The sequence below is a fragment of the Allorhodopirellula solitaria genome (assembly GCF_007859855.1).
In the GTDB taxonomy this organism is placed as follows: domain Bacteria; phylum Planctomycetota; class Planctomycetia; order Pirellulales; family Pirellulaceae; genus Rhodopirellula; species Rhodopirellula solitaria.
Window position 1 is genome coordinate 1 of record NZ_SJPK01000025.1, and the last position, 44,859, is coordinate 44,859.

The 44,859-nt window shown below is 56.2% G+C and carries 31 protein-coding genes; 10 read left to right on the forward strand and 21 right to left on the reverse strand.

From position 1 onward, the window contains the following. Nucleotides 1-73: 73 nt before the first annotated feature. A complete protein-coding gene (locus tag CA85_RS22865; RefSeq protein WP_186775153.1) occupies nt 74-727 on the reverse strand; it encodes a hypothetical protein in 654 nt (217 codons plus the stop codon). A 364-nt stretch (nt 728-1,091) separates the two neighbouring features. Further along, nucleotides 1,092-1,361, reverse strand: coding sequence for a hypothetical protein (locus CA85_RS22870; protein ID WP_246113087.1), 270 nt, complete (start codon nt 1,359-1,361; stop codon nt 1,092-1,094). A 577-nt stretch (nt 1,362-1,938) separates the two neighbouring features. On the opposite strand from CA85_RS22870, the gene CA85_RS22875 reads away from it, so the two are divergent. Further along, nucleotides 1,939-3,486: an HD domain-containing protein gene (locus CA85_RS22875; RefSeq protein ID WP_146393736.1), complete on the forward strand. Its 1,548-nt coding sequence runs from the start codon at nt 1,939-1,941 to the stop codon at nt 3,484-3,486. Continuing rightward, entirely contained in the window at nt 3,479-5,626 is a 2,148-nt protein-coding gene (locus CA85_RS22880; RefSeq protein WP_146393737.1) for a hypothetical protein, read from the forward strand. Before CA85_RS22875 ends, CA85_RS22880 begins: the two co-directional genes overlap by 8 nt. Nucleotides 5,627-6,096: 470 nt before the next feature. On the opposite strand, the gene CA85_RS22885 is transcribed toward CA85_RS22880, so the two are convergent. The 5 genes from CA85_RS22885 to CA85_RS22905 form a co-directional block, all read right to left on the reverse strand. Beyond that, entirely contained in the window at nt 6,097-6,330 is a 234-nt protein-coding gene (locus CA85_RS22885) for a hypothetical protein (protein WP_146393739.1), read from the reverse strand. A gap of 623 nt (nt 6,331-6,953) precedes the next feature. Continuing rightward, nucleotides 6,954-7,715 carry a hypothetical protein gene (locus CA85_RS22890; protein ID WP_146393741.1) on the reverse strand — a complete coding sequence of 254 codons (762 nt, stop codon included), beginning with the start codon at nt 7,713-7,715 and terminating at the stop codon, nt 6,954-6,956. A 2-nt stretch (nt 7,716-7,717) separates the two neighbouring features. Further along, nucleotides 7,718-8,203 (reverse strand): hypothetical protein, encoded by a 486-nt coding sequence (locus CA85_RS22895; RefSeq protein ID WP_146393743.1) that lies wholly within the window; start codon nt 8,201-8,203, stop codon nt 7,718-7,720. Nucleotides 8,204-9,456: 1,253 nt separating this feature from the next. Next, nucleotides 9,457-12,645, reverse strand: a complete 3,189-nt coding sequence (locus tag CA85_RS22900; RefSeq protein WP_146393744.1) for a UvrD-helicase domain-containing protein — start codon at nt 12,643-12,645, stop codon at nt 9,457-9,459. Then, nucleotides 12,642-15,650, reverse strand: coding sequence for a PD-(D/E)XK nuclease family protein (locus CA85_RS22905; RefSeq protein WP_146393746.1), 3,009 nt, complete (start codon nt 15,648-15,650; stop codon nt 12,642-12,644). Before CA85_RS22905 ends, CA85_RS22900 begins: the two co-directional genes overlap by 4 nt. Nucleotides 15,651-16,342: 692 nt before the next feature. Between CA85_RS22905 and CA85_RS22910 the strand changes: the two genes are divergently transcribed. The 3 genes from CA85_RS22910 to CA85_RS22920 all read left to right on the forward strand — a co-directional run bounded on the left by CA85_RS22910 (nt 16,343) and on the right by CA85_RS22920 (nt 21,468). Then, complete coding sequence (locus CA85_RS22910) at nt 16,343-17,563, forward strand: DUF1559 domain-containing protein (protein ID WP_186775154.1); 1,221 nt, start codon at nt 16,343-16,345, stop codon at nt 17,561-17,563. 299 nt (nt 17,564-17,862) lie between these two features. Beyond that, complete coding sequence (locus tag CA85_RS22915) at nt 17,863-19,956, forward strand: beta-L-arabinofuranosidase domain-containing protein (protein ID WP_146393750.1); 2,094 nt, start codon at nt 17,863-17,865, stop codon at nt 19,954-19,956. A 60-nt stretch (nt 19,957-20,016) separates the two neighbouring features. After that, nucleotides 20,017-21,468, forward strand: a complete 1,452-nt coding sequence (locus CA85_RS22920) for a sulfatase family protein (RefSeq protein WP_146393752.1) — start codon at nt 20,017-20,019, stop codon at nt 21,466-21,468. Nucleotides 21,469-21,549: 81 nt separating this feature from the next. Here the strand turns inward: CA85_RS22920 and CA85_RS22925 are convergent, their stop codons facing one another. Then, nucleotides 21,550-23,265 (reverse strand): HAD family hydrolase, encoded by a 1,716-nt coding sequence (locus CA85_RS22925; protein WP_186775155.1) that lies wholly within the window; start codon nt 23,263-23,265, stop codon nt 21,550-21,552. A 499-nt stretch (nt 23,266-23,764) separates the two neighbouring features. Between CA85_RS22925 and CA85_RS22930 the strand changes: the two genes are divergently transcribed. After that, nucleotides 23,765-24,700, forward strand: coding sequence for a 2-hydroxyacid dehydrogenase (locus tag CA85_RS22930; protein WP_222435510.1), 936 nt, complete (start codon nt 23,765-23,767; stop codon nt 24,698-24,700). An 8-nt stretch (nt 24,701-24,708) separates the two neighbouring features. Here the strand turns inward: CA85_RS22930 and CA85_RS22935 are convergent, their stop codons facing one another. The 11 genes from CA85_RS22935 to ligA all read right to left on the reverse strand — a co-directional run bounded on the left by CA85_RS22935 (nt 24,709) and on the right by ligA (nt 37,727). Next, the gene (locus CA85_RS22935) at nt 24,709-27,309 is read right to left on the reverse strand and encodes a M56 family metallopeptidase (protein WP_222435511.1); all 2,601 of its coding nucleotides are present in this window, start codon (nt 27,307-27,309) and stop codon (nt 24,709-24,711) included. 13 nt (nt 27,310-27,322) lie between these two features. Continuing rightward, nucleotides 27,323-27,736: a BlaI/MecI/CopY family transcriptional regulator gene (locus tag CA85_RS22940; RefSeq protein WP_146393757.1), complete on the reverse strand. Its 414-nt coding sequence runs from the start codon at nt 27,734-27,736 to the stop codon at nt 27,323-27,325. A 181-nt stretch (nt 27,737-27,917) separates the two neighbouring features. Next, nucleotides 27,918-29,465 carry a cytochrome P450 gene (locus CA85_RS22945; protein WP_146393759.1) on the reverse strand — a complete coding sequence of 516 codons (1,548 nt, stop codon included), beginning with the start codon at nt 29,463-29,465 and terminating at the stop codon, nt 27,918-27,920. A 132-nt stretch (nt 29,466-29,597) separates the two neighbouring features. Beyond that, entirely contained in the window at nt 29,598-29,873 is a 276-nt protein-coding gene (locus CA85_RS22950) for a type II toxin-antitoxin system PemK/MazF family toxin (RefSeq protein WP_146393761.1), read from the reverse strand. Nucleotides 29,874-29,995: 122 nt separating this feature from the next. Next, nucleotides 29,996-30,703 (reverse strand): alpha/beta fold hydrolase, encoded by a 708-nt coding sequence (locus tag CA85_RS22955; RefSeq protein WP_186775156.1) that lies wholly within the window; start codon nt 30,701-30,703, stop codon nt 29,996-29,998. A 225-nt stretch (nt 30,704-30,928) separates the two neighbouring features. Beyond that, nucleotides 30,929-31,303 (reverse strand): DoxX family protein, encoded by a 375-nt coding sequence (locus CA85_RS22960; RefSeq protein WP_146393765.1) that lies wholly within the window; start codon nt 31,301-31,303, stop codon nt 30,929-30,931. Nucleotides 31,304-31,329: 26 nt separating this feature from the next. Continuing rightward, on the reverse strand, nt 31,330-31,767 hold the full coding sequence (locus CA85_RS22965; protein ID WP_146393767.1) for an SRPBCC family protein: 438 nt from the start codon (nt 31,765-31,767) through the stop codon (nt 31,330-31,332). Continuing rightward, nucleotides 31,764-32,327 (reverse strand): ArsR/SmtB family transcription factor, encoded by a 564-nt coding sequence (locus CA85_RS25920; protein WP_246113088.1) that lies wholly within the window; start codon nt 32,325-32,327, stop codon nt 31,764-31,766. Before CA85_RS25920 ends, CA85_RS22965 begins: the two co-directional genes overlap by 4 nt. Before the next feature lie 70 nt (nt 32,328-32,397). Beyond that, entirely contained in the window at nt 32,398-34,017 is a 1,620-nt protein-coding gene (locus CA85_RS22975) for a serine hydrolase (RefSeq protein ID WP_146393770.1), read from the reverse strand. Then, on the reverse strand, nt 34,014-35,549 hold the full coding sequence (locus CA85_RS22980; RefSeq protein WP_146393772.1) for a DUF1570 domain-containing protein: 1,536 nt from the start codon (nt 35,547-35,549) through the stop codon (nt 34,014-34,016). The genes CA85_RS22975 and CA85_RS22980 overlap by 4 nt, the downstream gene beginning before the upstream one ends. Before the next feature lie 99 nt (nt 35,550-35,648). Further along, nucleotides 35,649-37,727 (reverse strand): NAD-dependent DNA ligase LigA, encoded by a 2,079-nt coding sequence (ligA, locus tag CA85_RS22985; protein ID WP_146393774.1) that lies wholly within the window; start codon nt 37,725-37,727, stop codon nt 35,649-35,651. 597 nt (nt 37,728-38,324) lie between these two features. On the opposite strand from ligA, the gene glgX reads away from it, so the two are divergent. Further along, entirely contained in the window at nt 38,325-40,415 is a 2,091-nt protein-coding gene (gene glgX / locus CA85_RS22990) for a glycogen debranching protein GlgX (protein WP_146393776.1), read from the forward strand. Between the two features lie 61 nt (nt 40,416-40,476). Here glgX and CA85_RS22995 read toward each other — a convergent pair whose 3' ends face one another. Next, entirely contained in the window at nt 40,477-41,298 is an 822-nt protein-coding gene (locus CA85_RS22995; RefSeq protein ID WP_186775157.1) for a hypothetical protein, read from the reverse strand. Nucleotides 41,299-41,890: 592 nt separating this feature from the next. Between CA85_RS22995 and CA85_RS23000 the strand changes: the two genes are divergently transcribed. From CA85_RS23000 to CA85_RS23010, 3 genes are all read left to right on the forward strand, one after another. Next, nucleotides 41,891-42,529, forward strand: a complete 639-nt coding sequence (locus CA85_RS23000) for a transposase (protein WP_146393780.1) — start codon at nt 41,891-41,893, stop codon at nt 42,527-42,529. A gap of 586 nt (nt 42,530-43,115) precedes the next feature. Then, nucleotides 43,116-43,595 (forward strand): helix-turn-helix domain-containing protein, encoded by a 480-nt coding sequence (locus CA85_RS23005; RefSeq protein ID WP_146393783.1) that lies wholly within the window; start codon nt 43,116-43,118, stop codon nt 43,593-43,595. Between the two features lie 4 nt (nt 43,596-43,599). Continuing rightward, entirely contained in the window at nt 43,600-44,277 is a 678-nt protein-coding gene (locus CA85_RS23010) for an IS630 family transposase (protein ID WP_246113089.1), read from the forward strand. A gap of 197 nt (nt 44,278-44,474) precedes the next feature. Here the strand turns inward: CA85_RS23010 and CA85_RS23015 are convergent, their stop codons facing one another. Beyond that, the gene (locus CA85_RS23015) at nt 44,475-44,723 is read right to left on the reverse strand and encodes a hypothetical protein (protein WP_146393787.1); all 249 of its coding nucleotides are present in this window, start codon (nt 44,721-44,723) and stop codon (nt 44,475-44,477) included. Between the last annotated feature and the right edge of the window lie 136 nt (nt 44,724-44,859).

The following is a 44,859-nucleotide window of genomic DNA, read 5'->3' on the forward strand; positions in this document are numbered from 1 at the left end:
AAGTGACTGACAATGAGATGCAAAGCATACGCCTAAAACGTAACAGCTTTCACGGTGACTGGAACTATGAGATTCAACCACACAAGAACAGGTCAAACGGGTAAGTTATTTCCGAACGACGCCTTAGGAATCCCTTCAGGCTACCGCGCCGCCCCGAGTCGTCCAGATTCGGGCCGACAGGATCCTTCTGCTCGTCGATCTCCATCGGACTCATCCAGCCACTGTGTCGACGCCCCCGCCCACGCTCCCAGTCATGCGTGCTCTCACGCTTGCGCGATCCCGATTGCCGGCAGTCGTCAATCCGGTCCTTCGCCCCAGTGAAATCGCTCGTTTCCGGCGTTTCGGCCATCGCGGCGCGAATGGGATTGAGATCCACATAGGCTGCACAGGCCAGCAAACTGGCTTCATCGAGAAGCAGCTGTGCTCGAAAACGACCTTCGAAGAAGTGCCCGCGGACCTCGTCTTCAGCATTGCTGCGTCGGGCGATATTTTCGGCCAAGCACCGCATATACCAGCTCACGTCGGACAAACGCCGTCGCCGCTCGGCGAGCACTTCTGGACAGTTCCGAATCATGTCGAGCTCGGGGATCGTTGGCTCGGCGGGACTTCCGTCGTGATTGCGGCGTTTGGGGAACAGTCGCAGCCAGCGACGGGCGACCTCGTCATCGGACCAGGCTGCCACAACGTCGGGCCGACTGCGAAGCACCAGGTGAGCGTGCGAACTCATGATTGAAAAAGTCAAACAGTCGATACCGAAGACGGATGCGAGAAACTCCATACGGTCGCGGATCCAGCCCCTGCGATGCTCATAGCACCGTCCAGTGGCGGCGTCTTTTCCGCAAAGCCATGCCTGTCTGACACAGCGTTCCACACAATGAACTACCTGTATTTGATTCGGATCGATCACTTCCCCACGAGCTTGCCTGGGCATGGTCTTCTCCCTACTGAGCGTGACGCTGTATTGTGGTTGACGTACTAGGAATCCTACGAAAAAGGCTAGGAAAGACAACTAAGCAATGCCTGTCCCTGTTTGGCTCGATCGACGTGGAGATCATCCCCAAAACCGGCCACCCGTGGAATTCACAACGAAACTACGGCACAGCGAAGGCCTGCAGGAACTCGTCGAGCCGCGCCTGCTTGCCCCAGTAGCCTTGATCGTTGTCGTACTTGGTTTCACCGGGCGTGGTATGGAACACGACCGGATACCGCCACTGCCGACGCTGAACAGCGAGCCCTGTCACGGTCTCGCTAAAAAGCTTCACCTCGCCTTCGACCGGCTGATCGAGTCCCAGCCGAACACACCCAGCCCGAACCGCTGCAGCGTCCCGGACCTGAGCGGAAATCTGCACCACGTGCGACATACGCGCCTCCTCGCAGAGAAAATAGGTAAACTCCGGTGGCTACAATGCCACCGTCAGCTATACGTAGCGAAGAATGGGTAGCAATTTAGCCCTGCCCGTCGGTTTCAGCCTATCGCGAAGATGGCAGTCGAAGCGGGAGCCGCCGTGTTAGCCGATCACGAGATGCGAGAGGGGATAGCTTGCGGTGCCCGGGCATGTCCAAACTTCTCGCAAAGAGTCCCGCGACTCGACGTGTCGGTCGATGAAGCCGGCGTGCCGTCGACGAATGAGGAGGTGCTCCGGCGTCGGCCACCGGAGCCGATCAGTGAATCCAATCTTTCATGCGATGTTTTCCGCACTTGAATCATCCAGATGCACCCTCGACCCGACTTTCGTCTCCTGGAACCTTTTCTTGTGAATAACCCCAGGATCAAATTTTTGCGGAGCATTCCAATAGCAAACAAGCGGTGTCGCTGGCTCGAAATAGAGCGTTCAGGTTTCCAGTAGTTTCTCGATCCTTAGTACGCCGCCCTTCAGCGGTGACGGCCGGCTCGGTATAATCCCGCTAGCAAACTAAAACCAAGCATCGGAATCTATCGTGAATCAATCGTCCAAATATGGAGACGCACCTCCGTTCAAACACCTTAAGCGTGAGTCATCAAGAGCGCTGCTTGTTAGCCTTCGGAGTAAAGTTGCACCAATTTTGGACAACAACTGCCTGCCTCACTTCACAGACCATAGCGTGCTGCATTCTGACGGTGTGTCGCAACTGGTCGACGATCTAGTCAATCCCTTGATGCAGACCGACCAACGGCTGAATGAGACCGAGCTGGTTATCCTTTATTCCGCGTGTTATCTGCATGACATTGGGCTGCAGTACGAGAATGCGGGTGAAACGAAGACGATCGCTGATCTTAAGCTCGGATTGCCGTGGCAGGAACAACCGGAAGATGAACGGCGGAACCTTCTTCGGCAGTTCCATCACAGAATCTCTGCTGAGATGGTTCATTCATCAGTCCGTGCCGAAGATCCCGTCATTGGCATGCAACTTACGAGTGACTACGAGCCATCAAAAATCGCTTGCCTATGCGAGTCCCACAACCTGTATTTTGAGGTTGAGCGAGACTTAGCTCGCTATGATGAGCTAACGGCGGATGGTCCCGACATACGCATGAAACTGCTTGCAGGCCTGCTAAGAGTTGCCGACATTCTCGAGGAGTCGAGACGCCGCGCAACTCGTACTAAGGCAAGAACATTGATGCTCGACATAACGTCGCAAAAGCACTGGTGGCGGCATTACTACACGGAAGATGTCGTTTTCAATGAAGCTGAAAAGACAGTCTCGATATGGTTTGACTTCCCCGAAGCCGATTTTGATTCATACTCGCGAATCGTCCCTGAACTTCAAAAGCCATGGATAGAGGCGGAATTTAGCCGTCATGCTGCTGTGTTCAACAAATTTGGCGTAACTTGGACGCTTCAGGCCGAACTAAAATTCAAGCAATACAGCGACACCGAATCCATGCCCGACGAGGTGGTTACTGCGATGGCGGCAGAGCTACGAGAAAGGCATATAGAGGAGGATGAACGGAGGCGTACTGTACTACTCAACACGTTTCGCGAATCCCGTCCTCAGGTAGAGAGTCGCCTCGCTGAGTTGCGGCAGAAGGAAAAGGAGCTGTCGCCAGAAGATTTCTTGCTGAAGCTTGTTGAGGTCTCGAACGACCTGTGGGCAATCGGTAGCAAGCGGAGCGCGATCTTCACACTCGTCTTTGAGTTTGGGAGGAAAAGTCAGCATCTAGACGCAGCAAAACGACTTGAGATCGGAACCCGTTTGATGCAGATGTGTCTTGAAGATGGCATGCCAGAACTGGCCAAAGGATGGGGGATTGTATTGCAGCAAGATGCGAAGAGCCTGCCGCCAACTGATCCAGCCGTTTTTCCCTGCCTGCGAACCATCACGGATTGGTTCATCGCACTTTGTGGTTACGATGAAGCCAAAGTCGCGATTGCTGAGGCGATTGCGTGTGCCCCCAATGACAACGAGACTGAGTTGCTCGTTGCGAAACGCAGTGGAGTCGATTTCTTGCAAGGAGAACTCCAAGCGGTAGCAGGTGACGATGCAGGAGTCGCAAAAGATGATTGACGTCGCATCACCAGAAATCAGGATCGCGATTCCGAAGGCCAAAAGTCTAGCTTTCTTAGGAAACCCAGCGGAAGGAATCTCTCTGCTCGAAGCCAAGGTTGATTCGTCATCAGCGAAAATCGACCAACTGGCGGCGCTCTTGGCAATTTGTGAGATTCTTCATTGTGACTATCGCGACAATGAAGCGCTGGGGGTATTTGACCAGCGTATCGTCCCATTGATGGGCAGTTTCTCAGAAGAGATTGAAATTGCCGTCGAGTTCAATCGTAGCGACATCGTTCACTCGTTGTTGCAAAACGACGACTTCTACGGCTTGGTCGATCGCGCGTCAATCGCTGATGTGGAGCTCTGGAACCACAGAGCGTACTACGGCGTGATAGAAGCACGTGAGCAGGGCAAGCGACACGAATCATTGCCAAACACTTGGCAAGAGCTGCTTCGAGCATATTACCAAGGTTGCTGGCGATCGTATCGTCTTGCTTCAAAGCTGATGGCGATTGAATGCATGGATCTAGGATGGCCGGACGAAGCAATTTATCACGCGCTAGTTGCTGGTGACCAGCGAACGGCGAAAGCTTTCGGTACCGCGTTGTTGCTTCAAGGAAATCCTGACAGGGTTGCAAAGTCAACATCAAAGTGGCTTGACTGCACACATCTAAAGCGTCTGTTCGTCGTTGGATGCGATATTCTTGATGGATACGTGGACGCAATTCCCGACGGGCAATTTGATGATGTCTTCGAGCGAGTGCGGACAATGGCATCTTTGCATGGCTCGGAGTGGCAAGAGCACTCTTGCGTATCACGTGCGTGGAACTCGATGTCGGATATGTCCTGGAGACTGAACAACAATCAGGCGGTGCGTTTGCTGAGTACGGCGATCAACCACCCAATCTGGAGTGTTCCTATTGAAGGAGGTAATCGCGTATTGCCAGTGAGAGACAAAATGATGAATTCGCTCGCAGCCAGCGCAGCAGTATTGCCACCGGAGAGCGTTTCGGAGCTTGTTGAGGCGACGGTGGAGCTTGTTGTTGAACGAAAGCAACACACCGACTACCCCAACGCAATCGAACTGCTTTGTCGCCTCGGAAGCTTGTGCGGTGACGATGCGAAAAAGCGAATCAAGGAAGCTCTCTACCAGCCTGGGAAGCCACTTGATTCCTATTTGCTTCAGGTTGCACCAAACTTTAACGCCAAGCTGAAAGAGCCAGAGTCGTTGAGCAGCGACATCGACAAAGTCGCAGATCGAATCCGCCAGCAATTTCAGTGGCTGCCGTTGTCAGCCGAAGTAAAGCAACTCGGTGGTGCTTTCGGCTTTTTCACTGTTGTCAAGGATGACCAAAAGCTTGTTGTACAGTCGATCAGCACAGTTCACGAACACGCGATACTTCGGCATCGGGAGCATCTTTCGCTCGATGCACTCCAGAAATTGATTGACGCAATGCTAGATATGATTAGCGAAAATGAAAATCTAATCAACAACAAGATCCAGTTGGTTCAGGTGATGGGATCCGTTGGCGACGTCTGTTCCGCGGCACAGGCAAAGCAAATCTTTAACGTACTGTCGCCGATGGCAAACGGCATCATCAAGGAGCCTGAATTGACTCAGTCAGTGGCTGAATCACAGAATCCGCTCAACCCGTTCAAAATGGGGGCGGGCAAGCCAACGGACCTTCGCGGCGTCGCAATCTTTACCTTGTCGTGTATCGAACGTGACAAACCAGGCGTTTTCGCAGGCGAGCTCGATTCGATCATCGAAGCGGGGCTGACCGAAAGCGATCCACAAGTTCGTGCATTGTCGCTTGCTGCTGCGAGGGAGAAACCGACGATTTCCGAGGCAGAGTTTACAGCTGTCATTCTTGCGACACGCGATGCCGATCCAGCAGTGGCAAATTCAGCATTCGGAGTCCTAGCAAACAAGGAAGAGTTGCAACTGACTCGTCCACAATGGAGGCTCGTCATCCACACAGCCAAACTTGCAGCGCAATCGAACGAAGTAAAAGTGCGTCGGGCGGCGGCGTACGCTTGCTCGAAATTGAAGTCCAAAATCACTACCAACACACTTCGTGATGAAATGGATAAGCTTCTCGAAACACTTTGCAACGACAAATGTGCATCTGTACGGCGACATGCGAGTGAATAGTCGTCACAATGACGATTGAGCTAAATCAGGGCTCAGTCAGCATCTTGATCAGGTGCGGGATCCCATGGACTTGGTGGTTTCGGTCGGCACCCCGTATCCAACACCGCCCAGGCAATACCGCCTTCAATTTAGTTGAATCTGGAGCGAGCGGCTTCGGCACAGATTGCGCGATGGGGTCGGTTAATCAGCTTTTTCTTGGCCGCACTTCGCGGCATCGCATGGCGAAGAAAAGGTGCGCGGATTCTTGTGTGGGGAGTGCAAGGCGGTTTCGCTGCTCCGGTGGCCGACACCGGAGCAGCTGGTCATGCAGTTTCTCTCGGAATTCGGTGGCTGACGATCGATTTTGGCTGGTATTCGTATCTCGTTGAGATGCATGATCTCAACGAAAATCACTGCGAATTGCTGGGCCTCGATGAATCTTAGTCTCTCGAACGGGAAAAGGGGAAGGGGGGCGTTTTGACTGCAGTCGCTCAAACGACCCCCTTCCCCTTTTCTTCGCCCTTCCCCTTTTCTTCGCCAGCGGTCGTCGTATTGAACACGACCGGATACCACCACTGCCGAAGCTGAACAGCGAGCCCTGTCACGGTCTCGCTAAAAAGCTTCAACTTGCCTTCGACCGGCTGATCGAGTCCCAGTCGAACACACCCAGCCCGAACCGCTGCAGCGTCCCGGACCTGAGTGGAAATCTGCACCACGTGCGACATACGCGCCTCCTCACAGAGGAAATAGGTAAACTCCGGTGGCTACAATGCCACCGTCAGCTATACGTAGCGTGGAAAAGACCACGGTTTACCTAGCTATCGACTTGGCAGAGTCACGAATCTGCAAGTTAGCAAGGAGAACGGACAAAATACGCGTACGCTGAAAGCGGGATCACGAGATGGGATAGCTTGTGGTGCCCCGCCATGTCCAAACTTCTCTAATAGAGTCCCACGACTCGGCGTGTCGTTCAACGCAACCGGAATAGATCAGATAATTCAGAAAACGGCTCTGGCGTCGGCCACCGGAGCATTGCAAGGCCAACCTCACACATCCCGAAGCCGCGGAAAAACGACCCCTTTCCCCTTTTCGTCGACGACTTCCGTATCTAGGAATGGAAATGTGACTTTCCAGGATAGTTCGAGCAGACGCTACGGATCCCGGTCGATGAAACCGGAACGCTTTCGGTGAGGGCCGTTTCAGCGCCCAGATTCTGAAGGCACCGACACGAGTTTCGAACCTTTGCTGTTGGCGTCGCTTTAGACGTTCTTGCGCACCGGGAACCGCGTGTCTTGATCACGCCTGCCAGCTGCAGATGGGCACACCTGCGTCAAGGTGGCAAGACCAACTATTCAATTTCTTGGCTCGCCAGTGTAACCACGAATTGAAAAAGCTCTTCAAGGTCAACGATAGAGCCACCGTCATCGTTGCCCTCCAATCGAAATAGCTTAAAGATGGGTATGTCGCTAACCACCGCATGCCCGTCTTCCTCTCTTCGTTTTGCCCACGGCCAGATCCGACACCTCGGGTCTCGGGGATTCTCCACGATTGCGATTGCCCTGGGCTGACCTCCCTTCGGCGTTAGTGCACATCGTTTACGACCATACCGTTTGCCTGGTATGTGTTCGCAACCTCGAACGTCATTTCCGCAGATTGAACAAATAAGTCCGTCGAACTCCATCTCCCAGCTGCAGTACAAACCTGGGCCGAAGGCTGAATCTATATCTTGGATCAATTCAGTTGCCCTGGTAGCCCAGCGTCTCGCAAAATCAAGGTCAATTCCTGAATAGCTCGTAAGCCGCTCTCGTGCGTCGTGCGATAGATCCCAGCAAACTTCGACTGCTTTCGGATACTTTATCCAATCTGGGTGACGCGTGGTGAGCCCGATGTTCGCCAAGTCGCGCAACGCGTTGAGTAACACCCGACAACCTAGAATATACTCCTCCTCTTCCAAGGTCTTCGCTGCTCGATCACGACTAACAGCTTCGCGTATTGCGATGATAGTAATAGCGATCGCGTCTTCCTCGCGTCCCTGATCAACATGCGTTGCCCAATCAAATACAATTCGATTCGCCCAATCGCCTGTGTTTCTGATCTCTCGTTGATGCATCCTTACTTCTTCCACGCACCGATCTTCTTGACGGTCTTCATCACTTCTCTGAATTCGTCGACGGATCCGTCAAACTTAATCGTGGACGTATTGTTTTTGCGTTGCATCCGAAGCTCAACATGAATTCGAGTTTCTTTGTCTGCCGAATCATCGTGCTCCGCATTCCGCTTTTCACTCACCCAATCGCAAATACAATCCACTGTTGCGGGCAACGCGGTATTCTCCAGGAACAACCACAGCATTCCGAGCCATACGTCTGCGCCGCGTCGATCTAGTACTCTGGGCTCCACCCCCAAGTCGTATGCGGTTCTGCATGGAATGCCTGCCTGTTTTAGCTGCTTGGCCAACAACACAGAGTCATGTGCATCGCATACTTCATTGATTTCTTCCGAATCGACTTTCTCTGGAAGTACGAGCACTGCCACGCCTTCAAGTTTCGCTTGTTCCACTCCCAACTTTGAAGCAATTTCACCAATCTGATTCCGCATGATTCTCCTCCAACCAAAATATGGCCCACATGAACAGTGACTTCCAATTCCCATAGCTTAGGAAACCTTCAGGAGCCGTCTAGCCCAAGCGTAACACGTTGGGTGCCAGATCGGATTTCATTCGGTCCACTATCTCGCTATCCAGTTGGACAGGCTGGGAATCTTGAGTTTGTAGGCGCAATTGAACGCTTTTTCTTTTCATTTTCCAGTATCGCTGTCGTGCGGGTTCCAGGCGACCTTTTCTCCTGACCGCTATTGCTAGATGGTGACGCACAACGACGCTGCGAAACGCGAGGCCAATTTGCCATAGTTGGACAAACCTCAGCGTTTTTAGCGATCGCCGAACAGCAGGACGTACAGGACACCGAAGCGATTCTTCACGATTCTGTTCGACGCTCCGGTGGCCGATGCCGGAGCAACCAAAATTGCAGCCTGATCCCGCAGACGGTATCTGTGACGACGTTGTTCTTGAGGGCGAGTGGGATGACCCACGGGGCACGGGGCACGGGGCGGTAGTGATTTGCCGTGCATCAATCGACTGATCGACGAGGATATTCAGGTCGGAGTTCAAGCGATGGTGTTCAAAATCTCGATCGCGGGCGTTCGTTTGATGGGTGACGCAAGGAGTCGCGCGTGGTCTGTGCCATCGACTCTGTTCTGCCGGCGAGATTCCCGCGTCTCACCGACTCGTTAACTGCAGTTGGAAGCGCTGTGGCACGTTCCTGGCTGATTGTTTCGGCTATGGCATCAGGAAAAGGGGAAAGGGGTCGTTTTTCCGCGGCTTCGGTATGTGTGAGCTTGGTCTTGCATTTCTCCGGTGGGCGACATCGGAGCAACTGGTCATGCAGTTCTTCTCGGAATTCGGTGGCTGACGATCGATTTTGGCTGGTATTCGTATCTCGTTGAGATGCACGATCTCAATGAGAATCACTGCGAATTGCTGGGCCTCGGTGAATCTTAGTCTCTCGTGGTTATGAATCTCCTGTTACGAATTCGTTCTACCGTGATCGAACTTTCACCGAGGCGGTTTCTTGACCTGTCCTGGATGCTGAGGCAATTGCGGCAGGGGCGATACGGTTCCGCCGAGATCGTGGCGACATCTCGATTTGATGCAGTTCACGAAAGAGATTTGGGACGCCATCACTCGCTGCGGATGTGCGCTACGGGGGCGTCTCGACGGGTACGGCTCCTTGGGCCGGGAAACACCCTCGCTCACTTCGATGTTTCAGGCGTTTGGCATTTGTGTTCTCGCGTCATGGACTATCGCAAATTGACTCTTCGACCTTGACCATCACACCTGCCAGGGGGAAGTGAATCCATCGAGAGGCAACGCTGCAGCCCTGTTCGGCTAGCATTTCGTTGTATGCGTCAAGTTGAGAGATGTACTGCCTTGCCTTTGACTCACAATTCGCACGGCGAATTGGAGCACTTTTGTGGTCGACTACAACAACCGTCTGATCGGGCAGTTCCAAGATGAGATCGAGTGTGCCGTTCCAGAAACCACCTGCTCCACGAGAGGCCAGGGCTGGGACTTCCGCTCGCCACGTTGCGTCAGGGAAGGTGTCATTGACCCACTGAACAAAACGGTCGCCGGTTGCCACTAGCACGCTGGGGGCAAGCTTGCCGTCGATGGAATAGGCGGCCAGACACCGTATCGCGGTCGACTGCTTTTGCGATTCGCTAACACCGAGTAGCGATGGCAATGCGGCCATGTAGGCATGGATGGCGTCCCCGAAGGACGAGTAGCTTTCTTCATCAAGTCCCGCTGGGAAATGGGATCCGCCGGGCAGCTCAGTGGATTCCAGTTGGGCTGCTTGCGTCACAGCCGGATCAGCCTGGGCCTGGCTCGGTGAGAGAAATCTTGGTGACGGTTCGGCACTCTGCTGGCCGGTGCCTGAAAATGAGAACCAGATGGCACTCTCATCGTTCGCCAACGAACTCTCGTCAACGGGATCTAGGTTTCGCAGCACGTAGGAGGTATCAATCCCGGTCAGTTCGTGTACGCCTGCTTCAGCATCGGTGGGCAGGATCGAATCGATGCCAGGCAATCGTTGCAGCCATCGATCTTTACCGAGTCGATGTGCGAACACCAATTTCGATTCCGCGCGGGTGCAACCGACGTAGAGCAAACGCAGGTTCTCATTGATTTCATCTTCCGCTTTCTGACGCCCCTCAGGTGAGGCGAGTGCATCGGCCTCCAGGCTGGTTCCCGTGCGTCGCTTGGGCGGACGACCATCGTTCATGCCAAACGGCCACGTCCAGGCACGAATGACTCGTCCCGTCAGCGGATGGTCAATATCTTCACCACCACCATAGACAGCGGGCTCCCAGACGTTTGGAGCGCGGTCACTATGCAAACCGCTCAAGATCACGACTGGCCACTGCAAACCCTTCGCCTTGTGGTAGGTCATGATGGTCACCGCATCGTGACCAAGTGGAGGGAACTTGATGTCTTCGCCGTTGGAGGCGATCTCCTCTAGATTGAGAATCGCACCGCCAAGAGTGGCGGCCTGCCCAGCACCAAGCATTTGCTCTTCATAACTGGCGACATGTCTCAATATGGAATCAAGATTCGAGCAGCGACTGGCCACATCGCCCCACCCAGCAACGCGATTGGGCAGATCGAGAGCTTCGATCACTAATTGGCAAACCGAATGCGGAGAGGAGGTCTGGCGGTCGATTCCTTCCAATGGCGCGAGTTCATCGTCCCCATCCCATGGCTGCTTCCAACGCGGTGGGCTTTCAGCGGATGCTGCAGCGTTTTCGCGTTCCGCACGGTCGGATTGCAATTGAATCAGCCGCTCCCTGATCCATGACGGCGTCGCCTGGCTCGGGTCGGACAGCATATGCTTCAGCGTCGCGGCGGCTAGTGAATCGTTGCGATCCGAAACCAGCCGCATTCCTGCAATCGCCATCACACCCTCGCGGGTTGAGAGCAGACCGGGGCTCTCAAATAAGTATGCGATGCCAGCCTGCCCCAGCGCATCGGCCAGCTTCTCGAGAGCTGCGTTGCTTCTTTCCAGGACGACGATATCGCCAAGCCGAGTGCCTTCGCGTTGCAGCTCCAAAATCCCAGCCGCCAGTGCCTGCGCATCACGCTCCTGATTGGTCGTTTGGAACAGCCAACGCTCAATGCCACGAGGCAGCGGAGCATTGACGGGCTCCTGCCTCGAGTCAGGACCGAATATTGGCTCAAACATCTTGCCAACGAACTGGACCAGTCCCTTTTGAGAGCGTCGGTTGCTTGGTAACGAACCGGTTGTCGCATCCTTCGCTTGCTCCCAAACGCGCCCCACCAATCCAGGATCGGTCCCCCGGAAACCAAAGATCGCTTGCTTCGGATCACCCACCCACCGATTGCGTGGCGAGATCCGACGCATCGCTTGAAAGATCGCTAGCTGAAGCGGGTTGGTGTCTTGGAATTCATCGACCAAGACCAACGAGAAATCATCGGAGATCAACTCGACCAACTGCTCACCGGAAAGGGCTTCGAGGAACAATGTTTCAAGATCCGTAAAGTCGACCAATCCACGCTCGATTTTGTAATCGCGGCATCCCGATTCAATCAGGATGGTGTGTTGGGCAATTAAGCCGGCAAACAAGTTCACGTCATCGTGTAGTCCTTGGAAGTTGCAGACTTCTGATCCGTGATTGCGAAGTGCGGTTAGAGCGGCGTCGGCCCCGGATTTCTTCCCGGCCGTCAAACGGGATGCCTCTGCATACGCCCCCCATTTCGGTAGTCGCTCAGATCGCAGGTCCAGTAGCTTCTTTCGGGCTTTTTCGGTCACACCTGTCGTGTCATCTAACGCTGCGAACGCATTGAGCGCATCTCGCACATGCCCCGTCAAGACATCGAAACTGGGCGAAGGCAAATCCTCCAGCGGTGAAAGCAGTTCGCAAACCCGCGAGGCTGAATCACGCAAGTGCAAACGCAGACCTTCATCGCTGATCTGATTGCTACGCTTGGCATCCAGCAGTGTCAGCAGTTGTTGGTTAAGATCGTCAATTCCCAGTCGCCTTGCACACGCTACCAAGGACTGCCAACCCTCCATCGGCAAATCACTGAGGTGTTTGGAAACAGTTTGTTCGGCCGCCTGTTCCGACATCACTTCAAGTCGCGTCGAAAGGCCGAGTTCGACTGCATACCGCGAGAGCACCCGGTGTGCGACAGAGTGAACGGTCCCGATCGCGGCCAGTTCTAACCGGTCCGCGTTGCGATGGTTCGTTTCCGGGTCATCGGTACCGGCGAGTAACTTTGCCTGAACTCGCCCCTTCAGCTCAGCGGCGGCCTTCTTGGTGAACGTTGTCGCCATGATTCGCGCAGGATCGAGACCATCGCAAACGGCCTTAGCAACCGTTTCACACAAGTCGTACGTCTTGCCGCTGCCTGCCCCAGCTCGGATCAGCTCCAAAGCTCCCTTCTTTGCATTCGATTGGCTCATCGTGTCACCTCCATTCCGCACAAGCGTTTAAAATCACAGTATCGACAGACGCTTTGTGTTTCGCCTCGCCCCAGCTGTTCGATCAAAACCAGCTCCGATCCATCGGGCCAATCGTCGATACTCTGGAGAGGCCTGGCCGGAACCGGATCATCGGTTGTCAGCCAGCCTTCCGCACCAGCGATCGCGGTCGCAAAATTGTTCCATACACGCTCGATCGACGGTCCATCAATCACCTGTGACGTCGGGACACCCGACAGTGGGCTGCCGATTGGCGTGAAGATTGTGCCATCGGATAGTACGAGATAAGCGACCGCTGGGAAGCTGCCGTTTGACTGGCTGCGACTGAACGCATACGTCGCAAGTTGAACGGACTTTCCCTTGGTGACCATGTCGTAGTACTTCTTGCGACCGGCATACTTGAAATCGACCACAGCTTCGCGACCGTCGTTGGACGACGCCAGGCAATCAATCGAACCTCGCAACTCTTTCCCAAACGCCGATCCCTCGACGGGCTCTTCAATCTTCACGCTCCGGTAACCGCCCGCAGATAGCGTCCGTACAAACAAGCGGGCTGCCTTCACCAACTCGTTCTTCAGCCGTAAGCTCTCAACGCGTTTTTCTGGCTGCGCCAGCGGAGCGGCGTCCAATGGCAATCGTTCATCAAAGGTTTGCTCGACCAAGCGGGCCGCGTCATCCTCCGTTGGCAGATCACCGCCTCCCCCAAAGACTCGCTCCAGAATCTTGTGGAACAAATTTCCGCGAAGTCGAAACTCGTCCGGCAAACTTGCAATGTCGCTCGACCGCAATTTCGCCTGGTAATTGAGCGTCCATTTGAGGGGGCAGGCAAGCCGATCTTCCAACTCCGACGCCGAAACCGATTCGCGGTCTCTCAATAGGTTTGCTGGTATATCCCAGTGTGGGCGCAGCGGCTGTGGAGGCTGGATATTTGTCGTTTTGCAGGCGAAAACGAATGGCGAGAGCGCATCGACCTCGCTGTGAGAGATGAGGTCCTCGATCGCCGCTGGCGTCCACTTCTCAGGCTGACGATGGACGGCGATCTTTTCCCTAATCGCAAGCCACAATGGGTGAACGCGTTCTTCTGCGTTCTGAGGTAACTCGATCACCAACATCGTGCTACTGGCTAGGCACAGCCCGCGTACCTCCGCCGCCCGCAGTGATCGCAAGGCGTGCGTTCCATCGTCGATCACGACGCCTGCAGCGGCGAAGTCCGCAAGCTGTTTGACGGACCAACGACTGCTCTTCGTATCCGACGTTGTCGTCCCCATCCAGATCAATCGATCGTAGCGGTCGGCGATCTCAGATAGCGACCGAACTCGTACAGGTCCCCCGGCATCGCTCAGGCACGGCTTCGATTCCACTCCTCGATCGGTTACTTCCTCGAGCAACCTGCCTAATTGCGGTTGCGTGATCGATTCGCCAGCGAGTTCGACCAAGTCCCCGAGCAGAGAGGCTTGTCGAGATGCCTCCCTCAACGCGATGGCGACCTGTTCATCAGAAGGTGAAAGGTTTTCGTCACGCCAAATCAATGTGGCCCGGCCGATTGCCCACTTGGCCACTTTCCGACACTGGCGAGCCATCAGGTTCGTCGGAATCGGTTGCCCCCGGGGTGACCGTTCCGCACAGAACCATTCATGCAGTCGTTCCTTCAGCTTATCCGGATGATCCACGTCGTGCTTCGATGTCTCACACAGCGAGTCAAAAGCATCCTGCCATGCTCCGCTGCCCAGTCCCGGCTCTTCGCTCAATGCTCGGGCCAGAGCAGAGGCCGCCGGTCGCGGAAAGGGGATGACAGGAAGTGTCAACAAATCGAGTAAGCATTGCGGATCGACTGGATCCCAGCACAACTCGAGGGCCAGCGGCAATACTTGCAGTACCGGATGAGCACGCGTTTGTAACGAGGCGCCCATTGTCGGAATTCCGATCCGCTGCAAGCAAGCATCCAGACGAACTGCCATCGTGTCATCTTCACAGTAGACGACCGTCCGCGAAAGTGTTTCTGAACTATTCGACAACACAGAAGCGACGAACTCCACCGCCGCCGTCTCGCTGCGTGCCTGGGCTACTCTTAGACTGGAATCGCAATCGAATGACGGTGTGGTTTGACCGCGCACAGTATTGGCGGCAGCCAGCAAAGACGATAACTCCGGCGAGCATGGTGAAACCTCATCCGGATCGCAAACATTCAGTCGGCTCAGTACTCGCTGCCAAGCCGCCGGCCAAAGGTCAATTGGCTCGGTCAACTTGAGCTCGTGATTTGGCAACACCTGGCCTGCATCAAGAGCTTCGGCTACCGCCGCGACCCTCTCGGCCTCACTCGGAAACGACCCGGCATATTGTTTCTCTGCCAAGGCCAGGTCGCCGGCGATTCGGGGGCAACGATCAAGGATTGTCCCATCCCAACCACATAGCATCAGCTGATCACGGCGCTGCAGCAGCTCCGAAGCCGTTTCCCAGCGATCGGCAGCGATACTTTGCTCAAAGCAGACTCCGGTCATGTTGGCAATCGCATCGGCGAACTGCATCACTCGCGCCGCACGGTGCACATCCGATTGTGGCAACCCCAATTGTGTTTCCAGCCATTCCAACAACACCGCCGGGCCACCCTGAATGCGGTCAATTGCGGGCAGGTCAGAAAACGCTTGCACACGACCAGGGGCCAAGCGAATGATGAGCTGAGTTGGGGGTAGCATGTCGTTGTTGGCAAAAAATAGGCGTGATTGGCAGTGAGGGCTCGAAGCAGCCGTTACGCAGGTTGCATCGGTCGCCGCAGCATTTCGATCGCTTCTGCGATCGTGCCGGCAGTGGCAGGCGTTGTCTTGGCAGGCGTTGTCTCGGCAGTATGGCTTGATGGCCCGGGGCTCATGCGTCCGCACCTGAGTTGGCTTGTCGTAGCTGTCGACGACGTCGCATTCGACATTCTCTGTGGTGATCTTAGCAACGCGGCAGTAATATGTGGCGTAGTGGACGAGGCGACGATTACCCACAATTATCCCGAAAGGGATGATAGAAAATAGTCGTAGGTCAGCGCAGCGTCACCTACGGTTCTTCGTTGAAGATAGAGCGTCGACCCCGAAGTGGGTCGCAGACCTCGTCGTGAATGATCTTCCACCCCATTCGGGGTTGGCACGCGTGTTTCGCGGCGTTTCCGGTGGTGTTCGCTGCGCTCGACCACCGGCTATTTTCTTCAACGCCGTCGGCGTAGGAAAACTTGTGGGTAAGGGACAGGAGGCGACGAGCTGGTCATTACCCACAAAACCGGATCCCCTGTCAGCTTGTCTGACAGGAATCTCCGTTTTGTGATTAGATCAAGATGGAGCATTCACCCCGCTCCCATGCGGGCTTGCCCCGCATGACAGCAAAGTTTATCGACTTGGTTTCCTGTCAGACAAGCTGACAGGGGAACTTGTGTCGATACCGTGGTTTTCTAATTTCAAAACGTCGCTTCGGCGTGTGACAAGCACACGGGGGAGCAAACTTGTGGGTAATCAACAGGAGGCGAAGAGTCCTGCGGCTTTGGACTCGTCGCCTCGTTCACTACGACAGAAATTGATCGTGCGCTGCTTACTTCATAGGATTGGCCGAAATGCGACAGCGAGACCGGACCCGACACAGTTTCCTGCTAAACGCTCGTGCTCGTGCGAGCAAAACCGCTGGTACGCTGACAATGGAGATTCACTTGACTGGACATCGAAGGTTACCGCCCTGCTCCCGATCAGGCCGCACGCTGCTGGCGGTCGTCGTTTGTGTGATCTGCCTGCTGATCGTGCTGGCGTTGTTTTTTCCCGCCCTGGAGGCTACCCGTGAAACGGCGCGGCGGATGTCATGCAGTAACAATTTCAAACAGATCGGTTTGGGATTTCACAACTATCACGCCGCCTATTCGCAGCTTCCACCCGGTTGCGGTGGTACTGGCCCGACGCCGGGCGACGATGATCTGTCCAATCAACAGCGGTTGTCCGCATTGGTGCCGATCGTCCCGTTTTTGGAAGCGAGTCCGATGTGGCAATCGATCTCGAATCCCTACGAGACCGGTGACGAGCCGACCCCGGAGTTTTCGGAGCACGATCAGAAGTTTATCAAGGGTGACGCCTACTACCGCGACCGGTTTGATGAGCTGTCGACGGCGCCCGGTCCGTTGACCTCGGAGGACGGGACTCGCTATTTCCCAGCCATGGGCCCAGCACCGTGGCGCGCGAGCGTTTATCCACCGTGGCAAGAGGGGATGCGAACGTATCGCTGTCCGAGCGATCCGAGCGAGCGTCCCACCAAGCATGCCGGATTGACCAACTACGCCTGCAGTTACGGCGATGGGGTCGATACGATTGGCGAACGCGTCGAATCGATCTCACAGCGTGGCGTGTTCGCCAATGGGCGAGCGAGGTGTTTTGACGACATTACGGACGGTATGGCCAATACGCTGATGATGGCGGAAGTGGCGACCTTCCAGGGCACGCGCAGCGCCACGGGAAGCATCGCCGCGAACATCGCGGGGCTCCAAGAGGATCCGTGGCAATGTCTCGCGACCGTCGACCAACAGGGCAACTATCGCAGCGGCATCACGCTCCGCATGACGCCCGACGGCAAGGCCTCACGCGGTGGCAACTGGGCCGACGGTGCGATTTGCTGGACGGGAATCACCACTGTCCTGCCGCCGAACTCGCCGAGCTGCGATACGTCGATAGACAGCCGGCTCGAAGGCGTGTTCAGTGCCGCGAGTCGGCACGCCGGTGGCTGTCATGTGTTGATGGCAGACGGGGCGGTCAAGTTCATCACGGACTCGGTCGATACCGGCGATCTCACCCAGCCAAGTGTTTACCCCGACAGCCTCAGCCCCGCTGCGATCGACAGTCCTTATGGAGTTTGGGGTGCGCTCGGATCGATCCAAGGCAAAGAGTGACACGCGAGCGATCAAGGTGGTGCCCAACGACATTACTCGTCTCGAGCACGAGAGTGGGGCCGAGGCGTTCGCCAGGGCCCATCGATCTTCGCCCGGGGCAACGCCACTACGAATCTGCTGGTCATCATGTGTGCTGAAGGTCTGGTACAACAGGAAGGGAACAGCTGCGTTGTTTGGAAAAGATGTTCTGTGTGCATTTGTTCATTGACGCCCCGCCGTCGAGGCCGTGACCATTCGCGTGTGCGCGTCCATCGGCTGCACCAAAAATATTACCGTCGACGCTACAGAAGTCCCCACCCATGAAGCCAACCGTTCTGAATCCTCACGTCACGATGAACGTTTTTGTGATGGTCGTTTTCGCCAGTGCAGGAATCGCGAACGAGTCTGATTCCTGTCGCTTTAATCGAGCGCCGTTGATTGAAAAGCCCTACGCTGAGTTGCCATTGGGTGCGGTCAAGCCGGAGGGGTGGCTCAAGCACCAACTGGAAGTCATGGCTGATGGGCTGACTGGCAATCTCGACGAGGCTTACGAGGCCGTTTGCGGTGACCGCAATGCTTGGCTGGGTGGGGATGGCGATGCGTGGGAGCGTGGTCCGTATTGGATCGATGGGCTCTATCCGCTCGCGAAGCTGCTCGATGATGAGAAACTCGAAGCCAAGGCAATGCGATGGATCGACTGGACGTTAGCCAATCAGCGTCCGAGCGGTCAAATTGGCCCGTACGAAATCAAGCCGGAAGATCGAACTGCTGCACCGCCAGCAGGCGCCCAGTTCGCCGACCCGGATGACTGGTGGCCGCGAATGGTGATGATGAAGATTCTCCAGCAACACTACATGGCGACCGGTGATGACCGGTCGCTCTCCTGCATGTTGCGGTACGCACGGTTTCAGCTCAATGAGTTAAAATCGCGACCCCTGTATGAAGCCAATAACCCTGATAGTGGTTCGTGGTGGGCGGGGCGACGAGGCGGTGATAACGTGATGAGCGTTTATTGGCTCTACAACGTGACGGGAGAAGACTTCCTGTTAGAGTTGGCTGACCTGCTTGTCGAGCAAACCTATCCGTGGGTCGATGATTTCCAGTCAGGAAAAAACATGCAACTGTTTCGCTACAGCGAGCACCACAGTGTTGGTCAGGCCTACCACTGCGTCAATTTGGGGCACGCTCTGAAGTACCCGCTGGTGTTTGGCCAGCGTGGCGGCATCGAGCAGTCACTCGCTGTGACGATGAAGGCACTTCACGATATTCGCCGGTATCATGGGCAACCGCATGGGCTATGGGGCGGCGATGAGGGAATGCACGGTACCGATCCAACACGCGGCAGCGAGTTCTGTACTATTTCCGAAACCCTGTTTTCGCTGGAGAAGAACTTTGAGATCGTCGGGGACGTGCGGTTTGCCGACATGCTCGAACGAATCGCCTTCAATGCATTGCCAACCCAGGCCTCGGATGACTTCACCGCGCGGCAGTATTTCCAGCAGGCCAATCAGATTTCCTGTACGCACAGTCCTCACAAATTCACCAATCATCCCTACGAATCGAATCTATTCGGTTTGCTCAGCGGGTACCCATGCTGCACCTGCAACATGCACCAAGCTTGGCCCAAACTTACCGCACATTTGTGGATGGCTTCGCGGGACCACGGACTGGCCACGATGGCGTACGCTCCTTGCCGCGTCACGACCACGGTGGGCGAGACTACGGATGGCGAGGCAACCGAAGGCGAGACAACGGAGGTAACGATCGTGGAGGAAACGGACTATCCGTTCCGCGACACGGTTCGTTTCACGCTCAGCACAGAAGAACCGGTCCGCTTTCCTCTGCGGCTTCGTATTCCGCATTGGTGTGAGAACGCGTCGATCGAGATCAACGGTGATCCGGCACCGTCGCCGGCCAGGGGCACCATGGCGGTACTCGAGCGTGTTTGGAAGACAGGCGATACCGTGACGCTGCGATTGCCCATGAAGGTACGTTTCGAACGCGGGCACGAAAATAGTGTCAGTGTGATGCGTGGTCCACTCGTCTTTGCCTTGAAGATGGATGAACAGTGGACGGCTGGAAGTCATGGTCAGGAAGTTCGTTCCGAAACGCCGTGGAATTTTTCGCTATTCGAGAAAGATATCGTTTCCGGTGATGAGACCGTCGCGAGCAAGTTCGTCCTCAAGGACACTGGCGAGCCATTGTCCGACAATCCCTGGAATGTAGTGAACGCTCCCGTCAGTATCGAGGCTTTTGCGGTTCGCAATCCATTGTGGGGCTCGTATCACGACGAAGCCGGTCCGTTGCCGTGGAGTCCGGCGGGATTCCCCAAAGGCGAGAAACCGCAAAGGGTCAGATTGATTCCGTACGGCTGCAGCACCCTGCGTGTTAGTGCGTTTCCAACCGTGAATTAAGCACCCATTGCTCTGTACTCACGATCGCTTCCAACCACCTGAACTGCAAACACGATTACTATGCACGATCACCTGTACTTGCTGGCATTCTTGTTACTCGCTTTCCCAGCGACAGCGAGGGCTGCAGACCAACCGCCTCCCAATTTTGTGTTTTTCATCACCGATGACATCTCCGCCGAAGACATGGAGACTTACGGAGGTCCAATTCCCACTCCCAATCTCGACCGGCTGGCCGCTCGCGGCGTGACTTTTGATAACGCCTACGTGACGGCCAGCAGTTGCAGCCCGAGTCGATGCAGTATTATCACGGGTCGCTATCCGCATAACACGGGAGCTCCGGAACTGCACACGCCGCTGCCGCGAGATCAGTGGAAGTTTCCCGGTCGGCTGCGGCGCAGTGGTTACCACAGCGTCCTGAGTGGTAAGAATCACATGAGCTACAACGGCGTCCAGGAAGACGAGTCGAACCTCGCTGATGCCTTCGACAGGATTCTGCGGGGCGGAAGGCCCAGCGGCTCGGAGGATTGGGTGAAGACGTTACGCAATCGACCCAAGGACCAGCCGTTCTTTTTCTGGTTCGCTTCGCACGATGCACACCGTGCCTGGCAGCTAAACGAAAAGGCGCCTCGCTTCGAAACACAGGATGTCGTGGTGCCACCGTATCTCGTCGATGGGCCGAAGACTCGCCAGGATTTCCGGGGGTACTATCACGAGGTCGCTCGTACTGATTTTTATCTCGGATTGTTACTGGACGAGCTAGCCGACGAAGGCATCACGGACAATACGTTTGTCATATTCACGAGTGACAATGGCCGCCCGTTTCCCCGGTGCAAGACACGCTTGTACGACTCGGGTGCGAAAGTCCCCTTGGTCATCGCTGGACCGGGGGTCGCGATGAGTAAGCGGTCCGCATCGCTAGCGAGCCTGATCGACATCGCCCCGACCGTGCTGGAGCTGGCAGGCGTGGCCATTGCTGAGCAATTTCAAGGAGTCAGCCTGCTGCCAATCCTTCGTGATCCCGACAGCACGGTACGCGACTATCTGTTTGCAGAACACAATTGGCATACTTACCCCGCCAACGAGCGGATGGTGCGATTTGAGAACTGGACTTACATCCGCAACCACAATCATGAAGACCAGAATTTGTGTGCCGAATCTGCGGACAGGTTTCCAGCTGGCGCGGAGCTCTGGGAGGCGGAAGCCAACGGATTGCTGGCGTCCCAGCAACGCGATGTTTTCCTGAAACCACGACCGTTTGAAGAACTATACGACGTTCAGGCTGACCCTGATCAGTTCAACAATCTTGCAGACTCACCGGAGCACAGTGAGATCCTCGCTGAACTTCGCGATGTGATGGACAGGTGGTGCGAGCAAACAGGGGACAGCATTCCAAGCAAGCCCACTGCAGTCATCGGCAACATCACCCCCGGTCGGCGAGGCGAGTTTCCGGGTGCTTCCAACGATGCATCTCACCGCCTGCACCCCGGCCCCATTTTGCGAAAAGCGAACTGAGATGGTGTAGTGCGTCGCGAGAAATCATTCCACCAAAGAATTAGATCCGACGTGCTTCGCCATCCCGCCGACCATCGATCATTACCATTGCGGTTTGAATCGTTCGTGGATGTGGTCGGCGATCAATTCGCGGCTCTTCTCTGGCGTCAGGTCTTGAGTGCGTTCGATATCTTCGATTGCGGCAGCCAGATCGTCGTCTCGGATGATGTCGCGGAACCAGGATGAATAATCATGGCGTCTCAAGTGGTGAGTCCAGGTTCCGTCGTCAACTCCTTTTGCTGTTTTGATGAACTCTTTCAGATTGGCGGTGGAAAGAGATAGTTCGTCATCGGGGCCGCGAAAGACGAACTGGAGATCTTCGTCCATATCGCCTTCATAGTAGCTATGTTGATGACGCTGGCCTCCGCCGGAACGTGGCGACAGCCTACTGAACCATTGTGGCCGGCCGTCGCCACGACGCCACGCCAGTGCACGGTGGTCGCGCGAATCCTCGGGCGGATGAAAATCGGGCAAGTCTTCGCCCATGATTTCGCAGCACTGCTGGATGGCTTGCTGTGGTTCCTTGGCGATCGAAATGATCCAATCAACGTGCTCCATTACGGCCGGCGAGATTTGGTCGTGGTAGGCGGTGAGGAAGAGGAACCCTGCCAACTCTTCACCGCTCCACATCTCCGCCGGTTGCCAGGCTTTGGGCGCGGCATAGTGAGCCTCGTCAACGATTATCCAGTGCGGTCGTCCGGTGCGACTGCGGAGTTCGGCCAGAGCTCGAAATAGTTTATTGAAGTACTCCGGGCGGTCGTCCTTCTTGATCCCGAAAAAGCTGACGATGCAGTGATCGTCGGGCTGCTCGAGAACGCCAATGACCTCCTCAATCTCGGGGGCACGATCGGCAGTCCCCAGTGCGACTGACTCATCGAGTCCTTGGTAGTCGCCTTCCGGATCGATCACGCAGCACTGTTCGCCTCGCTCGGTCAACGTTTCCATAACGCTGATCGCAAATCGGCTCTTGCCACCGCCCGGTCCACCGGTGACCAGCACACTGTCGCCATAGCCTGGGATTGAAAACGGTTGCCCACTGAGTGTGCTGCCGATCGCGAGTTGTCGATCGGGCCGCTCTCGCAGTTCGGCCAGATCGCTTTGGATTATCCGATCGATTAGCTCCTCCACTCCCTCTCCTCGCGGCTTGGACAGCACGATGTCAGCCATCTCCTTGACGCTCGGTAAGGCATTTTCGACGGCGACCGCGACGCTGCAAGATCGCATCATTGCCGCATCGTTTTCTGCGTCGCCGACCGAGACCGCGTTGTGTGGTGAATAGCCCAATGAATGCAGCGCCTTGGCAAGTCCGGTTGCTTTGTTGACGCCACTGGGCAGTAGCATCACGGCGTCCTTGTTGAAGATGATCTGCAGGTCCAGTCCGAACGCTTGGATCACTTCCAATGAAATTGTCTCGAAAGGTTGCCAAGTTGCAACGATACAGCGTCCCGTTTCCAAGCGATCGACGCCCCGTTGTCGAAGTGTATCGACAAATTCAGGTGGTGGAGGGTCTGCCAATAGAGTTTCCTCGCCCGATTCAGGATCGAACAGCAACGCTCCATTCTCAGCGACGATCAGGTCGAACAGCGACACATCGGGGAACAGGTCCAGTACCGGTTCGAGCCGCCGGCCAGTGACCAACAGAACTTTGCGGCCCGAGTCACGCAGTCGTCGCAGGGCCTCGACGGTCGAATCGGCAACGATGCCGTCCTTCGCTAACGTTCCGTCGTAGTCTGCGGCAAGAATGTGGTAGTGCATCATCGTCCGAGTTTCCATGGAGGTCAGTGAGCTACGTTTCGATTGGATGAACGCGTCGCCTGATTGCGACAACGTAGGTCGTCATCCGCAATCACTGTGCCAACATGGAACGCCTTTTGCTCAGGTGGATACTTGCCTGGCCCCCGTTTGGCCGGACGCTTTGGCGAATCCTATCACTCGAAACCGGAGAAAGACCCATGGACGCCCCGAAGACAGGCGACATGTATCGCTGTGCAAAATGCGATCTTGAGATTCACGTCACCAAAGGCTGCGATTGCAAAGATTGCCGGACTGACTTTCAGTGCTGTGGTCAACGGCTGGAGAAAGTCACGGAACCGTCGGTGCAGAACTGATACACTGCGTCGAACCGGAATTCGGTCGAGCTGCCTTGATCGACGAGATGTGCCCAGGGAGCAAGCGTGCCGACGTGGCGAAAGTTGCTGCTCTGGACGATTTCAGTCCACGCGTTCATCCGTGACCACCGCAATGAGAGAGAACTTCAGTGAGTTTGCCACGAGTCATCGTCGATGGTCCGCTTTCGCCAGATTTGGAGGCGATGCTACACGGACAGGTGGAAGTGCTGCCTTGGCTGGCGCCGGGAACTGATTACGATGATACGATCGAGGGTGTCTACACCTACGGCCATCCCACTGTCGACGGGCCGCTAATGGATCGATTGCCAGGCCTGCGAGTGATTAGCAACAATGGCGTCGGCGTCGATCACATCGATCTCGAGGCAGCCAAGCAGCGGCGTATCCCCGTTGGAAACACGCCGGGCGCGGTGGACGGTGCGACGGCCGATATGGCGATCGCGTTGGTATTGGCAGCAGGCCGGCGAATTGTCGAGAGTGACCAGATGGCACGTGCGGCAGATTTTGAGCAACAGAGACCTCAACTGCTTATGGCACACGAGGTCCACGGGAAAACGATCGGCATTGTTGGCTTGGGGCGAATTGGGCGACAGGTGGCCAAGCGGGCTGCTGGATTTGAGATGCGAATTCTCTACCACAACCGTCATGAGAAAGCCGGCGACGATACAGGGGCGATCTATGTTTCGCTTGATCAGCTATTGGCAGAATCGGATTTTGTTGTTTTGACCGTACCGTTAACGGCGACAACCCGTGGCATGATCGGATCTCGCGAAATTGCCTTGATGAAATCAACGGCAGTGCTCGTCAACGTCGCCCGAGGCCCGATCGTGGATACTGCGGCGTTGACACAAGCTTTGCAGGAGCGAAGGATTCGAGGTGCCGGGTTGGATGTGACGGACCCAGAACCCTTGCCGAGGGACCATCCGCTACTTCGCCAGTCCAATGTCGTGATCACACCGCACCTCGGCAGTGCCACCTATGAGACGCGGCAGAAGATGGCGGAGCTCTCGATCGAAAACCTACTCGCTGGACTCCGAGGTGATGACTTGACGCATCAAGTTGGTTGAACGTGACGCTATCGCACTTCTAGTTTCGGAAGGTCCTGGCGAAGTTCGGCGAGTCCAGCTTCGGTGACATCGGTGCCCTGAAGCCATAGTTCTTTGAGATTCTTGAGCGACTTCAAATGACGAAGTCCCGCGTCGGTGACTTTCGAATTCTGCAAGCCGAGACGTTCTAGGTTGGTAAGTCCCGAGAGAAACCTTAGCCCATCGTCATTGACTTCGTTCTCGCCCAAACCCAGCACTAGCATTTTGAGCTGTTCCATGTCTTGGAGATGCTTAAGTCCTTTGTTGGTAAAGTGGTTTCCTTGAAATGAGAGCGTTTCAATTTTTGGCAAGGTGCTGAAGTAGTCCAGCGATTTGTCGGTGATATTGGAATTGCTGAGGTGAATCGTTTTCAGGTTCTTGCAGGTTGCAATCCACCGGGCGCCCTCATCGCTGACAGCTGTCGCATCCCACGCATAGAGCTCCTGGAGGCTATTCATGCCACTGAGGTTGGCAAGCCCTGAATCCGTCGCTTGTTCACGAACGAGCATGAGTCGCTTGAGTTTTGAAAATTTCGTCACATAGGACAAGCACTCGTCGCAGTTCAATGAATTCTCTTCACGCCCCATGCGCTCGTCTTCATGATAAACCATGTTGACTTCAATGACATGCTCGCTCCCATCGATTTCTTCCGTTGCCACCCAACCACCGAGTTGCTTAATCGCTGCGATCGCAGCCTGCTCAGCCAGATGGTTGGTAGCTCTTTCGGAGAGCGCTACCGGGGAAGCGGGCTGCGTCGCGTCGATCGGTTTTACACGTATCTCCAGCTCAGTGGTTTCCCCCTCGGCGATGTCGATACCCTCACGGCCGAGCCGGTCCGTGTTGACGCCTCGCCAAGCTGGGCCGAGGTACATTCCGAAGTAGCGGTGACCGGCGGACAGCATCAACTCAAACGACCCATCACGCTGTATCTTGGCTGATGGCATTCCTGCAAAACCGCGTCCGCTTGAATCCATCTCACTGATGTCCATCTGCTCGCCCTCATTCAACTGAATCGGTTGCTCTGTGAGGACATTGATGACGCGCCCCTTGACGAGTCCACCTTGGCTCCATTGGAAATCTCGCCGGTTGCTGCCAGTAGCGAGAGTGACCTCCGGCTGAAACAGATTCGGGCGATTCGGCATCACGATGCTCATGCGGTAGCTTCCCGGTGGCAGGCCCGCAACGCGGTACCGACCATCGCTATCGGTAGTCGATCGCGTCCAAGTGTCGGCAGCGACCTCGTCGTTCCATAACTCAACACGCGCACCGACTGCAGGGGCGCCCGACTCTTTCAGAACGACTCGACCTTCGATCTCGGCCGGCCGCTGGATGGTGATGGACATCGACTCCGCAGACGACTTGGTTTCGCCTGGCGACGGAACGATCTTCTGTCGTTCTACCGGGGCGTTGTCTGGCTGTTGCTCGACCTGTGGCTGATTGGTTGCCTCGTTCACTGGCACCGGTGGTTGAGCAAGTCCAAGTCCACCGCAAAGCAGAATCGCCACCGTTGTCACGCAAAATCGCCATCTCAATGAGAGTCCCGCCGACGGCGTGCCACGCATCCCCAGCAACCGAATGACACGCGATCGAGTACCTGACATACCAGCTGCCAGAACTAGCTCGCGACAATTGCCCGAGGTGTCCGACCAATGGGTAAGGACGGCCGCCAAATCAGTTGGGTCACTTCCGGCCGCAATGGCCCAATCGTCGCATGCCTCTTCACATGCTTCATTAAATAGTTTGCGCATCCACCAAACTAGCGGCTGGAGTGGCATCAGGACCACAGCCAATTGCACCCAAAGCCTTGACCATCCGTCGCGCCGTTTGATATGTGCCAATTCGTGAGCAAACATGGGCGCAATCTGATTCTTATCGAGTTGATTCATTGCGACGTCCGGTAGCAGCAAAACGGGTCGAAAGTACGCAAGAACCATCGGTGTCGATATCTGATTGCTCACCAAGAGACGCGGCGGCGTCGCGAGACCAACACGCTGGGCTGCATCGGATGCCGCATCCAATAGGTTTGTCTGTTCGCATGCGTGAGCTCGCCTCAACATTCGTCGCACGGCGATGAAGCTGGCTACGAGTCGGGCCAAATGGAACCCGCTTAGGGTCAACCATACGATTCCAATCACGCCGAAAATCACGCGGCTTTGCAGCACGCCGGACAAGAAGGCAAACCTCGGCGAGTTTGGCTTCGGATCCGAGATTGTTGCGTTAACAATGGGGCGATCGACTCGCCCGGCAGAATCAGCAGATCGGTCGACGCCCGGAAACGCACTCGGGACATGACCACTGACGCTCGGACGAAGCACGCTATTTTCCGGACGTACCGGTAGCTTGGAATCCAGGGTAACCTGTTCGGCGTGTGCCGCGGGTATCGGTAACGCCCACCCACTGGATCGCGACAGTAGACTTGTCACGGGCAACAGGACACATGCGGTAATGGCGATGGTCAGTACCCATGCACGCGCAGCGGCTCGAGTTACAAACCATCGAACCGTCAACAATCCCAGCACACCGACCAGGGTGCTCTGCCACAATGAATCGACCAACAATCTTTGCCAAGGCTCGGTTGGCAAAGTCGTCAAGAGGCTGTTGAAATCATTCTCCATTGCGTCGGCCCTTTTTGTTTGCGGTTGCTTTGCGACGTTCATCAATGAGATTGCGGAGCTCACTCAATTCTGAATCGGATAAGCCGGCTTCATCAATCAAGCTCGAGAGAAGCATCCGCGGATCACCAGAAAAGACTGTTTTTAGCAATTCCCCCAGTTTGTTTTGTCCAACCTCTGTCCGCTCTCGGGCGGCGCGGAAAACGTACGCACGCCCTTCGGTGCGATGTTGGAGCCATCCTTTCTTCTCCAGCTTCTGCACAGCCGACAGAACGGTTGTGTACGAAACCGAGCGGCGTTTGCCGATCGCGTCGACCAACTGAGCGACAGTCGCCTCCTCCAGTGTCCACACCAGCTCCATGACTTCGCTTTGAAGTGAGCCCAATCCAGGTATCTTTTCACTCATGACAGCTCCTGCGAGTTTCTACGTCGTTCTGACGTACATTGTAGCGACGTAGCTGGTTCCCTGTCAAGCCTTTTCATGTCATCCAATCCATCCTGAGTGGAAGATGGGATAGTGCAGCACACTTGGCTTGCCGCTGACCAACCCGCCGCAACCCGCGCTGGACCGGCTTAGACCGGCGAAGTCACTCGGCCGCTCGCAGCGTCATGTCGATGAGCGTGCCGTCTTGGGGCTTCGTCGAAACGCCTGCTTTCTCAGTGTTGTCTTCGCTGGCAGCGGTAAACCGGAAGAGCTTCACGAATGCACCCACGACGAGATAGACTTCGAGCTGCCCTAAGTGTTTTCCAGGGCAGACTCTTGGTCCGTGGCCGAAGCCAAAGTGCAGCTGGTCTTTGGAACTGGATTTCTGCTGAGTCAATTGCTCCCACCGTTCGGGCGCAAACTCGCTAGCGCGGAATCCTGTTGCATCCACCCCCCAAAAGTCCTCGTTTCGATTGGCATGCCAGACATCCAGCAGAATGTGAGTTCCCGCGGGAATCTGCATTCGCCTGCCATCAGCTGTCTCGATCCACGTCTGTTTGGTTGCCCTGCGGGGGAGGAAGTAGAGCGACGGTGTCAGGCGAAGTGTCTCCTCCATGACGTAGCCGAAGTATTTTGCCTCTCTGATGGCTGCGGGTGTGTAGTCGTCGACACTCTTGAGCTCTGCAAAAACTCGCTCTTGCGCCTCGGTATGTCTCGCGAGGTGAGAAATTGTCCAGGTCGCGTAGGAGGTGGTTGCTTCCAAGGCACCGGCAAGAAACACCTTGATGTTGCTGCGAAGCTCCTCATCCTGCGCGTCGATCTTGAAGTGACTCCACATTCCCGCTCCTGAGCCGCGCGCTTCCAGGACGAGATCCGTGAGCTTGTCCAAGGCTGCGAAATCCGCAGCGATCTGTGACTTCTTTCCAAAGCGACCTGCGAGCAATGCAGTCGGGATGCCGAAACGGTTCGTGACGGTGTCAGTGACGATGTGGTCGATCAGCCGTTCAATCGCCGGTACATACTCCTGGCGAATATCCTCATAGGCAATCTCTGCACCGAAGTAGCAGGCGACGAGCAATTCCAACATCAGTGGCTTGATCTCAGCTTCGACGGCCATCTGAACCGAAGAGCAGCCATTCTCCTGCAAGTGCTGGCGAAAGACCTCCAGCCGATGCCCAACGGTCTTGCTCAGTGTTTGGGCAAATCCTCGAAACACTTCTGGCTGGAAGAGTGCGGTTTTGCCAAATGGTGCTGCCGCGGCTTTTCGTTGACGCCTCCAGAACGGACCGTTTGCGAACAGGAGCGTGTCGCTTCCCGTCGCCCTGGCGATACCCGCCGATGGCAGCGTGTCGCGATCGAACTGCCCGTCCCGATCACCCGTGGCCGTTAAGATCGCTCGAATGACCCCAGGATCCCGCGTGACGAGCACGGGAGGAAAGCCAGGAGCGTCCATGTAGCGATTGTGCTTCCCAGCTCCTTCGGCGTCGTCGGCATCGTGAAAGTAGGTTTCCAGAATCGCGATCGGACGCTGATAATTCCAGCGGTGGGGAAAGGGGAACGCTGGCCTCGACCGACTGCCGAACAAGATCGGCACGCGAGTGGGCCTGCAATCACCTTCGAACGGATTGGTCCCCAGCATCTGGCCGGGGATCCGGCAGAGGCGGCGGAGCCCTGGGACGCGGTCTGCCATGCTCGTTTCAGGGTTGTTCATCTCAGTTGCCTTTCCCACAACGTGGCCAAGGGTGCCGACCTGACATTACCTTAGCGACATTCTCAACCGGAATGTTGTTGATTGGGGCCACGATCATCTGTGCTTCAGCAAAAGGCGGCGTCCGGATAAGAATTATCGGAGAAAGAAGGATGCTTGCTGGAAACGCAACCCAGTTAGTACTTGCTCTACTCGATGCTGAGAGAGCATACCGATCAGATCGCTGAATAGTGCCTTGGGAACCGTCGATATCTGCGAGACGACAATCACACTCTGCTTCGTCAAACCGCCCTCCCCAACGTTCAGTAGCACGTTTCCCCGTTCTTGAGCACGACACAGATTGGAACTGAGGGCGCAAACGACCACGGTGTCGATCCGCGAGCGATTGAAGACGTCTTCTTGAACCACCAAATGTGGATGAGCGACGCCGGATACAGAATCGCTGCATGTGACTTTCGGTCAATCTTTCTACCGTCGTCGCTGGTAGAGTTGCGGTAATCAACGATCCGACGTCCTGATCCACCGCCGTAACCCTAACTGCAGAGGAACTCCAAGACACATCTCTCGACTATTGCAGGTTGTTCCTTGTGAGCTTCGTGCCCAGCGAGGGGAATATTGGCGAAACTGCAGTGGTCGATTCGATTCACCAGATCAACTGCAGCTTGCCTCGAAAACAGATGATCCCTATCTCCGCGTATCACAAGGACATCCGCTCCGGGGAGGTTCTCGATCTTGTCTGGAAAGCCAGTCGCGGTCGAATCGAGCCACATTTTGACGGCACACTTCACAAGCCTGTCGAAGTCCGGCTCGGGATTCAAACGCCGGTAGGTTTCATAGGAAGCGGGGAACTTCTCCCGCCAGCTCTTCCCCGTGACCTGCTCAAGAATTCTCCGCACAGGGGCGTCTGGCTCCAGTTCAACGTCGGCGCCGATCGTCACCAGTTTCTTGACATTGATCTCATTGGATACCATCAGCCGGTAGCCGACGATGCCGCCATCGCTGAATCCTATGATTGACGTGCAATCCATTTCGAGGTGGCGAAGTACTGCTAACACGTCTTTTTCTAGACGCTGATAGGTCAGTTCTGCATCACCTAGCGTTGAGCGTCCATGCCCGCGGCTATCAACTCTGATTACCCGGAATTGGGTTTCCAGTCCGGAGGCTAAGTCCGCGCAGTCATCAGCGCATCCTATTCCGCCATGCAGTACAACCAGTGGAGGCGCCGTGACTTCACCGAGCACGCTGAACGAAATAGCGGCGCCGCAGACTTCGATCGTGGAGCATTGCTGGCAAGCAGCCCCCGTCGCACTAGGCTCACTCAGATCAGACGTTGTCATCGGGCTTACTCCTTTATCGTAGTTTTGTCGTGACTCGTGAACGAAACGGCTCGCCACGTTAGCCGGCCCGTACCGGACGGCATTTCAGTGGGGCGTTCTAGTTCACCCCTAAGTTTGTGATAGCAGATTCTATGCTTCTCCTGGGACCAGGACGAATCGGCCATAAGCAACAATCAAGCAGAGGCCAGCGACGACCAGCCAGTAGATAACAGGGCCAAGTGTTCGGTCTCCTGAATAGAGATGCAGTACCGTGAACAGGACCATTTCTGCGGCAATGCAAACAGCCGCCACCGGAGCCAAGAAAGCCAGTGGCTGATAGAATGCTGGGGTGAGCAAGGCCAGAGCAAGCACGAGTTCGAAGCCACCCATTGCTATCCACAATGGATTCGGAATCGCGTTCAAAGTGGGCATGGTTTGGTCGACCGAATTGGTGAATTTCCATACTGCCCCCATCGCGGTGTGCAGGGCCAATAAAATCTGAAGGCCCCAGAGTAGGATATTCATTCTTTCTTTGCCTCGATTCGAGTAGTTTATTCGTCGTTTTCTGCTTCGATTGCAAGAACGGAGAGCCGCGATAGCATCTCAGTCCATCCTGCGTCGGCACCGTAGAATGCCTGTTTGCCGAGTGTTCGTGTGGTATCAAAGCCTGAATGTTGAAAGAAAAGGCGTGTGCCGCTGCCCTCGGGCTTCAGGATGAAACTCACTTGCGTATTGGATAATTCGCCCGCAGACCAGGTGAAGACGAGACGTTTCGGTGGCTCGCACTGAAGCACTTCACAGTGGACAGTGAGCCCGTCAAATCCAACGTCGGGCTTCGCAGGTACGATGAAGGAAAATCGATGCCCAACTCGTGGCTCGAAGTCATTCGGGTACATCCATTCGGCGAGGCCACGACTTTCGGCAATGGCCGCCCAAACCTGGTCGGGTGACTTCGGAATGAGCAGTTCTTTCTGAATATTGCTGTTCATTTGGTCGTGTCTTTTGCTAGGTGCTCTTCAAGCCGTTTGAGTCGCTCGTCCCAGAACCGGTCATAGTGCCTGATCCAGTCATGCACGGGCTCAAGTCGCTCGGGAACCAAGCGGTAGCGGCGTTCGCGCCCCACACGCTGATCCGCCACCAATCCGGCATCACGCAAGATGCGAAGATGCTGCGAGACAGCGGGCCTGCTCATTTCAAATCGACCAGCAATCCAGTTGACCGGTTGGGGCCCCTCGATCAACAGATCGAGCATTTGGCGGCGGGCCGGATGGCTAATCGCGACAAATGCATCAGCTACAGTATCGGAACTCAATTTCATAAAATCATGATAGGTAAGGGAGTGCTTACGTGTCAAGTGCTGCGGGTGATGAGCGTCCGCGTTGATGCTCGGGATTGGTGCGCCCGAAAGATAACGGAGGTAGTCCTTGGGGCTAACTCGGTATTGGGCGATAACTGCTCCGGTGGTTACCGACGAGGCAGGCAGTGCCCCGGCAAGAAGCGATCCGACCAAGCGGGCGTCATCTGCCGCGCGCGAAATCGCAAGGAACATCTCGCGGTGATCTTCGGGGCATCAGAAACTATGCCGCCCTGCACGTGGATCTTCCTCTCAGGTCAAGTCGCTACCTGCTATTCGTCCAGGTGCCAAGGCCTGTCATATCGTAGAATTCCGACGTCGCCGAAAACGCCCGCCCGTCTTCGACATCGAACGTGATCCCTGTCGGCCCGACCGAATTTTCACCTGGCGGCGTGAAGAGGAAGACGTTGCCGTCGTAAGGCGTTAAGACAAACTTCATCGCCTTGGGTCCGAGCGTCATCACGAGGGTCCCCGACGAATGGTCGACCGTCATTCGGCCATAGTAGTCGTTGTCGTACGTTCCTGCGTAGGTCGACAGACGTGCCGGTGGAGCTGGATTGTCAACGGGCATGCTCCAGTCGGTTGGAGTCTGTGATTCATAAATGTCCGCGAAGACGCCCATGTACCCGCTCAGCCAGTCCCGTGAGACCTCGCCATCGACGATCAAGTCGAGTACCGTGTCCGACGTGGCCTCGGCGAGTCCGACGGGCTGGCCGTTGGTGATCGTCACCACACCGAGACGCTGTCCCGGAATCATGGAAAAGTTGGTGCCAGTGCCGAGTAGAAATGCTCCTGAGTGAGACCAGTTGGTGTATCCATCGTCACGAACACTGATGCCCATGCCGAGTCCATACAGGTTCGTGTGCGCGCTCGGCGTGCTCGGTCGCCCCTTGATGCTGTGCGGTGTCTGCATGGCCAGCAGAGCCGCTGGATCGATGATCGGTTGGCCATGGAGCTCACCAGCGGCGAGTTGCAGACGCAGCCACTGGGCGAGGTCATTCGCGGTCGATAATACGCCGCCGGCGGCCGACTGCGCGTCGGGGTCACGCTGGTGAGTGGTGACAATCCAGTTGCCTTCGGGATCGCGTTGGTGCGGCACGGCGCGGTTGTCAGCGGCGAGGTAGTCGTCGAACCGCGCCGACGAATGGATCATCCCGGCGGGGGTGAATAGCCTATCCTCCATCAGCTCATCCCATGGCTTCCCTGCCGCAACGGATGCAGCCTCGGCTGCCGCGGTCAGTCCAAAGTTGGTGTAGTGATGCTCGGCGCGGAATGGGAAGAGTGGTTGCAGAGAGAGTCGGTCGAGAATTTGGTGGCGGTCGAAGCCGAGATCTTCGAGCAAGTCCCCTGCGTGGGCGGGCAAGCCGCTGCGGTGGCTGAAGAGGTCGGCGTAGGTGACATGTTCGGTGACGTAGGCGTCCGACAGCTTGAAGTCGGGCAGGTGTTCGACCACCGGATCATCCCAAGTGATCATGCCATCACCGACGACACCAGCGACCGCCGTGGCGCTGAGCGCTTTGGACAACGATGCGATCTGGAAGACCGTGTCCGGTCCGACCGGCTCCTCGCCGCCGAGTTCGCATACGCCGAATCCCGCTGAATACACGACCTCATCATTGAACACGATGGCAACGGCCATGCCGGGCACCCCACTCTCTCGATGCATCGTCTCGACACGTTCCGGAATGTGCTCGAGGGCCGCGTCGACGTCCTCTCGGCTCACGCTCTGGCGCGGGTCACCGGGCGGACTGGCGGGGGCTTGAGCCGCCGATGAAGACTCGTCGGCTTGCGCTGCCGAGCAGGTGGCTAAGATCAGGCTGATCGCCACACCAAGCCCCATCCACCGCAGAGCAGTTGTTCGGATTCCCCCCGCCGAGATTCTCACATCCCCTCCTCAGCCAAACGCTCCATGTCGGTTCGAAGCGTGCGCATGTAGCGTCGCCATTCCATCTCGAGCTGCGCTCGATCTCCAAAACACTCGTCAAAGATCGAAAGCAAGTTGTCGCCTCGTTCCTGCAGGATGGCAACGGTCATCTCTCCTTCGTGTTCTTTGATCTCGCCTAGCTTTTTATAGAACTGCATCAGTTCCATGAAATGCTCGTTGAACAAAAAGTGCGTCAGCGCCCAGGCTTGACCGTAGGCGGGCAGTTGGTTGCCGAGGGCTGTCTCGATCAAGAAACCGAGATCCGAGACGATGAATTCGAGACTGCCACGCTGTGGGTCTCCTTCGAGCACGCGGTAGTAGCTGATCCGACTCGAATCGACGACACCGACACCGCTCCATTTCGCCAATTTCGCCGACTCGAAATACGACGCCATGCCTTCATGGACCCAGCGGACAAAGGCCGCGTCGCGCGGGAAGACCCCGGTATTGGCGGCCAAGTGATGGATTGCTTCATGCGACACCGTTGAGACATCTTCGCTTTCGCGGGTAATGTCGATGAGCAGCTCAATCGTCTTGGCAAAGCGAATCAATTGGCCTGCACCGGGACTGCGATTCCGCTTGGCCGCCTCTCGAGCGGCAACGAGCTGTCGGTCGAGTTCCATCAAGATCTGGAATTGCTCGGAGGTGCCAGAATCGTAGAACATCGATATGTTCTCTTTGGGCAGGTAGAACCCAGCGGCCTGCCGGAGCGACCCGCCCAATCGGCGTTCCATCTGCAAAAAATCTGCTTGGCGACTGAACAGCACAACCTCCAAGGGCTTCGTTGGTGGTCGTAGGAAAACGCCATTGAATGCGAAAGTCAGGAAATAGGATTCATACACTGTCTCGAGCAATTCCAAACGCATCTCCGCCCGCGTCTTGCCCGTCGTTTCGTCGGTCGTCGAGTTGGCATCGTGCAACAGCAAAAAGTGTTTACTGCGGGTGGCGACCATGCTCTCTCCGCCAACATAATCGCGAGCGTGTTTTTCGACTGCAGGATCGGAGGCGACCGGCCGATTGATGTACCGCATCAATCCAGCGATTTTGGCGAGCCGCTCGTGAGTGGAATCAATCTTCCACGCCACGCTCAACAGCGACTTGGATTCCTTGAGCATCCCATTGCGAAGCGCCCATTTTGCCAGCTCCAAGACTTCTTCGACGTCATCGGAGTTGCGGACTTCCCGCAGACGCTGTCCATAGATCGCTCGCGGCGTAGGAATTTTGATGACATCGATATCGCGGGCACTGAAGTGCAGTGATCCGCGGGGATGTCGGTGCGTCGCATTGCCGCCTGCATGATACGTGACGGTCCCCTCGAGCAGGAGATTGAGGTCCGTTCCTGGCAGTTGATAGACCGTGTAATCGGCGCGAGCCGAACCGCCCATGACCACCAGTAGTAGCAGCAGCAGCGAGCAGCTGGCCCTGCACATGCGGCGACACCAGTCGGCACTCTCGTTGGATCGCGATTGAGTTATGAAAGAAGATTCTGTCATCCGTTTGTCGCCCGACTTACCGAGTCATTTGTGTGGGGAGGCGGAACGCATCGTTCGCTGTGCAGACCGAAGCGGGAGCCGCTCACAACGGTGGCCGATTTAGGGGTCGTATCGCGACCGAAACTCGTCCTCGCTAATCACTTCGACGCCCAGGCTCTCGGCCTTGTTCCGCTTGCTGCCAGCTTTTTCTCCGGCGATCACGAAATCGGTGCTCTTGCTGACGCTGCTCGCCGCCCGCCCACCGAGTTCCTCGATTCGAGCTTTGATCTGGTCACGGGTGTAGTTGGCGAGTGTTCCGGTCGCCACAATGGCTTTCCCTGCCAGTGGCAATTCGCCTGCATCAGCAGTCTCCGCTGGCGGTTCGGGCTCGCTGAGCACCACGCCGGCGGACTCCAAATCGGCAAACACAGCCGCCCCCTGATCGCTATGCAGAAAGCTCACGAGACTCTCGGCGATCCGTTCGCCAATCTCGTGAATCGCTGCCAATTGCTCCGTCGTCGCCGACTGCAACTGAGGCAGACTCCAGTATTTGGCGGTGATCAATTTGGCGACCCGGGGGCCGACGTGACGAATGCTGATCGAAGACAGCAGGCGAGCGAGCCCACGCGTGCGACTCGCTTCAATCCCGGCAACCAAGTTCTCGGCATTCTTGCGTCCGAACTGGACATCGATCAACTCGTCGCCTTTACCTTTGCGTTGACGCGGCCAGGTCAGGTTTGCGAGTGTGTCGGCATCGAGCCGGTACAAATCGGCAAAGGACGCTACCAGTTTTTTCTGGAGTAGAAGGTCCACGACTTCCTCGCCCAATCCGTCAATATCCATGCCTGCGCGACTACCGAAGTAGACGAGTCGTTGCCGAAGTTGGGCGGGGCACTGTGGATTTGTGCAGCGGATGTAGACACCGCCCTCATCTCGGCTCAGCGGCCCGTCACACTCAGGACACTGCTCCGGAAACTCGAAGGTTGGCAGCTCCTCGGTACGGGCGTGCTTCTCCACCCTGACGACTTTCGGAATGATCTTGCCTGCCTTTTCGACCACAACGAGATCGCCCACTCTCACGTCGAGCCGTTCAATCTCGTCGGCGTTGTGCAGCGAGGCACGTGATACCGTGGTGCCAGCAATGTCTACTGGGACGAGGTATGCCACCGGCGTGATGGTGCCCGTTTTTCCGACTTGGACCTCGATCGCTTCGAGCCGCGTGGTGGCTTCGTAGCGTTCGAATTTGTAGGCGATGACCCACCGGGGGCTTTTACTGCGAACGCCGAGCGTTTCCCGTTGGGCGAACGAATCGACTTTGAATACGATCCCGTCGACTTCAAAGGGCAATTCGGGCATGCCTTTTTCGAGTTTCGCGACTGCGTCGAGGGCAGCGTCGACCGAATCCAGCCGTACGGCGTTGGGTGTGGAGGGGACGCCCATGCGGTCGACCCACTGCAGAAAGGCTTGATGACTATCCACATCGACGCCGATCAACTCGCCGCTGCCGTGACAGAAAAACCGCAGCTTGCGGGTGGCCGCAATCTTCGGATCGAGCAGGCGGATCGTGCCGGCGGTGACGTTCCGTGTGTTTTTATACGGTTCGGCCCCGGCTTTCGCCTGCCGCACATTCAGGTCCGCGAGATCTGCATCGGTCATGTAAATCTCACCCCGCAGTTCGGCAACTTCCGGCGGTCGTTCCGTTTCCAACCGCAGTGGCAGATCGCGAATCGTGCGGACATTGTGTGTGATATCGTCACCCACGACACCGTTGCCCCGCGTCAGGGCCAAGGCCAGTTCTCCGTTCTCGTAGCGAATCGAACCGGCGACCCCGTCAATTTTGTACTCCATCACCCAGCCCACTGATTCGCCGTCGGCAAGTGTGGGAGCCAACAATTTCTCAATTCGCTGCATCGCGGCCTTGAGGTCGTCACGGCTGTAGGTATTGTCAATCGACAACATGGGGACACGGTGCGGCACCGAGACCAGGTGCTCGACAATGTCGCCGCCAACACGCTGGGTCGGGGAATCCGGCGCAGCGAGATCGGGATGCTGCTGTTCCAGTTCGACCAGTTCCGCCATTAGCGTGTCGTACTGCAAATCGGAAATTTCCGGCGCAGCGTCCTGATAGTATCGCTGGTCGTGATAGCGAATCTGTACGACCAGGTCGTCAATTCGTTTCTGAATGGATTGGTCCGCCATCTCGACTAAAATGCCTAGCTATTTATGAGGAAATCGATCGTTCGCTGGAAATTTTACCCGCGCCCAGCCAACCGCGGGGAGCTAATTCGCCACTAGAGGGGAATTTAGGGATAGCAGCAGGGATACCGATGAGAACAGACGATTTCGTTCTCGGTTTCGTTCCCATGGGGCGATAAGATGCGATCCTCAGACATATTTATTTTCCTTCCTTCAAGGAGATCTAACCGGAGTCGACCAGGGTGGCATCCGTCACCGACAAGTTTTCTCAAGCGCTGAATACCCCCTATGACTGCCTGGCGGGACTGATTCGTCCCCGTAATTTTGCGGAATCGTTTTAACCGTCACGGCTCTCATGAATCGCCTGGAATGGACCGATTGCCCTACTGTAGCGCATGACCGCGGCGGGTGGGGATTCTGTCCTTCACCAGCCCGATTGAGCCGCTTTGGCAGGGGCTGAGTGCTAGGGTTGACCTGACAACTGGAACTAAACCGGACCGAGCCGCAGAATGAGAGCGTCGCTCACGATTTTGAACTCGTGAACGCCGCCGCAAATCTGCCAACGGTTCGCATAGAAATGACTCAAGGAGCGATCTTTTAATGCTGATGCGACAACCGTGCCCTGACCTGCAATTTGCCTACACGCCCCCATTCGGAGCGACGCCGACAGCGAACGGTACACAGTTCTCTGTGTTCAGCCGCTCTGCGACTGAAATGCGATTGCTGCTCTACAATAAAGTCAACGATCGCGAACCGGCAGAGATCATCGATTTTGATCGGAACACCGATCGATGGGGCGACGTGTGGAGCCTGCAGGTTCCTGGACTCGAGGCCGGCGGTCTCTATCACTTCCAGGCCAGCGGTCCGTGGGAGCCGGAAAACGGTCACCGTTTCGACGCTGCGGCGCGGTTGATCGACCCCTATGCGGAAGCCCTCGCGGGTACCTACCAAACCGGCAAAGATGGACTGGTTCGCCCACCGAAGTGCGTGGTCGTCGATCAGTCCTTCGATTGGGAGGGCGACCGGCATCTCCGCCGGGAGATGAGCGAGACGATCATCTACGAGATGCACGTCAAGGGATTCACCAAGAGCCGCACCGCCAAGGTCACCGCACCGGGCAGCTATCTCGGTGTGATCGAGAAGATCCCCTACCTGAAATCGCTCGGCATCACTGCTGTCGAATTGATGCCGGTCAACGAGTTTCCCATCCGTGACCCACACGGCAAGAAACTCGAACGCGCCAACTACTGGGGATATGACCCCATGGCGTTCTTTGCACCGCATCGCGGCTATGCTCACGACAAAGCCCCGGGCGCCCAGGTCAACGAATTCAAAGAGATGGTCAAGGCGCTTCATCAGGCCGGCATCGAAGTCATCCTCGATGTGGTCTTCAATCATACCTGTGAAGGCAACGAGAACGGCCCCACGCTATCCTTCAAAGGCTTGGAAAATCAAGTCTACTATATCCTCAGCGAAGGCCAGCATTACTGCAATTTCAGCGGTTGCGGCAACACCCTCAACGGCAACCACCCTGTCGTCCGGGAAATGATCTTTCACTGCCTCCGGCACTGGGTTCACAACTACCATGTCGATGGTTTCCGGTTCGACCTCGCGAGTATCTTCAGCCGGGACCGCAGCGGCAATTTGATCCCGAACCCGCCGATGGTGGAACTGATCGCTGAGGACCCGATGCTCGCGGATACCAAGATCATCGCAGAAGCCTGGGATGCCGCCGGTGCCTACCAAGTTGGCAGCTTCGGCAACCACCGCTGGGCAGAATGGAACGGGCGCTACCGCGACGACGTCCGCGGTTTCTGGCGTGGCGACGGCGGGACGCTCGGACCGCTGGCCACACGGCTCGCCGGCAGCAGCGATCTCTACGAACACGCTGGACGGCCACCTTTCTGCAGCATTAACTTCATCACCAGCCACGATGGCTTCACGATGAACGACTTGGTTTCCTACAAAGAAAAACACAACGAAGCCAATAACGAAAACAACTGCGACGGCGACAACCACAACATCAGCGACAACTACGGTGTCGAAGGCCCGACGCGCAAGAAGGCGATTTCCACGATCCGCTCTCAGCAAGTCCGCAATATGCTCGCCACGCTCTTGGTCAGCCAGGGCGTGCCGATGATCGTCAGCGGCGACGAGATTCGCCGCACTCAAAAAGGCAATAACAACGCCTACTGCCAAGACAACGATATCTCTTGGTTCGATTGGCGGCTCGTCGAAAAGCACGCTGACCTGACTCGTTTCGTCAGCGCCATGATCGAATTCCGCAAGAACCAGCCGACGGTCCGGAGAGAGGAATACCTCACCGGCCGACCGCTCGATGGTCGCAAGGTTCCCGACGTTTCCTGGTACGGTACCAAGGGCAACCCATTGCATTGGGACCAAGGCATGCTCGCTATGACCGCCTACCTCGCAGCGCCAAGTCGCGCCGATGACCCCGAAGGGCTCGGTCGTGATTTGATCATCATGTTCAATAGCACGGGGGACAACCTCGATTTCCACTTGCCTTCGATCGGCCGTGGCGTGGTCTGGAATCTGTTTGCCGATACGGCTGCGGTCCCGCCCGCGGACGTCTATCCCGATGTCGACGGTCCCGTACCGCCCAGCAATCGGATTATCGAAATGCCGCGTCACTCGATGAAGATCTACGTTTGCAATGCTCCGCTAACGTAAGCAACGCGAGTGCATTGAGCGTCGTCGTGGACCAACCGCCTATCGATTTCCTGAGGTCTACTCAGATCGGTAGCGGTTGATCGTCGAGGCACAGCTTGACAAAGCGCAGGACTTCCTCGCCGCCTTTTTCCCAGACATGGGCGCCGAGTTCGCTCAGCGCTTCGCTGTCAATGTCCGCTGAGTTTGCCAAGATCACCCGGCGAAAATCTCCTGCATCGTAGGCTTTCTTCTCCTGCGAGCGATGGGGCGACACCAGGGCGGCGTACTTGGACGCGAGCACTGCTTCCAATGTTGGCAATCGGTTGCCGGTTTCCGCATCGATGATGACGTGCTGATCCAGAATCATGCGTTGAAACTCACCCCAAGGCAGCATCAGATCGATGACGGGTTTCGGGTTGCCTTGCGGATCGAGATCGGCGGGATCGAGAAACCGGACGACTTGAGAGAGCTCGACACGAGTCAACATCGGCCAGGCTGAGGCGATCGCTTTGGCGGCTTTCGCCTTTTCGCTGTAGGGCACCATGATGTCAACGTCTTGCGTGGCGCGAGGCATCGGCAAGTAGCCGACCAAGCCATGCAGTCCCATCAACATCCATTTCTTGACGCCGGCGCCACGCAGGCAATCGACGACTTCTTGGGGGGTAACATCCACGCATCCTCTCCCTGTTCGCTGTCGGTAGTCGGACGTCAGCCGAGTGCTGGTCCGCAGACCATAGGCGTGCCCCGAGGGTCCCTTGGGATCGCTTTGGTCGACGCCCACAAACCCAGCCGTCACGGCAGCCATCGCCGCATTTCGCTCAGCGAGGTAGTCAGGGCTCTCGTGTTCTGGCGTCTCGTGCACTGACGTCTCGTGTTTTGGGGGCATGTCAAAACCAGCAGCCATCAAGAATCCGGCCACGCAGTTGGGAGGGACCGAGTTGGACTCTCCATTGTATCAAGAAACAAACGCAGGATCCCGCACAACGAAAAATCACTTGGTAGCTGCCACTTGTGCGCTCCGACCGGGGCAAGCCCGGCGGAAGCGAAAAGTGGAGGCCAAGAGCAGAAGCGAAGGAGAAAGGAGGAGGTGCGTGGCCGCCCGGTTGATCCGAGAAGCCAGCCCAGCAGGCGCGAATGACGAGCATCATTGCTTCCGTCCGGGCTTGTCCCGGCGGAGCACCAACTGACAGCTACTGCCGCTAGAATGAAGATCAATCCTCCACTCTTGCATTCTCCGATCTCCGCTCCGGGCTTGCCCCGGCGGGATCAACGACTTGGATTGGCACGCCAAAGTGGAACCGATCTATACCGCAGCCAACACGACTACCGCATACCAGCTCAATTGGTCGCTATCGATATTCGGCAAAGTTGACTTGCCAGATCAGGCTGTCTGGCTTGGGGAGCTTCAAGTAGCAACTGAAGTTGATGGCGTGCGACTTCTCTCAGTCAATGTGCGATCTGAAAACACGCTTCAATTCCTGGTCAGCACTCGACCCGTGTCGTCACCTTCAGAAATCGTGCGTAGTGTCAAAGGTCGATTGCAATACTTAATTCGCGACTCGATCCCGAACGCGTTCCGGAGGAATTATCACATCCAAAGTACTGGCGAGGCGAACTCGAGCGTTCTGGGTCAGTACGTCGCTGGGCAGGCTGAGAAGCATCCACTGGCTGACGATGGCGTTCAAGCTCGATTCCAAGCACTTCAGTTTCATGATGAAGCAGTTGATCTCTCGAAACCGACGATCGGCACGTATGGCCAGTTTTTGAATTCGCTGCAAATCGTCGTCGAGAACACGGAGAACTGGCATGAAGTGCGCGAGCACCATTTGCAGCGAGTGCGTGATGTGATTGTACGTGCGTGCGAGAAGAAGCAGTGGCGGTTATCGCGCATTGGATTGGTCAGTGACCACATTCATGTTTTGCTCGGTGCCGGTGTCACGGAAGCTCCACAGTCAGTCGCATTGTCACTGATGAACAACGTTGCATTCGTCTACGACATGAAACGGATATTGAAGTTCAGCTGCTACGTTGGAACCTTTGGCGGGTACGATCGTGGCGCAGTGCGGAAGCACGAGCAGAGAGTCGCTGGCTCCGCCGGGGCAAGCCCGGAGCCGAGGCCCAAAGAAGAAGAGTGAAGAATCGTTGGGGGCGTTTGTTGGTAGCTGCCACTTGTGTGCTCCGACCGGGGCAAGCCCGGCGGAAGCGAAAAGTGGAGGCGAAGAGCAGAAGCGAAAGAGAAAGGAGGAAGTGCGTGGCCGCCCGGTTGATGCGAGAAGCCAGCCCAGCAGACGCGAATGACGAGCATCATTGCTTCCGTCCGGGCTTGCCCCGGCGGGATCAACGACTTGACGCTAGTATCATTTGATGAGCCGCTGCGAGTACGCTGGGCCTCGCCGGCCAACGCGATGCCGATTGGCTCGCTTGATAGCTTCTGTCTCCTGGTCGCCGACTTTGACTCGCACCTTTTGTTCGCCCGAGGACGGGGCGCCAGACGAAAAGGCTGGCCCAATCTTTCCATTCGACTGCGCAACCGGATCGGCGGAGGTGGACTAGCTCAAATGATTGTTCGGTATTTCAGCAGGTGGGCGCTAGCACCGGTTCTCTTAACGCTTTGGGTTTTGCAGGCGTGAACCAGGCCTAGTATTGCCCCGCAGCTTGGATTGCGGGTAGGATGTGGCTTGTGAAACCACTTCCGAACTTTTCAGGATCAAGGAAGGTCCCGTGTCGAATCGAAAAATCTACCATATCAAGCTGACTGCGGATGAACGCGAAGCCTTTGCCGAAGTCGCAAAAGGGAAACGTGGAAAACTGAACATCGCTGCCTGGAAAGTGCAGCGAGCCACAGCAATGCTCAAGTGCGATGAGAGCGAATGCGGCCCGGCTTGGTCAGACCAGAAGATTGCCGAAGCAGTCGGAGCGACAACCCGATCAATCGAGAACTGGCGAAAGCAGGCCGCTCTTCGAGGCCCGACGAGCTTGCTCGAAAGAAAACAACGCGAGATGCCGCCGACGCCCGCGATACTCGATGGTCAAAAAGAAGCTCAGTTGACCAAGCTCGCTTGTTCCACGCCGCCCGATGGTCGATCCCGATGGACTCTTCAATTGCTTGCCGACAAGTTGGTTGAGCTTGAGGTGGTCGAGTCGATCTCGGCGGATACGGTGGGCCGTGTCCAAAAAAAACGAGTTGAAGCCCTGGCTTAGGTCCATGTGGTGCATTCCACCGGAGCAGGACGCGGCGTTCGTCGCGGCAATGGAGCAGGTTTTGGCCGTCTATCATCGTCCCTACGATCCGCTCTATCCGGTTGTGAACATGGACGAGCAACCGATTCAGCTGATCTCTGACTCGCGTCCGTCGTTGCCGATGCAACCGGGGAGTTGTGAAAAGATCGACTTTGAATATGTCCGCGAAGGGATGTGCAACGCCTTCATGTTCGTCGAACCGCTGGGCGGTTGGCGCGAAGTTCATGTCAGCACGACGAAAAAGGCGGTCGACTGGGCGGGCTACGTTCAGTGGCTCGTGGATCACCCACGCTACGCAAATGCAAAACGAATCACTTTGGTGTGTGACAACTTAAACACGCACTGTGCCGGATCGCTCTATGCGGCCTTCGCCGCCGACGAAGCGTTTCGCATCCTGAACCGAATCGAGCTGGTGTTCACACCCAAACATGGAAGCTGGCTCAACATGGCCGAACCGGAATTAAGCGTGATGACCCGTCAGTGTTTCGCCGGTCGAGTTGGCAGCCAACAAGAAGTCGCTGACCGAATAACGGCTTGGCAGCAGGATCGCAACGAACGCCAGATTGGGATCAATTGGCAATTCTCAACTGACGACGCGAGAGTCAAACTAAAACGCCTCTACCCGAAAATTGAACTGCGGTAGAATGCTAGGGCACACCGGCCAATCAATTTGGTATAGCGGCTTACCTCTGCGGCTTGCTCATCAGGAGTTTGTAGTGGCCGAGGAGGACGTCGAGTCGCTCGCGAAGTTCGACGCAATTGCAGTAGACGTCGCCCGAAGAGAATTTGCACCAGGTTTCCCTTCAGGAATCAAAAAACAGGAAATGAAACATCACTTGGTTACCGATTGATTCGAGGTTCTTTGTCGAACAGGGTTTCCAAACCTTCGTAGAGATCTTCCGGGAGCGGACGAGGTGCGCGGACGACTTGGCCGTAAACTAATTCGCTGTGCGGAATATCGAACTGATCAAGAAGCACCGCAAGATGATCTTCCGCAGTGAAAATCTCATCAGGAACTTCGTCGCCAAACAGCCATTGCAACCGGAAGACAGCCTCGTTTACCGAGTCCTTATTAGAGGCGCTACCCATCGAAGTATGAGGTTCTTCTCGGAATTTAGTGGCACGTATTTTCCGGCATCAGATCGAGTTTGCCGCAGTAAAACAGAATCCTGAGTCGGTAGTTGGCGAAGGAACGAAAGCCTCTTGCGGCTGACTTGATGGATTG

Bases quoted from the DNA above. Each gene is read 5' to 3' on its own strand.
- CA85_RS25920 (WP_246113088.1), bottom strand. From the start codon at position 32,327: ATGTTCCTTGCGATTTCGCGCGCGGCAGATGACGCCCGCTTGGTCGGA.
- CA85_RS22920 (WP_146393752.1), top strand. From the start codon at position 20,017: ATGCACGATCACCTGTACTTGCTGGCATTCTTGTTACTCGCTTTCCCA.
- ligA (WP_146393774.1), bottom strand. From the start codon at position 37,727: ATGGCGGACCAATCCATTCAGAAACGAATTGACGACCTGGTCGTACAG.
- CA85_RS22965 (WP_146393767.1), bottom strand. From the start codon at position 31,767: ATGAACAGCAATATTCAGAAAGAACTGCTCATTCCGAAGTCACCCGAC.
- CA85_RS22915 (WP_146393750.1), top strand. From the start codon at position 17,863: ATGAAGCCAACCGTTCTGAATCCTCACGTCACGATGAACGTTTTTGTG.
- CA85_RS22945 (WP_146393759.1), bottom strand. From the start codon at position 29,465: ATGAACAACCCTGAAACGAGCATGGCAGACCGCGTCCCAGGGCTCCGC.
- CA85_RS23010 (WP_246113089.1), top strand. From the start codon at position 43,600: ATGTGGTGCATTCCACCGGAGCAGGACGCGGCGTTCGTCGCGGCAATG.
- CA85_RS23015 (WP_146393787.1), bottom strand. From the start codon at position 44,723: ATGGGTAGCGCCTCTAATAAGGACTCGGTAAACGAGGCTGTCTTCCGG.
- CA85_RS22960 (WP_146393765.1), bottom strand. From the start codon at position 31,303: ATGAATATCCTACTCTGGGGCCTTCAGATTTTATTGGCCCTGCACACC.
- CA85_RS22900 (WP_146393744.1), bottom strand. From the start codon at position 12,645: ATGAGCCAATCGAATGCAAAGAAGGGAGCTTTGGAGCTGATCCGAGCT.
- CA85_RS22880 (WP_146393737.1), top strand. From the start codon at position 3,479: ATGATTGACGTCGCATCACCAGAAATCAGGATCGCGATTCCGAAGGCC.
- CA85_RS22925 (WP_186775155.1), bottom strand. From the start codon at position 23,265: ATGATGCACTACCACATTCTTGCCGCAGACTACGACGGAACGTTAGCG.
- CA85_RS22890 (WP_146393741.1), bottom strand. From the start codon at position 7,715: ATGCATCAACGAGAGATCAGAAACACAGGCGATTGGGCGAATCGAATT.
- CA85_RS22940 (WP_146393757.1), bottom strand. From the start codon at position 27,736: ATGAGTGAAAAGATACCTGGATTGGGCTCACTTCAAAGCGAAGTCATG.
- glgX (WP_146393776.1), top strand. From the start codon at position 38,325: ATGCTGATGCGACAACCGTGCCCTGACCTGCAATTTGCCTACACGCCC.
- CA85_RS22865 (WP_186775153.1), bottom strand. From the start codon at position 727: ATGAGTTCGCACGCTCACCTGGTGCTTCGCAGTCGGCCCGACGTTGTG.
- CA85_RS22895 (WP_146393743.1), bottom strand. From the start codon at position 8,203: ATGCGGAATCAGATTGGTGAAATTGCTTCAAAGTTGGGAGTGGAACAA.
- CA85_RS22980 (WP_146393772.1), bottom strand. From the start codon at position 35,549: ATGACAGAATCTTCTTTCATAACTCAATCGCGATCCAACGAGAGTGCC.
- CA85_RS22885 (WP_146393739.1), bottom strand. From the start codon at position 6,330: ATGTCGCACGTGGTGCAGATTTCCACTCAGGTCCGGGACGCTGCAGCG.
- CA85_RS22995 (WP_186775157.1), bottom strand. From the start codon at position 41,298: ATGGCTGCTGGTTTTGACATGCCCCCAAAACACGAGACGTCAGTGCAC.
- CA85_RS22870 (WP_246113087.1), bottom strand. From the start codon at position 1,361: ATGTCGCACGTGGTGCAGATTTCCGCTCAGGTCCGGGACGCTGCAGCG.